Raw genomic sequence first — 55784 nt, forward strand, 5'->3', positions numbered from 1 at the left:
AAAGAAGGTATTCCAAGAACGGACTGGGATTGGATTATCTATCCAGAAGGTCTGTATGATTTGCTTCTTCGTATCAAATCGGATTATCCGCATTACAATAAAATCTATATCACAGAAAATGGTATGGGCTATAAAGATGAATTTGACGATGGTATCATCATGGACCAACCGCGTATTGATTATTTGAAAGTTTACTTGCAATCTCTTGCAAAAGCAATTGATGCTGGGGTTAATGTTAAAGGCTATTTCCTTTGGTCATTGATGGATTTGTTCTCATGGTCAAATGGTTATAATAAACGCTATGGTTTGTTCTATGTGGATTTTGAAACACAAAAACGTTATCCAAAAGCGTCAGCTTACTGGTACAAACACATCAGCGATACAAAAATTGTAGAATAGGGGATTTAGAAAATGGATAAAAAAGAATTACAAATGTTAGGTTTTGAAATTGTGGCTTACTCAGGTGATGCAAGAAGCACACTTCTTCAATTGCTTAAGGAAGTTCGCTCTGGCAACTTTGATAATGTTGATAAAGCGATTAAAGATGCTGACGAAAATTTGGCTAAAGCTCACAATGCTCAAACACAATTGTTAGCACAAGAAGCAGGCGGCGAAGATTTGGAACTTGGTTTCATCTTTGTTCACGGTCAAGACCACTTGATGACAACCTTGTTGCTACGTGACCTCATTACGGATTTTATTGAATTATATAAAAATCGCTAATTTTGAAAAAAAGAAAGGACATGAACTAGGGCTTGGTAACAGCAAAATCTCCTCTCAATAGTCATTTTTGACATATCCTATTTCTTTTAAAGATGTGTCAGAAATAACTAGCCAAGCCTATGTTCTTTGGGAGTTGTATCATGAACAAACTCATTCAACAAATTGAAAAAGGGAAACCTTTTTTTGAAAAAATTTCTCGCAATATTTACCTTGGTGCTATACGTGATGGTTTCTTAGCAGCCATGCCAGCGATTCTCTTTTCTAGTATCTTTATCTTGATTGCTGCCTTGCCAGAAGTTGTAGGAATAACACTTCCAGAAGCTTTTTCTACTTGGCTTTGGAAGGTTTACGGTTATTCTATGGGGGTCGTTGCAATTCTTGTTTCGGCAACTACGGCACGCTGTTTGGCAGAATCTGTCAATCGTCAAATGCCAAGCAATAAAAAAATCAATGCGGTTTCTGTTATGCTTGCATCAATTGTTAGTTTCCTTTTGTTGAGCGCAGATCAAATTGATGGTGGTTTGGCAAATGGCTATATGGGGACAAAAGGGATTCTAGCTGCTTTTGTAGCCGCCTTCATCACCGTTAATGTTTACAAGTTCTGTGTGTTGCGCGATATCACCATTAAGATGCCAAAGGAAGTGCCAGGGACTATTTCGCAAACATTCCGTGATATCTTCCCATTCTCATTTGCCGTATTTGCAGCTGTTATCATTGATACTATCATTCGTTATTTCTTTGGCACATCATTTGCAGAAGTAGTTACAAATCTATTCCAACCGTTATTTGTAGCTGCAGACGGATATCTTGGAATCTCCTTGATTTGGGGAGCGACTGCTTTATTTTGGTTTGTTGGGGTGCATGGTCCGTCTATCACAGGTCCAGCAATTGCAGCTGTTGTTTATACTAATGTGGAGTTGAATTTGCAGTTAGTTAAATCAGGGCAACATGCCAGTAATGTTTTAACAGAACCGTTAGGTAGTTTTGTTGGTAACCTAGGAGGTACAGGTGCTACATTAGTTGTTCCTTTCCTATTTTTACTATTTGCAAAGTCAAAACAGTTAAGAGCTGTTGGTAAAGCTTCTTTTATTCCTGTGAGTTTCGCAGTGAATGAACCTCTCCTCTTTGGAGCTCCAATTGTTCTAAATCCTTACTTTTTCATCCCATTTATTTTAGCACCTATGGTCAATGTGTGTATCTTTAAGTTCTTTGTTGATGTTTTCCAGATGAATAGTTTCATATATGTTCTACCTTGGGCTACACCAGGACCAATTGGTATTATTCTTGGTACGGGCGTTAGTCTTTTAGCTGTTAGTCTTGTCTTTGTTCTCATTGTTGTTGATGCTATTATTTATTTCCCATTCATTAAGGCTTATGATGCCTCACTTCTTGAAGAAGAAGAAGCTGTTGCTGAAAGCATAACTGCTACAAAGGATAAAGCGGAAAAAGTTGTTGAGGAAAAACCAGCTGTTAAAGTCACAACTGACAAACCAATCAACGTTTTGGTCCTTTGTGCTGGTGCTGGTACAAGTGCTATGCTTGCTAATGCTCTTACTGAAGGTGCAACTGCCATAGGTGCAAACATCACAGCGTCAGCAGGTGCTTATGGTTCCCATTATGAGATTATGAAAGATTTTGACATGATTGTACTTGCTCCGCAAGTTAATTCATTCTACGAAGATATTAAGAAAGATACGGATGCGCTTGGTATTAAGTTAGCAGCTACAAAAGGTGCTGAATACATTAAATTAACACGTGATCCAGAAGGTGCAGTAGCCTTTGTCTTATCTTATTTCAACTAACAGTAATTGCTAGATAAAATTACTCTAACTCATATAAAAGCTATATTTTTAAAAGAATCTATAAAATTCTTGATGTTGTAGAGTACTATGACTTAACCACAGTGGTGACTAATTAAGATAACATACTTAAGGAAGGACTATGATAATAAATAATTTGCATTATCATAGATGTGATATAACATGAAACAATTACCTAATGATTTTATCTTTGGTGGCGCGACAGCCGCTTATCAAGCTGAAGGAGCTACACGTACGGATGGTAAAGGGCTAGTAGCTTGGGATAAGTATTTAGAAGATAATTACTGGTACACAGCAGAACCAGCAAGTGATTTTTACCATAAATATCCAGTTGATTTACAATTGGCAGAGGAGTTTGGAGTAAACGGCATTCGTATATCCATTGCGTGGTCACGTATCTTTCCTAAAGGATACGGTGAAGTAAATGCTAAAGGAGTAGAATTTTACCATAACTTATTTGCAGAATGTCATAAACGTCATGTTGAACCTTTTGTGACATTGCATCACTTTGATACTCCAGAAGTACTACATTCTAATGGTGATTTTCTTAATCGTGAAAACATAGAGCATTTTGTTAACTATGCTGCATTTTGTTTCAAAGAATTTCCTGAAGTTAATTATTGGACGACTTTTAATGAAATTGGTCCGATTGGTTCGGGACAATATTTATCTGGACATTTTCCGCCAGGAATTCAATATGATTTAGCTAAAGTTTTTCAATCTCATCATAATATGATGGTAGCACATGCTAAAGCTGTTAAATTTTTTAGGGATGGACAATATAATGGAGAAATTGGAATTGTCCATAGTTTACCGATGAAGTATCCTTATAATCCGGATAATCCAGCAGATGTACGAGCAACAGAGTTAGAGGATATTCTGCATAATAAATTTATTTTGGATGCAACTTATTTGGGAGAGTACTCAGATAAAACAATAGATGGAGTTAATTATATTTTATCTATCCATGGAGGTGAACTAGATTTACGTCAAGAAGACTTTGCTGTACTCAAAATGGTAAAAGATGAAATAGACTTTATAGGCATTAATTATTATATGAGTGATTGGATTAGTGCTTTTGATGGAGAAACACAAATTATTCATAATGGTAGAGGAAATAAAGGAAGTTCTGTTTATCAAATTAAAGGTATTGGAAAGCATGAATCAGATGTAGAAGTTCCTCGTAACGATTGGGACTGGATGATTTATCCTAAGGGCCTGTATGATCAAATTATGCGTATTACAAAAGAATATCCAAATTATAAAAAGATTTACATTACAGAAAACGGTCTAGGCTACAAAGATGAATTTGTAGATGGGACTGTTTACGATGATGCTCGTATTGACTATGTCAAAAAACATTTAGAAGCGGTAGCAGATGCTATTGCTGATGGGGCTAATGTCAAGGGATACTTTATTTGGTCGCTTATGGATGTCTTTTCTTGGTCAAATGGATATGAGAAGCGTTATGGTTTATTCTACGTAAACTTTGAGACGCAAGAACGTTACCCTAAAAAATCAGCTTATTGGTACAAACAATTGGCAGAAAGTCATACAATAGAATAATTCATAAAAACAATAGACTTATATTTGCCTCCTGAAATGATAGGAGGCTTTTTATTATCATTAGAAAACCACTAGCTGTGTTAGTGGTTCAGTGTAGCTTTCAATGTAGTATAAAAAAACTCCCTAAAATAATATATTAGAAAAGGTTTCCCGACCACAAACTAATATACATAGACCCCCTGATGAATCATGATAATAATAGTTTAGCACGTCCAACATGGAATTGTAAGTATCATATTGTTTTGGCCCCAAAATACCGTTGACAAATAGTATATGGAAAATACAACGCAAACGCTTGCACAAATAACAAGAAAGCGTTAAAATAAAGATAAATAAATCAAAATAGAGGTGCACTATGGAAAAACATTACCGAAAGATTTTATATTTGGTGGAGCAACTGCTGCATATCAAGCAGAGGGTGCTACACAGACGGATGGAAAAGGTCGTGTTGCGTGGGACAAGTATCTAGAAGATAATTACTGGTACACTGCGGAACCAGCTTCTGATTTTTATAATCGTTATCCAGTTGATTTAGAACTAAGTGAACAGTTTGGTGTGAATGGCATTCGCATTTCGATTGCGTGGTCTCGTATCTTCCCAACAGGCTTTGGAGAAGTGAATCCAAAGGGAGTAGAGTTTTACCATAAATTATTTGCGGAATGCCATAAACGTCACGTTGAACCATTTGTAACGCTTCATCATTTTGATACACCAGAAACGCTACATTCTAATGGTGACTTTCTAAATCGAGAAAATATTGAGCACTTCGTCAATTACGCAGCGTTTTGCTTCAAAGAATTCCCCGAAGTGAATTACTGGACAACCTTTAATGAAATCGGTCCAATTGGTGATGGGCAATATCTAGTTGGGAAGTTCCCACCAGGGATTCAGTATGACTTAGCTAAGGTATTCCAATCTCACCACAATATGATGGTTTCACATGCTAAAGCTGTTAAGCTTTATAAGGATGCTGGATATAGCGGAGAAATTGGTGTTGTACACGCATTGCCAACGAAATATCCTTATGATCCAAGCAATCCTGACGATGTTCGTGCAGCGGAACTAGAAGATATTATTCATAATAAATTTATCCTCGATGCTACATACTTGGGTTACTATTCTGAAAAAACACTTGAAGGCGTTCGACATATTCTGAAAGTAAATGGTGGGGAATTAGACCTTCGTGATGAAGACTTCGCTGCCTTAGATGCCGCAAAAGATTTGAACGACTTCTTGGGCATCAATTACTATATGAGTGATTGGATGAGGGCTCATGACGGTGAGACTGAAATTATCCATAATGGTAAAGGTGAAAAGGGAAGTTCTAAGTATCAAATCAAGGGAGTTGGTCGTAGAGAATCTCCAGTTGATATTCCAAAAACAGATTGGGATTGGATTATCTACCCGCAAGGCCTTTATGATCAAATCATGCGTGTAAAAAATGACTATCCAAACTATAAGAAAATCTACATCACTGAAAACGGCCTAGGCTATAAAGATGAGTTTGTAGATGGTACAGTCTATGACGATGGTCGAATCGACTACGTGAAAAAGCATTTAGAAGTGATTTCAGATGCTATCTCAGATGGTGCCAATGTTAAAGGTTATTTCATCTGGTCCTTGATGGATGTATTTTCTTGGTCAAATGGATACGAGAAACGATATGGATTGTTCTATGTTGACTTTGAGACCCAAGAACGCTATCCAAAGAAAAGTGCATATTGGTATAAAAAAGTAGCGGAAACACAGGTTATTGAATAAAACTAATACAAGGATGCCTAGCTCAAGTTAGCATCCTTGTTTTCATATAAGGGAGGCAGTTTTTATGCTCGAATTAAAAAATGAGAACTTAACAGTACAATTTTCTGAATTAGGTGGGCAAATTATTTCCATTAAAGACAAGGATGGTATCGAATATCTTTGGCAAGGAGATCCGACCTATTGGAGCGGTCAAGCGCCAGTTCTATTTCCGATTTGTGGAAGTTTACGAAATGATTGGGCTATCTATGAACCTGCAGAAAGACCGACATTTACAGGCACAATTCCAAGGCATGGACTTGTGAGAAAAATGATGTTCAAAAATGTAAGAACTACTGAAAACTCTTTAGAATTTTCTATTTCATCAAACGAAGAAACCGTAAAAAATTACCCTTTTGAATTTGAACTTTCTATTAACTACTCACTACTTGGCAATACAATTCGAACTGAATATCGGGTGAAAAACCTTGAGGGACATAGAAAGCTACCTTACTTTATTGGGGGTCACCCAGGTTTTAATTGTCCCTTGTTGGATGGTGAGAGTTACGAAGACTATTATTTAGAATTTGAAAAAGTAGAATCTTGTACAGTACCTAGAAGTTTTCCAGAAACTGGCTTACTTGATCTGCAAGATCGCCGGCCATTCTTGGAAAATCAGAAGACCTTGGACTTGTCCTATAAACTGTTTGAGCATGATGCCATAACATTGGATCAGTTAGCATCACGAAAGGTAACCTTGAAATCCAAAAATCATCAGAAGAAACTTTCGATTGCATTTGATGATTTTCCATATTTAGTGATTTGGTCAACTACAAATCAGAGTCCCTTTATCGCATTAGAACCATGGAGCGGACTCTCTACTTCATTGGAAGAATCTGATATTTTCAATGCCAAACGAAGTATTAGCTATGTTGCTCCAAATGAAGTTGATAAAAAACATTTTGATATTATTATTGAGTAACCTTTTGAAAATGTTTGTTCGTTACAGAAATTTGGTAAAATAGTTCGTATAATGAAAAAACTAAAAAATATTAAGCCACGATGCTTTGTTTTTATTTGTATCCTAATTTTTCTTGCTTTAGGTTTTGACAGTCGGCTTCAAGTAACTCATTACAGGCTTGTTAGTCCCAAAATATCTCAGCCAATCAGACTTGCTCTAATTACTGATTTACACTCATCAAATTACGGTAAAAATCAGATACAAATCGTGGAAACATTAGAGAAAGAAAAGCCAGATATCATTTTATTGGGTGGAGATATTTTTGATGATGAACTTTCTGACAGAAAAACTCTAGAATTGTTAAGCGGGCTGGGAAAATTTAATCATACTTACTATGTGTCAGGTAATCATGAAATATGGAGTAATCGATATGATCAGATGCTGGAAGATCTGAGACAACAGAATGTGGTCGTATTATCTGGAGATAGTAGTAGAGTTGATGTAAGGGGGCAGTCCATCACTATTTCAGGCATTGATGATCCTGAATATTTTCAAAAGTACGATACTAGTGAGAATTTGCTAGACCAACTTGAAGACATAAAAGGGAAGCAAATAAGCGCTGACTTTCAAGTTTTACTAGCGCACCGGCCAGAACTAATTGATACATATCAAAAGTATGGATTTGATTTAGTGTTATCTGGTCATGCGCATGGAGGACAATGGAGAGTACCTTATTTGGTTAATGGTGTATTTGCGCCTAATCAAGGTTTTCTTCCGAAATATGCAGGTGGTTTATATGAAGTTGAAAATTCGTATTTTATTGTAAGCAGGGGTCTGGCTAAAGAATCTACACGAGTACCAAGATTCTTTAATCGCCCAGAAATTATCATTGTAGATCTTGTTAATCCGTAATTTCACTTCTTTCTAATCACTCAAAAACCCACTGACTTTTAATGAGCCAGTGGGTTTATTACTTATTCGAATCAAAATCTTATTTCAAAAAAGGTAGTGATTCGACTGATTTGTACTGCAATGTAATGAAAGTTCATCCTTCAAAAATCGCTTAAAATCAAGGTTTCTACCGTCTATTGACGTGTAGTGAATCCCTATTTCACCTCAGTAAAGATTAAGTATTGTCTATTTTAGCTGTTAGAAACGTTTATATATCAACGTTTTTGTAATGTTCCTTAGCAAAAGGTAGAGTGAATGGTAGAGTAGTTATTGCGTTAGTTCAGCAATCTTATCAAGATAAATACCAACAGCTTCTAACATTCGTTGAGGTGCTAATTCAGCGTAAGTATCCATTGTTATCCTAGTTGATTAAAAAAATCTCTGATTTCCTCATCTTTTATAAAATAATATATAATTTTCCCCTCTCTTCTAGTGTCCAAGATGTTTTGATTGGCTAGTTTACGAAGATGGTGGGAGGCAGATGCCATACTGAGATTTAGTAAACAGGCTATATCGCAGACACATAGTTCTTCAACAGCAAGGAGATAAAAGATGATATTTATCTGTTTATTATCGGTGAACTTTGATAAAATGCGAAGTGATTTTTGGACTTTTTCCTTTTCAAGGTAGTTCGTTGCGGTTGTAACATTTTGTTGATTTATAACATTCACTTGGCAGATACTATCTTTTTTCAAAATACTTTCTCCTAGCCTAACACATTCCATAGCATGTCAAAGCTGTTGTTTTCAATCAGGATATACATCCCCAATCCTAAATAGACAACGGCAATAAACCATCTGCTATATTTTTCCAAAGTTTCTCCAACAGAAGGGATTTGTGCCAATTTTTGGGCAGAAAAAACCAAGAGATAAATCATGACTAGAAAGGTAAGTAAAGCCACTATCAAATTCGCTAAATTTAAGGTAGTAAAATATGGGACAAAGACACCAATATTGTCAGCACCACAACTTGCAAAAGTAATCATAGCGACTAGAAAAATCAGGTTTTTATTATCTTTGCTCAAACCTTCTTTGGCAATAGCTTCTCCATCAGAATCTCCTAAAAGCAAAACTTTGAGGCCTAGGAAAATTGGAATCAAACCGAGCAAACCTAAAATCTCTTTACTAGGAATATAATCTAAGACAAATGCAAAAAGCAAACTTAGCAATATTAGACTAACAGAGCCTAGAAATTGTCCTAAATAGATGTTAATGATGTCTTTTCTGCTTTTTCTTTTGGCAAAAAATAACATTAGGATAATAAGTAAGTCTACGGCTGTCCCAGAATACAGGATTATTGAAGTAACAATATTTTGAATCATAAAACACCTCATTCAAATATATTTTTGAATGTATTCTAACATTAAACTTTATAGATGTCAACTTCAGCTCCACCAAAATATAGATAAGAAGTTAGTGTACCAAATATAAAGCCCTGCCATCCAAATGATAACAGGGCTTAACTTCAATATCCAAATGATATATTCATCTAAAAAAGGTAGAGTAAAAGGTAGAGTTTTTATTGATTTGTAGTGCGATATAATGAGTTTCAAAAAATCAAAAATCGCTTAAAATCAAAATTTTGACGTCTATTGACGTGTACTGAAACCCTTACTTAACCTCAGTAAAGGTCTAATAATGTCTATTTTAGCGATTATAAACCTTGATATAGCAAGACTTTTATGAATTGTCCTCCAAAAGTGTAGAGAAAAATGTAGAGATAGAATAACTATGCCGTTAATTCGTCTAATTTGGTTTGAAACAAGCTAACAACTTCCAATTTTCTTTTGCGCTAGTGAAGCGTACGTATCCATGGTAGTGGAGATTGACCGATGCCCTAATCGAACTTGTAATTATTACTTCAGTTTATCTTGTTGCGTTATAGTAATATTTAGTTCCAAACAGAAAAATACTTGATTGATAAGTAAATATATGTTAGAATGAAATCGATAAATAGAAAGCGCATTCATGGATTAGGTAAATATTGTGGACTAAAAAACTTCCTAATTTATTTTTGTTGCAGGTAGTTATAATTGGTAACGCAAATTCATATAAACAGGATCTGCAGAATGGAGAACACCATGAAGTGAGAATTCAGTCGTAAAAAAAGCCAGGTGGACTTGATGTGGGGAAAGCAGACTGATGGGGGATGTATTTTTATAGATTTCAAATTAATATTAATAAGGATAGGAGGTTCCCTGTAGATGAAAATCTACATTTATTAACTTCTGAAAAGTCATCAATTACTCATAAAGTAAATATGACAATTGAAAATAGGAAAGGAGAATATCATGCATAAGTTTGAAAAGCTATTGCTATTGTCAGGGGTTTCAGCTAGTTTATTTTTAGGATTGGGAGTGAACGCTACTTCTGTTTATGCAAATACAAAAGTAGATCAGGTAGATTCAACTATCTTAGGTGGCTGGAATGAGGAAACAGGTAAGTTTTCTAACCAGAATAGTAATTTAACGCCTGGAATTTCTAGATTGCGAGCAGCCAACAGTGGACCGATACATAATGGAAAACGTGAAAACCGTTTTCGGAAAGATGGTCTTGAATCGAGAGCTGTTGCTTCTACCACTTGGCCAGGAGTCTATCATTACAGTAGAGCTCAGATGGTAGGGGCGTATGGAAGAGGTCGTGTTAATACTGACTCAGGTCGTGTTTGGGCTCGTAATGGTACACAAGCTTACTCTCCATGGGTATTTGAAGGAGAGATTAGTACAAATCTCGCGAAAACTTTCTATGGTAAATAGTAATTGTTAAATAAATATGCCTTTTCATTAAAAAAGAAAAGGCATATTTTCTATCAGGTGATAATTTATGAATTTATTGAGAAAAATACAAATTTATATACCACTATTTATTTTAATGGCGTGTCTATGGCTTAATTACTATTACCAAAATCAGCAAAACTTAGTGGTGTTAGAAAGTAATGCTCTTAGAACATCAAACCATTTATCTCTATCTTCTGATGAATTTAGTGACATATTGACTAAAATTGGTAAGAATAATGATAACTTTTGGCTAGTTCAGAAGATAGAAAATGGAGATAAGGATGTTCTGAATATTTTTGCCAATAACTGGGATAATCTTCACTTCCCTCATAAAACAGGAGAATTATTATATAAAAATAATGATTCGAAAGCCTTGATTGGCTATTCAATAAAGACTATTTATGAAGAAAATAAAGAATATGTTATTTTTGAGGGAAGAAAATATGAAGTAATTGGAAAACTTGGAATGTTAGCTAATAGTCCGTTGTCCAGAACCATTTTAGTTAGTGACAAAAAGTTATTAGCACATGAAGGGGAACTCAGTTTAAATGGTGAATTAAATGATCCCAATTTTCAGAATCATACGAAACCAGGTGATAACATAGGTGTTGAACGTATTTTTTCTTTGTCACAATTTGCTTTCTTATTGAATGCAAGTACTGTAACGTTTGTCGGTCTATCTATTATTTTTTGGATACATTTCCTTATCCGAAAAAATAACAAAATATATCAAACATATCATTTATTAGGAAAAAACTGGGTATCCATTTATATCAAAGAATTATTTTTTCTACTTTCAGCAAATATTTGTATTTTGACGACATTTACCTTCCTATTTAAGCTACTAGGAGAGAGGCAAATGATGTTACCCCACCATTTAGCGATGGTCTTGATTGAGGTGATTAGTTTTACATTTTTGTTTTACAGAGGGAGAGCTAATGAAAAATAGAAATAATGACATACATATAAAAAAAACAATTCCCTCCGTCCTACTTCACTTACTTGCAAGTTTATTAGTCATATTACTTACGGTAGTTATCACATTAACTAGTCAGTTATTATTAAAAAATGATCAAGCTAAAAATAATATAACCCGACTATCCAACGGTTATTATAGTTACACTATAATTGATACTCTATATGAAGACGATGCTTTTTATCAGTTTAGGAGTGATAAAGAGAGTCTTGATACTCTTAGAATATTTTACAATAACTTGTATCAATCAAAAGAAATTGAGTTGTTAGCAACTTTTAATCAACCGCTTTTTATTCAATCATTCAATAAAGGAGAGAAATTTTTATATGATGAAGGGATGCTAGAAACCAATGGAAACACTAAGGATCCTGAAGCAGTAAAATCTTTTCAAATGAATCGGAAAGCATTTGATTTTTATCATTTAAAAGTTGAAGAGGGAGAGGAAATAGATTGGCCCTCTATATCTTTATTAGATTTCAACTCCTATCCTATACTTTTAGGTAGTCAATTTCGTGAACATTACAAACTAGGAGATAAAATCACTGGGGAATTTTATACGAAAACAATAACGTTTGAAGTTAAGGGTTTTTTAGAACCAAATAGTTATGTTTTCTATAAAGGGAATGCGGAATTTTATTTAGATGATTATATCGTTATACCTTATCCTATTGAACTTCCAGACATTAAGACAAAGGATTTTACATTTGAAGGTATTTTATATTTCGCTATGATTAATAGCCAGTTTGCAACACGTTTACCAAGAGAGAAGGTTTTGGAAGTGCTTCGAGAACAATCGGAAAAGTCAGGTTTTGTTGATTTTTCGCTGTTGGAAGTGGATGATTTTTTAATAAAATACGAGCAATTGTTATCGGTCATTAGTCGTCTTCAAATTTTATTGATCATACTAGTAGTTGCTCTAGGTATTCTTTTTTTATATGTTATAGGAAGCATTTTAGTATCTATTTTACGATACCAGGCGGATGAGATTCGCATTAGTTGGTTAATTGGGTATAACGTAAGAGATCGAATTTTATCCAGAATATGTATTTGGCTCTATTTATCATCTTTATTGACTTGTTTTGTGATAGAAATTTTATTATTTAAACAAATTTTTGTGTTACCTATTATGGTTGTAAGTAACTTTATCTTATATTTTATTATCTATTGCACACTAATTAAAATAAGTGAATATGAATAGGAGAAATCGTATATGATCATACTAGAAAACATTGACAAAAAATACCATAAGCACAAGGTATTTACCAAATTTAATATGAAAATAGAACCTGGAGAGATAACGGCAATTAGGGGAAAAATTGGTTCAGGGAAATCAACTCTATTAAGGATTCTTGCTGGATTAGATACATCTTATCACGGAACATGCTCCATTTTTGGACATTTAATGATAAAAAATGATAAGGAATTGGCGCACTATCGTCTTCAAAATATTGGCTATATTCCACAAGATTATCAGTTACTCGATGATTTAACTTGTTTTGATAATATAGCCTTACCCTTAAAGTTTTTGAAAGTATCCAAGAATGAGTCAAACAATAGAGTGATGAATATCATGAGAGAATTAAATATTACTCATTTAAAAGATAAGTATCCAGTGGAGATTTCAGGAGGACAAAGCCAGTTAGTATCTATTGCACGTGCTTTAGTAAAAGAACCGGCTATTATAATTGGCGATGAACCAACAGGAGCTCTTGATAGAAAAACAGAAGAGCTCGTATTGCAGTGTCTAAGATATCGTCAATCTAAAAATTCTTGTATCATTATTGCAACTCATAGCAAAGCAGTTGCAGAAAAATGTCAAAAAATAATAGAATTAAACTAATTAGTCAGATAGTTAGATTTGATATTAAGTTACAGAAATTAGTCCTTGTTATAAATGCACGCTACCTCCCCTTACTATTGAACTGTATTTAGAATTCTATATAAGAAAAATCTACATATAAATTCTATTTTAAAAATAGCAAAGGAACACCTCATATGAGGTGTTCCTTTTCATATCTGCATGTTCTACTTATATTTTTTATTATCTAAAAAAATGTAGAGATTCGGTTGATTTTTATTGCAATGTAATGAAAGTTCATCTTTCAAAAATCGCTTAAAATCAAGGTTTCTACCGTCTATTGACGTGTAGTGAATCCCTATTTCACCTCAGTAAAAATCACGTGCTTACGCAATTTTGGTGAGTATTTTTTCAATTGAAGACGGTCTGGAGTGTTACGTTTGTTTTTTGAAGTAAGGTACAAACGCTCACCAGATTCTTTGTGTTCAAGTGTGATATTTACGCGCATGGTATCTCCCTTCTATTATTCAGCTGAAGCAGCTTTAGCGATTTTACGTCCTTTGTAGTATCCTTTCAAAGATACACGGTGAGAACGTGAGTAATCTCCAGTAGTTTCGTCAAATTTCACAGTTGGAGCTGCTACTTTATAGTGAGTACGACGTTTGTTTTTCTTCGCTTTTGAAGTGCGACGTGCAGGTACTGCCATTTCTTTCTTCCTCCATTAAATATCAGGGCCAAGCCCCTTATAATCTAAAATAATGCGTATGACTTTCGCCAACTTTAGTAGTATAACAAAAGTTTTTTGTAAAGTAAAGTTACTTGACAGATTTTTTTCTATTTTTTGCAATCAAGCAAGGTGAATGGTCAGATATAGCCAAAAACTATCGAAATGTATAGAAAATATATATTTTACAATGATAACTTTTGGGAATAAAATGAACCTATCAAAATTTTTCAAGGAGTTTTCATCATGTCAAAAACACATTACCATTTCGATCATGTCGGTTCTTATCTTCGTCCACAAGCTTTGAAGGATGCCCGTGAGCAATTCGCCCAAGGCAAAATCAGCCACGAAGACCTGCTCGCTATTCAGGACAAATTGGTCGCTGAATTGGTCCATCACCAGGTTGACAATGGGCTCAAGGTAGTTTCTGACGGTGAGTTCGGTCGTTCTTGGTGGCACCTGGACTTCCTCTGGGAATTGACAGGGTTTGAAGCTTACTTGCAGGAGGATTCTTACAAGTTTCACGGGGCTAAGACTCGCACGACCAATGTCCGCCTCAATGGCAAGGTAGCTGAAAATCCAGACCACCCGTTTTACCGTGATTTCCAATACCTTCAGTCTATCGTGCCTGAGGGAGTTACACCAAAGGTGACTATTCCAAGCCCGTCACTGGTTATCAAGCGTGACCATCGCAGCGATCTCTATGCGGATTACTACGAAAATTGGAGTGATTTCCTAGACGGTTTGGCAAAAGCCTATCATGATACCATTCAGCATTTTTATGATCTGGGTGCCCGCTATGTTCAATTGGACGACACAACCTGGGCTTATTTGATTCAGCAATTGGAGACCTATCATGACCAACCGGAAAAACGGGCGGAATTTGAGCAGATTGCTGAAGATGATGTCTACGTGATCAATAAGGCTTTGGAGGGCTTGCCAGAGGATTTGACGGTGGCGACCCATATCTGCCGAGGCAACTTCAAGTCAACCTACCTTTTTGAAGGAAGCTACCAGACGGTTGCCAAGTATCTGGGCCAACTCAACTATGATATCTTATTCTTAGAATATGACGATGAGCGTTCAGGCGATTTTTCACCGATTGTGGACATCTGGAATGGCCGTGAGAATGTCGAATTGGTGCTGGGTGTGATTACATCTAAAAATCCACAGTTAGAGGATATTGACGCGGTGGTTGCCCGTATTGAAGAAGCAGCGAAATTGATTCCACTCAAGAACATTGGCATCTCAACCCAGTGCGGCTTTGCTTCTACGGAAGAAGGAAATATTCTGACTGAGGAAGACGAGTGGAAAAAATTACAATTGATTAAGACGATTACGGACAAGGTCTGGGGAAATTAGGAGAGAAAAAGGAGATAGGAGGAGTCATAGGGATTTAGGAAGAGCGATTTTAGAAGGTGTAGGAGGCAAGGCCAATGTGTCCAGTCTGACCCATTGTGCGACACGCCTGCGTTTTACCTTGGTGGATAAGTCTAAGGCAGACCAAGCTGGCCTGGAACAGTTAGAGGGTGTTTTGGGTGTGATTGACAAGGGTGGTCAATTCCAAGTTGTTATCGGAAATGACGTGGTCCAGGTCTATCGTCCTTTAGTAGAGGATTTGGAAGAACAAGTAGTCGCAGACCAAGAAGCTTCGAGCAAGCAGGGAATTTTTGCGACTGTTCTGGCTACTATCTCAGGTATCTTTACCCCGATTTTGCCAGTCATTACGGCAGCCGGGATAATCAAGGCTGTGCTATCCTTGCTGACGGTGTTTGGTGTGGTGGCTGCTGATGATACCAACTATCAAATTCTCAACTTTATTGGGGATGCTGGTTTCTTCTTCCTGCCTATCTTTCTTGGCGGCTCGGCTGCCCGACAGTTTAAGACCAATCAGCAGCTGGGGATCTTAATCGGGGCGATTTTGCTCCACCCTAGCTTTGTGTCCTTGGTGACAGCGGCCAAGGAGGCTGGGAGGGGTCTGGATTTCTTCTCCATTCCGATTACCCTATCAAGCTACTCTTCGACCGTTATTCCGGTAATTTTAGCAGTATGGTTCATGAGCTATGTGGAAAGAGTTGCGGATAAGATTTCGCCCAAGGCTATCAAATTCTTCTCTGTTCCACTCTTGACAACTCTGGTGACTGCCCTGGTTACTTTGATTGTGCTGGGGCCACTTGGTGCTATTGTGGGCAATTGGCTGGGTGCTTTCTTCCTCTGGTTGGAAGAATTTGGTCCTTGGGTTGTGCCAACTATTGTAGGAACAGTGTCGCCTTTCTTGGTGATGACTGGTACCCACTACGGTCTAGTATCGATTGGCATCAACAACCGCATGACCATTGGCTATGATACTATCGCTCAGCCTGGCATGTTTCCGTCCAATGTGGCCCAGGGTGGGGCAGCTTTAGCTATTGCACTGAAAACGAAGGATGTCAATAAGCGTGCCTTGGCTTCATCGGCTGGTATTACCGCGATTTTTGGTATCACAGAGCCTGCCCTGTATGGTGTGACCCTGCGTCACCGTCCTGCCTTGATTGGGACCATGGTTGCCGGTGGTATTGGTGGTTTCTTTATGGGGATTATGGGGGCTCGCAACTTTTCTGGTGGTTCTCCAGGGCTTCTGACCATTGCTGCCTATATCGGTGAGGATACGCTCAAGTATTTTATACAGCGGTAGCCGGCCTGGTCATTTCCGTTCTGATTTCCTTTGTGGTGACCTTTGTTCTCTATAAGGAAGATTAAGAACCTGTATTCACTATTCGGCACTTTTAGCTAAGGCTAGTTTTCTGCCACTCAGCGTTGTTTTTCTCGAAATACAGTCAGTATTCCTGCTCAAACGGCCTTGACTTGCAAAAAACTATCTCATATCTAAATGTACCTCACTAGTAAACACAGATCCTAAAAGTGGTGCAAACCGCTTTTTCTTTATGAGAAAAAGGGCTTGCACAGGTTGGCAAAATTTTTTACAATAACATCAGAAAATACTTGATACAACATATATATAATGGTTGTAAGAAGAAATCCATATTAACTACTTTTAAGGAGAACTGTATGAAGACAGTTGGAAAATTTTTTGCTAAAAAGTTGGCGAGCCTCCTGGTTGTTTTATTGGTCCTAGCAATTGGTGTCATCTGGTTTAGAAATAGCATCTTTGCCTGGTTCCGAGGCACTCATACGGTCCAGTATGAATTTGTCATCAAGCGGTTTGAGCAGGAGACCAAGCTGATCGTGGCAGGTGCAGATGTGGAAACGACTGCCAATCATACCTTTGAAAACAATAAAATGAAGGAGTGGCCAGACTGGACAGAGCCTATCACCAAGCTCTTTGTTGGACGAGAAATGTCGGTCGAGATTCCTGTTCAGACCGAGTTTAAGCTGGATTTGGAAGGCTTGACCAAGGATGATATTCGCATTGAGGACAATACCTTGACCTTCCAAAATTCTCTGACTGTTGAGGTGGACTCTCAGCAACATGGGGAAATCAAGATTTCCAATAATAGCAATGGTTTGATTGACAAGGCTGTCGATGTCTTTACTGCCGGACAAAAGGCGCAAGAATTTCTGTCTGACAAGTCTCAGGAGGCCATTTACAAGACCAGTGAGTATGTCCTGAATGACGCTGAACGTCAGGAAAAGGTGGTCGGCTTTGCGGAAAATTCTCTTGAAAGTCTACTCAATTTAAATTCCGATGAAAAGTTAGAAGTTGATTTATCTCTGGATGACCTCAACTTTGTCATCGTTGATAAGAAATAGCAGTGGAAACCGTGTCAAGCAGACATGGTTTTTTGCTCGCTCTGCCATTTCCAAAAAGCCTGGGAATATGGTAAAATAGGAAACAAACTGTAGAAATGAGAGACGAGATGAAACTTCAAAAACCTAAGGGAACCCAGGATCTATTGCCACAGGATACGGTCAAGTGGCAGTATGTGGAAGGCTTTGCCCGCAGTATTTTTAAGCGATACAATTACGCAGAGATTCGCACGCCGATTTTTGAGCATTACGAGGTTATCAGCCGTTCTGTTGGCGACACGACGGACATCGTGACCAAGGAAATGTATGACTTCTATGACAAGGGCGACCGCCATATTACCCTTCGTCCGGAAGGGACTGCCCCGGTGGTTCGTTCGTATGTGGAAAACAAGTTGTTTGCTCCAGAAGTACAAAAGCCAAGCAAGTTTTACTACATGGGCCCAATGTTCCGTTATGAGCGTCCTCAGGCTGGTCGTCTGCGCCAGTTCCACCAGATTGGTGTGGAGTGTTTTGGTTCCAACAATCCTGCGACGGATGTGGAAATCATGGCCATGGCCTATCATTTCTTTGAGGAACTGGGGATTCAAAACATCACCCTTCACCTTAACAGCCTGGGCAATCCAGAGAGTCGTGCAGCCTATCGCCAGGCCTTGATTGATTATCTGACACCGCTCAAGGACCAGTTGTCCAAGGATAGCCAGCGCCGTTTGGAGGAAAATCCTTTGCGCGTGCTGGATTCCAAGGAAAAAGAGGACAAGGCGGCAGTTGAAAATGCTCCGTCTATCTTGGATTACTTGGATGAAGAGAGCGCGGCCTACTTTGAAGGGGTCCAGTCTATGTTGGACAGCCTGGGTATCACCTATGTCATTGACACGAATATGGTTCGCGGTTTGGACTATTACAACCATACCATTTTCGAGTTCATCACCGAGGTGGGGGGCAATGATTTGACCATCTGTGCAGGTGGTCGCTACGACGGTCTGGTCAGTTATTTCGATGGACCTGAGACACCAGGTATTGGCTTTGGTATGGGGATTGAGCGCCTGATTCTGGTCCTTGAAAAGCAGGAAATCGAGCTGCCGATTGACCAGTCTCTGGATGTTTATATCGCTGTTTTGGGTCAGGAGGCCAATGGCGGAGCTTTAGAGCTGGTTCAAGTCCTCCGCAAGCAAGGCCTGTCTGCCGAGCGTGATTACCTAGACCGCAAGCTCAAGGCCCAATTTAAGTCTGCGGATGTCTTTGGTGCCAAATACATCATCACCCTTGGTGGAAGCGAGCTGGAAAGCGGCCAGATTACTGTCAAGAATAATCAGACCCGCCAGGAAGTCAAGACTAGCCTGGATACCATCAAAAATGAGTTTGCCAGCCTCTTGCCAGAACTTGGAGCAGAGTAGGGGAGGTAGAGGATGAAAAAATACATCAATATTGCCTTAATTTACGCCGTTGCAGGTCTTCTCAGCGGTCTTGCTTACCGTGAGATCATCAAATTAACCGGTTTTACTGGTCAGACATCTCTTAATTTGGTTCACACCCACCTGTTTACATTGGGCATGTTCCTCTTTATGATTGTGGCGCTCTTTGCCCAGCACCATGAATTGGAAAAAATCAAGTCTTTTCGTGTCTTCCTAGTGACCTACCACATCGGCTTGCCTCTTTCTGCTATCATGCTGGCTGTCCGCGGTATGACCCAGGTTCTAGAAATGGATTTGTCAAAAGCTGTCAATGCTAGTATTGCAGGCTTGGCAGGTATCAGCCATTTCCTGGTTTCAGTTGGTATTATCAGTCTACTCCTTGCCTTGAAAAAAGTAGCTGAAGATTAACATATAAACAGTAAAGCAAGCTCCGTTTTGGAACTTGCTTTTATTGTTTATCTGGAATAATAAAGAAGAGATAGTAGGTAATGAAAATAGTCAAAGCAACTAAGAGGATTTTGACTGGTAGGAGTGGGGCTAAATAGATAGAAATCCCCATGAGGATGTAAATTTGCAGGATAATTCGTTTTTTCCGACTCTTGCTGATAGACTTGGTCTCCGCATAGTCAGCGACATAAAATTGATAGAGCTTGGTTGTCCTGAGCCAGGTCTCAAACTTCTTTGAACTATTGGCAAAACAAAAGCCAGCTAAGAGTAGCAGGGGAGTGGTAGGGAGGATGGGCAGGAAAATGCCGCATCCACCAACAGGAAATTATTGCAGCTCATGGCTACACATTTTAGCGAGAAGGCTGAAATAGAATTGGTAGAAATTAAGGATTTGCCAATGTTTAACAAGCCTGCCACCCGTCAATTACCAGAAGCTGTCTTGGAATTGGCTAAGAAAATTGAAGGGGCAGAAGGGGTTATCATTGGAACACCCGAATATGACCACTCTATTCCAGCAGTTTTGATGAATGCCTTGGCTTGGTTGTCTTATGGCATCTATCCCTTGTTGAACAAGCCGATTATGATTACAGGTGCATCTTATGGTACCTTGGGTTCTTCCCGTGCCCAGTTGCAGTTACGTCAGATTTTGAATGCTCCTGAGCTCAAAGCCAGCGTTTTGCCTGATGAGTTTCTCTTGTCAAATTCCCTGACTGCCTTTGATAAGAAAGGTCATTTAGTGGATATTGAAACAATCCAAAAATTGGAGGCTATGTTTGACGACTACCGCTTATTTGTGAAAATGACTGGAAAATTGTCTCATGCCAAGGAACTCTTGCACAAAGAGGCAGAGAATTTCGACTGGGAAAGTTTATAGGAAGAGGACGAAAAGATGAAATTTGTTGGTATTGTAGGATCAAATGCGGACCAATCATACAACCGTATGCTCTTGGAATATATCCGCCGTCAATTTAAGTTGAAGTTTGAACTAGAAGTCTTGGAAATCAAGGATGTTCCGATGTTCAATCAAGATGAAGACCAATCGGACTGCTTTGCTATCCAGTATTTGTACAATAAGATTACTCGTGCAGACGGTGTTATCATTGCAACACCAGAGCATAACCATACGATTACACCAGCCCTCAAGAGCACCTTGGAATGGTTGTCCTTCAAGCTCCACCCACTGACAGATAAGCCTGTCATGATTGTCGGTGCTTCTTACTATGACCAAGGAACATCCCGTGCCCAGGTCCATCTCCGTAAGATTTTAGATGCTCCAGGTGTCAATGCCTATACCCTTCCAGGAAATGAATTCCTACTTGGCAAGGCAAAAGAGGCCTTTGATGAGAAAGGAAATATCATCAATGAGGGGACAGTGAAATTCCTAGAAAGCTGTCTCGATAACTTTATCAAATATGTAGGAGTAGTGTCTCAGTTGAAAAAACCAAAACCAATTGAACCAGAAGATCTTTACTGCGGTAAGCCAATTGCAACGACTGTTCAGGGCATTGACCCAGATGATCCAAACTGGTTGGAGAAGGCTGCTGCCCAGGTTGGAGCTGTTGAAGGAGACACCTATGTCAAATTGGACAACGGTCTACTGACGGTTAATCAGCTCAATCAATTCCTCAAGGCCATGCCTTTTGAATTGACTTTCACAGACGATAACAACCAGTTCCTCTACTATAATGCCGCTTACCAAGATCCTGAAACCATGCTTGGAAAACGTCTGCCAGAGCATGTCGGCGGTCGTTTGGCAACCCTACACGGCACCCTGCCACCAGCTCGCATGAAGAACGTGGAGTGGGTTGTTGGAACGCTCCGTAACGGTAACCAAGAATACGTTCGGACCATTGTTCCAGGTACACCGCCAGAAGTTATCAATACCCACAACTATCAGGCTATGTACTATCCGGATGGCTCCTTTGCAGGTATCAACGAGATTATCTTCAACTTCAAGCCATGGTTGGATTGGTACCTCAATGAAACTGGTCAACAGTTGGTTGGCGGTAAGGCTATGTCAGCTGCTGGTCACGGTCATGCAGCTGCCCATGTCGATGCGACATCCGGTGCATCGGATGCAGGTGCTGCTCCAGCTCCAGCTCCAGCTGCTTCCGGTGTGGATGCAAGCTCTGGTGCATCAGAAGCCTATTAGATTTGTAATGAAAGGTGCCATCAGGGCACTTTTCCTTTATTATTTTATTAGAAAGAGGAGACTATGACAGTTTTTAAGGAGAAAATCGGTGCGGCTTGTGCCAAAAAAGAGGCTCTCTTTGATGAGAGTTTGGGTCGGTATGCCCTGCGTTCTATGTTTGCTGGGGCCTATCTGACCATGTCAACGGCTGTGGGAATTATCGGTGCGGATGTCATTTCTAGCCAATTTCCGGCCCTGGCTCGCTTTGTCTTTACCTTTATCTTTGCTATCGGCTTGATTTTTGTCTTGATTTTCAATGGCGAATTAGCGACATCCAATATGATGTATCTAACAGTAGGAGGCTACTACAAGCAGATTTCCTGGAAGAAGGTCTGCACGATATTGCTTTATTGTACCTTCTTTAACTTGATTGGTGCTATTGTCTTGGCCTATCTATTCAATCAATCTTTTTCCTTCCAGCAACTGACAGATAAGAGTTTTGTAATCAATGCGGTCCAGCTCAAGTTGGCCAAGACAGATTGGATGAACTTCATCGAGGGCATTACTGCCAATATGTTTGTCAATATGGCTATTATGGGATATATGCTCCTGAAGGAGGAATCTGCCAAGTTCTTTGTGGCCCTATCTGCCATTTTCATGTTTGTTTTCCTCATCAATGAGCACTTGATTGCCAACTTTGCTTCTTTTTCGCTGGCTGGATTTAGCCCTGTTGACAACATCAAAGGTTTTGATTTGGTCAATATTCTTCGCCAGTGGACCGTAGTTTTCTTTGGCAATTGGATAGGTGGAGGTCTCTTTATCGGGATTGCCTATGCTTGGCTCAATGAGACCAAAACAGTGCATAAGGAAGGTTAGAAAACAAGCTCTCAGACCCCATACCGATTTTTTCAAATAGGTCTTGAAAAATACTCTAAAATGCCTATAATGTATTTACATTAAGGTATTTTTTAGTCTACTCTGCTATTCTACTGGGAAAAGGAGGAGATTCTATGTTTATTTTTGCCTTTCCTGGTACGGGAAAATCGACCCTTGCGAAACAGTCGTCAGCCATCGTGGACTTAGAGATGTCTGACATCAAGTATGACAATTCGAGCGTCAGCCATTTGACCAAAGAAGAGAGGAAGTCTGTGCCGCGGCCTATTAAGGACAAGGACTACCGTCAGACTTATATTGACAGGGCCTATGCCCTGGAGCGTGAGGGCAAGACGGTTCTCGTAGCTATGAATTTTCTGGTCAGGATGCTGGCAGCCATGCTGGTTCGAGGCTTTGTCCCCTTCCATATTTACATTCCTCACTTTTCTTTGAAGGAAGAATACAGGAAGCGCTATATTCAAAGAGGAAACAATTCCCGCTTTATTTTTGAGGTTATGTTTATTTGGTATCTAGTGTTGCTCCCTTTTTATCTACTATCCATATGCCTGCCAAAATGGATCACTGTATTGGGAGAGGGTGAGACATTGTCAGACAAGATATTCGCTAAAAATCACCAAAAATCCAATCCAAAAACAGGCCTAGCGCAAACCATTTCATGAAAATGAATGAAAATTCACAAATTACTTGAAAAAATGACGCTAAAGCGTTATCATATTATGGTACATAAATGGAGGAATGACATGACACATATTACATTCGATTATTCAAAAGTCTTGGGCCAATTCGTCGGAGCTCAAGAAGTAGACTATATGCAACCACAAGTTACCCTAGCTGACCAAATGCTCCGTCAAGGAACAGGTCCTGGTAGCGACTTTATCGGCTGGTTGGATTTACCAGAAAACTACGACAAAGAAGAGTTTGCTCGTATCAAGGAAGCGGCGGCTAAGATCCAAAATGAAAGCGACGTTTTGGTGGTTATTGGTATCGGTGGTTCATACCTTGGTGCTAAAGCAGCAATTGATTTTTTGAGCAACTCTTTTGTTAACTTGCAAACTCGTGAAGAGCGTAAAGCTCCACAAATCCTTTACGCTGGAAACTCTATCTCATCAAGCTACCTTGCTGACTTGGTGGATTATGTTGCTGATAAGGATTTCTCAGTTAACGTGATTTCAAAATCAGGTACAACAACTGAGCCAGCCATTGCTTTCCGCGTCTTCAAAGAATTGCTTGTCAAGAAATACGGTCAAGAAGAAGCTAACAAGCGTATCTATGCGACAACTGACAAGGCAAAAGGTGCTGTTAAGGTTGAAGCGGACGCAAATGGTTGGGAAACCTTTGTTGTTCCAGATGATGTCGGTGGCCGTTTCTCAGTCTTGACTGCAGTTGGTCTTTTGCCAATTGCGGCAGCTGGTGCAGACATTGATGCCCTTATGGAAGGTGCAAACGCAGCTCGTAAGACTTATACTTCAGATAAGATTGCTGAGAATGAAGCATATCAATATGCAGCTGTTCGTAACATTCTTTACAGAAAAGGCTATGTAACAGAAATCTTGGCTAACTACGAGCCATCACTTCAATACTTCAGCGAATGGTGGAAACAATTGGCTGGTGAGTCAGAAGGTAAGGACCAAAAAGGTATCAACCCAACATCTGCTAACTTCTCAACAGACTTGCACTCACTTGGACAATTTATCCAAGAAGGAAACCGCAATATCTTTGAAACAGTAGTTCGTGTTGACAAACCAAGAAAAAATATCTTGATTCCTGAAATGGCAGAAGACCTTGACGGTCTTGGCTACTTGCAAGGTAAGGATGTTGACTTTGTAAACAAAAAAGCAACGGACGGAGTACTTCTTGCCCACACAGATGGTGGCGTACCAAACATGTTTGTCACTCTTCCGCAACAAGATGAATTCACACTTGGTTACACCTTCTACTTCTTCGAGTTGGCAATTGCGATCTCTGGTTACCTCAATGCCATCAACCCATTTGACCAACCAGGTGTAGAAGCCTACAAGAAAAATATGTTCGCTCTTCTTGGTAAACCAGGATTTGAAGAACTCGGTGCAGAATTGAACGCACGTTTGTAATGAATATGAACCGGCCGCTTGGTCGGTTTTTCTTATGCCTCAAATCCTGTCTGTGTGTCTAGGTGTCTATTGTCTAAAAAAGTAATTTTTCTCTAAATTTTCTTGCATTTATCTATTGACAACCGATATATATATATATAATGGACATATAACATTCTTTAGGAGGCTATTATGGCAAAGAAAATTAGGGATGAGCATGGCAATGTCTATGTACAGAAGAAACCATTTTACAAACGGATTTGGTTTATCGTGTTGGCAGGTTTAATTGTACTTGGAGCTTTAGGCAATGCACTTGGCGGCGGTAAAGAGGGAACAACAACCTCAAGCCAACCTTCAACACAGGAAACAAGCCAGGCAAATACGGAGACTCCAGCAAGTAGCTCAGAAAAAGCAGAGGAGAAGCCAGCAGAGGTGACCTATGGCATTGGGCAAGAAGTACCAGTTGGTGATGTAACCTATATTGTAAATTCAAAAGAAATTGTCACTAATGTTGGTGGTGAATTTGGTAAAAATGCAAATGGAGTTTTCTTGTTGCTCAATGTTACCGTAAAAAATAATGGGACTAAAGCCATTACAGTAACAGATGACTTCTTTACTTTGTTAAAAGGTGAAGTGGAGTACGAGACAGATTCGTCAGCGGGTCTATTTGCTAATCAAGATGCAAATTTCTTCCTCTCTGAGGTAAATCCAGAGAGTACCATTACTGGCAATGTCATCTTTGATATTACAGAAGAGACAGCAAATGATCCAAGTATCCAACTCAAAGTACAAACTGGATTTTGGGGTACAGAGACTGGTTTGATTAACCTACAATAACAATCAAGAGGCATAACTCTAGTCTCTTTCTCATTGCCGGCCGCTTGGTCGGTTTTTCTTATGCCTAAAATTATGGTACAATGGTTTTACAAGGAGATAGGTCTATGAAACCAGAGTATTTTGTAGTCGGGGATGTTCATGGCAAGTATCAACTCTTGGTTGATTTGTTGCAGAAGTGGAATCCTGAGCGTCAGCAATTGATTTTTTTAGGGGATTTGATTGACAGGGGTGAGGATTCCAAGGCTTGTTTGGAATTGGTCATGGATTTGGTGCAGAATCAGGGAGCCATTTGCCTGACAGGTAATCATGAGCGGATGTTCCTGGCCTGGTTGCGGGACCCTCAGGACCGCTATGACCATTATCAGAGAAATGGTGGTGATACGACCATCAATTCATTGCTGGGGCGTTCCTTGGATGCGTCGGTGGATGGTATGGTGGATGCCCATCAGGTTTCAGAGCAATATGGGGAATTGATTGATTTTCTCAAATCTTGTCCCTACTATCTAGAAACGGAGCTCTATATCTTTGTTCACGCGGGGGTTGACCTGACCTTGGATGATTGGCGGGAAACCGGTGAGCATGACATGGTTTGGTTGCGATCCAAGTTCCACGAGACAGCTAATGAAACTGGCAAGTGGATTATTTTCGGCCATACACCAGTCTATAATTTGTTTGGAACTAAGACGCGGATCAGTCAGATTTGGGACAGTGGTGATGGAAAAATTGGCATGGATGGCGGTGCTGTCTATGGCGGAGTCCTCCATGGTCTGGTCTGCAATCAAGACGGGCCAATCGAAGACTATGTGGTCGGTCACACCCGATTCCAGTTGCAGGTAGAAGATTAGTTTTTATCAGCTCCACCGGGAAACAGGGGAGAACAAGATTTTGTAAATAGACATATTAAAAAAGGCGATTGTGTTCGCCTTTTTGTGTATTCAGATAAAATTGTCTAAAAAGTCTGAGTGGTCACGAGAGTTGTTTGCAGAAGGTATTATGCCTTCAATCTAAAGGTATGCGGAGCTTTTTTCAAGAGAAAGAAATAGCCGAAGCCGACGTAGAGCAGGAGAAGGCATGACACGCCGATGACATAGTAGTGAGAACCAATATCTACACGGCTATTGAGATAGGCCACCCAGTAGAGGGCTCCACTGAGAAATTTATAGACAGGGTTGGTCACTTCCATGTCTTTGGTAAAGGGCTGCAACATATAATAGATAAAGAGGTCATGAAAGGAAAAGAGGGCGGTCAGGCTGGTCAATAGCAGGGCAGTTAGCAGATAGCTGCCAGGAGTGTATGTCGCCCGTGTAAAGAGGACAAGCCCTAAAAAGAGGGTGACAGCAAAGCGAGCGTTGTAGAAGATAGACTGCTTGAATCGGTAGTTGAAACCAGCAATAATGGTCTGCGGTTCCCGATAAAAGGGGTAATGGAGCATGGAAAGGTCGCAGTTGACAAAGACCATTTGGGCAATGGTTTTCCCCATTGAGCCGGCATACATGACTATAAAGGTCACCGGCAGGAGGGGTAGAAATCCTTTCTCGGCAGGAACCGTAAAGGTCGGGTCCAAGAACCGAATGAGCTCCAAGGTCGCAAAAATCAAGACCAGAATGCCGACCCGAAAGAGGGATTTTTTCTCTAGGATGGTTCGGTAGCGGTCAAATAGCAGAGCGTTTAGGTAGTTCATGCCAGACAGGTGACTAAGGTCCTTGCCTTTTTTGAGTTTGAGTTTCTCCTGCATCTGCAGACCTTGATGGGTGTATTCATTACCCTGCACGATACCAGCGATTTTTTTATCGGTGATAGCAGATTGGTCCATGCAAAATTCTATGTAGCTGTTCAGCTGATAGGGCTGGAGCAAGCTCCACAGACTGACCAGGATGAGAATGCCTAGTAAGACAGCCAGCCCCATAAACAGCTGGTTGCTCAGGCTATCTCTGTAATAAAAGGCAAGAAAATAGGAAATGATACCAGAAATCCCGATGACGGCAGATGACCAACCATTTCGTTTGTAGCGAAAGCCTTTTTGAAAAAGGAAGCGGTTGAGTGCCTGTCCAGAAAAGCTCAGCGCCATGGGGGTCAAGAAACCTAGTGGGAGGAAAATCCATTGTCCCGACAAGAGGCAGAAGGTTACCAGAGCGGGCAGGTAGTAGATACTGGTCAAGACGGGTTCTAAGAAAATACGACTGTAGAAGTAGGTGGTTCGTGATAAGCCGAAATGGGTCATAAATTCCCGGTCGGGCTGGCTGATAAAGGGGTCAAAACTCCCTAAAAATCGATTGGCTATTCCAATGCAGTAGCACCAGCTGACAAAGCCCATGGTCCACATGCCTTCTTGTTCAAGGGTAAACTGAGGTTCACCTCTGAAGAGATTGAGGAAGAGAATGGCTATGCCCACGTGGAGTGCCAACCAGAAGAACTTGGCAAAAAAGCGCGTTGGGATGCTGAGGATGATGTTGAAATAGAAAAGAAAACTCTTGAAACCATACCTTTTGAAGATGTTGACCGGAATTTTATGGCCGACAAGAGGAATTTTTCGTAGGTAGTAGAGCAGGCTATTGGCCGACTTGTAGGCTCTGAATTGCTGCTGGTACCAGGTGTAGGTCAGCATGTCTTTGATTTGTTTCTTCATGGCTATCTCCTATTGCTCCGTTAGTAGGTTGACAATTTCCTGCTCAAAGTCCGTGTCATGGAGCTTGTCTGTCGGCACAGCTTGGAGTTTATGGTGATGGAGCAAAACAATCTCGTCGCAGAGATCCTGAGCCAGCTGAAGAATATGGGTGGAAAAGATGATAACAGAATCCTTCTTAGCTTCTCGAATCAGCTGCTTAAACTCGTGGGCAGCCACAGGGTCAAAGGACGTCAGCGGCTCATCCAAGAGCAGGACAGGAGGCTGGACAATCAAAGACAGGAGTAACTGGACCTTGTTCTGCATACCGTGGGAAAAATCCTTGAGCAGACGATGTTGGTCTTCTTCTCCGATACCGACTAAGTTCAGCCATTCTTCTGGACTGCGAGGAGATTTGAGCTTATCCTTGTGAATATCCATATAGAAACGGACAAATTCATAGGCCGTCATAAAGGCAGGCAGTTGTGGGTAGGTTTGGGTAAATCCGATGTCCGTATTATCGTAGTCAAAGGCATTTCCATCCTTTACAAACTGAATCGAGCCACTATCCAAGGTCAGATTTCGGGCAATGCAGTTAAACAGGGTTGTCTTACCAGCTCCGTTCCGCCCCAGCAAGCCGTAAATCTTCCCTTTTTCAAAGGTAAAAGAAGCGTCTTCCAAAATGATTTTATGGTCGAATTTCTTGGAAATAGAAGATAATTTCAGTTGCATAGCCAATCTCCTTTTTGTTATATTGTTATGGATTTATCATACAATAAAAAACAAAAAAATTCAAGCAGATTTTTACTTGAATTTAGAAAGAGGATAGGGGTTGTTTTTGCTGCCCCTGGCCATTGAAGTTACTATCCTTTAGCCAGTTTTCAAGGGCATGCTTGCGGTCGGGCCATTCGTGGTCTAATAGAGAAAACCAGGCGGTATCCCGATTGCGTTCCTTATAGACTAGAGCCTGACGGAAGGTACCTTCGTAGGTAAAGCCCAGACGGTTGGCAGCGACCTGACTGGCTTGGTTGAGCGAGTCGCATTTCCATTCATAACGTCGATAGCCCAGTTCTTCAAACACATAGTTCATGAGAAGATAGTGGGCTTCTGTCGCCTGTCGGGTCCGTTGCAGTTGTGGAGAAAAGATAAGCCAGCCAACCTCGATGCTACGGTGATTTGGAACAATATTCATTAGTGCCAAGCTACCAATGGCTTGTTGGCTTTCCTGGTCCACAATAGCTAGATAATAAGGGTCAATAGAATCCAACATCGTCTGGAAATAGGCTTGAAAAGAGTCACGGTCTGCAAAGGGTTCAAGGGCCAAGTAGGTCCAGTCAGCTTTCTTGGCATTTGGTCCATAAAACTGATAGAGATCATCTGCATGGTGCAGGCCCAGTTTTTCTAAGCGGACTGTTTTTCCTTGAAGAATATCCAGACTTGGTCGCTCACCACTGGAGTAATGTGGCAAGGGCATACCAATTTCTTGGCCGAATGAATTGATAGGCATGGTTCCCTCCTAATAATGCAAACTCCCTGCCACCCAGCCAGTTGCAAGACAGTAGGTGATATTAAAGCCGCCTGTATGGGCGTTGATGTCCAAGACCTCACCTGCAAAGTGAAGGCCAGGAATTTTCTTACTTTCCAAGGTTTTGGGGTTGATTTCCTTGAGGTCAACGCCACCCTTGGTCACAAAGGACTTGGCCAGGGACATCTTGCCGGTAATCTTGATCGGCAGGGATTTGAGAAGAGTGACCAGTTTAGTCAGGTCTTTTTGGGAAACTTGTTTGACCTTGCAGTCGTAGTTCTCTGCGAAGAAGTCGGCTAAGCGGTCTGGCATGAGTTCAGCAAGGGCATTCTTGACGGATTTTTCTCTGTTCTTTTCTAAATGCTCAAACAAGTCTTGGTCAGAATGGGTCGGCAGAGCATCGAGAAATGCGATTTCGCCGCCTTTGACAAAACTAGACAGACGAAGAGCAGCGGGCCCCGACAGGCCAAAGTGGGTAAAGAGCAGGTCATGGGTGATGACGTGCTTGCCGTAGGTCAGGGTGACGTCGTCCAAGGAAATGCCTTGAAGCTTCTTGTGGGGGAAGTCGGTCAGGACAGGGCTTTCTGCGGCTTCAATCTCTGTGACTTCCAGCTTAAAGTGGCGGGCAATGTCGTGACCAAAGCCAGTCGAGCCAGTGGAAGGGTAGGTCTTGCCGCCGGTGGTGACAATGAGCTGGGGTGCCGTAAAGGATTCCTCGCTGGTCTTGACATGGAAGAGGTCGTCCATCTTGCGAACGGACACCACCTCCGTACCTGTGCGGATGTCCACGCCATTTTCCAACATTTTCATCTCCAGGCACTTGATAATGGTCTGGGAACGGTCGGTAGTCGGAAAGACACGGCCGTGGTCCTCCACCTTGAGCTTGACCCCATTTTCCTGAAAGAAATTCATGATGTCATGGTTGTCAAACTGGGAGAAGACGCTGTAAAGAAAGCGGCCATTGCCAGGAATGCCAGCTAGCAGGTCTTCCAAAGTACCGTTGTTGGTCACATTGCAACGTCCGCCACCTGTGCCAGATAGTTTCTTGCCCAAACGCTTGTTTTTTTCAAGGAGCAGGGTCTTCTTGCCGTAAAAGCTGGAAGAAATCGCAGCCATCATACCGGCTGGCCCTGCTCCGATAATAATGGTATCTACTGTATTCATGCCTTTATTGTATCATAAATTTAGGAAAGTTTTTCAAAATGAGGGCTTGTCCTTGACTTTACTCTCCGTTCCTGTTAGAGTAGGGAAGTAAATTAGTTTTTGAGTTCTGTTTGTGTTTCCCCTGCTTTACCTTTCTAGTTTTACAAATAAAAAGAAAGGAAGTAGTGAAATGGCACAAGGAACAGTAAAATGGTTCAACGCTGAGAAAGGCTTCGGCTTTATTGCTCAGGAAAATGGACCAGATGTATTTGCTCATTTTTCAGAAATTCAAACTAATGGTTTCAAATCATTGGATGAAGGTCAAAAAGTGACTTTTGATGTGACAGAAGGTCAACGTGGCCCTCAAGCGAGCAATATCGTGAAATTGTAAAATAAAAACCTTCCAAATGGAAGGTTTTTTGTATGCCTGTCTAGGGAAATTTGACAGCAACCCCCTCTTGTGGTAATATTTTAATGATACAGTCAGTAGAAAAAATCAAGTATTTGAGGATAATATGGGAATTGAAAAAACAGTCAGCGAATTGGCTGAGATTTTAGGTGTCAGCCGTCAGGCTATGAATAACCGGGTAAAATCACTTCCAGATGAGTTTGTTGAGAAGAATGATAAGGGCGTGACGGTGGTCAATCGTCAGGGTCTGGTCAAGCTGGAAGAGATTTACAAGACCACGATTTTTGAAGATGAGCCAGTCAGCGACGAGGTTCTTCACCGTGAAATGATTGAGATTGTCATCGATGGAAAAAATGAAGAAATCGAGCGCTTGTATGCCCAACTCAAGGTTAAGGATCAACAATTGGCTGAGAAAGATGAGCAGTTGCGGGTCAAGGATATCCAGATTGCGGAGAAGGATAAGCAGCTGGACCAACAGCAGCAGTTAACAGCCAAGGCTATGGCGGACAAGGAAGTTCTCAAGTTAGAATTAGACGAGGTTAAGGCCCAGGCGGAAGAGGTAAAACCGAAAGGTTTTTTTGCTAGATTATTTGGCAAATAGAGGGATCCTATTTTAGGAAATGTTCGGGAGTGACAAGTTGTCGCTCTCTTTTTTGCGACATAAAGGAGTGATTGTGGTAAGCTAGAAACAGATAATTTTCTGAAAATTTCGGAAACTATTCTAGAGGAGGTTGCTTTATGTCCTATTTTCAAAATTTTATGAAGGCCAATAAGGCCTATGTTGACTTGCATGGAACCCAGCATTTGCCCTTGCGTCCTAAGACCAAGGTGGCCATTGTGACCTGTATGGATTCGCGCCTGCACGTTGCCCAGGCCTTGGGGCTGGCTTTAGGGGATGCCCATATCTTGCGGAATGCTGGCGGACGTGTCACTGAGGACATGATTCGGTCTTTAGTCATTTCCCAGCAACAAATGGGAACGCGGGAGATTGTGGTTCTTCACCACACGGACTGCGGTGCGCAGACCTTTACCAATGAGGCTTTTGCGGAGCATATCCACAGGGAGCTGGGTGTGGACGTTGCTGGGCAGGATTTCTTGCCATTTACAGATGTGGAAGAGAGTGTTCGCGAGGATATGGAGCTACTGCGGAAATCACCGCTCATTCCTGAGGATGTGGTCATTTCAGGTGCTGTCTATGATGTGGATACGGGTCGGATGACAGAGGTCAGCTAAGAACCTGTATTCACAGCTCGCCATCTTTAGCTAAGGCTAGTTTTCTGCTACTCAGCGTTTGTTTTTCTCGAAATACAGTCAGTATTCCAGCAAAAAACTATCTCTTATCTACATGCATCTTACTTGTGAATACAGGTTCTAAGAGCAGAGTCGTGAAGTCGGATTATTTCCGGCTTTTTTTGTAAAAATACTTGACAGTCATTCGGAGTTGATGTAGAATTGTTTTATAAAAATAATACAAAGAAACAAAGGAGTCCTCTCATGTCTGATAATCGTATGAAATACACAATTGATAGCAATATGCAATTTCCTTTGGTGGAAATTGCCTTAGAGGCTGGAGAGTCGGCTTATATTCAACAGGGGAGCATGGTTTACCATACACCCAGTGTGACCTTAAATACTAAGCTCAATGCCCGCGGTGGTTCAGGATTCGGTAAGTTGCTGGGAGCTATCGGTCGCTCCATGGTGTCGGGTGAGTCTATGTTTATCACCCAGGCTGTATCTAATAGCTATGACGGGAAAATCGCCCTGGCGCCGTCCACACCTGGTCAGGTTATTGCTCTAGAGCTGGGTGCCAAACAATACCGCCTCAATGATGGTGCCTTTCTGGCTTTGGATGGTTCTGCTCAATATAAGATGGAACGCCAAAGTGTGGGCCGTGCCTTCTTTGGTGGCCAAGGCGGACTCTTTGTCATGACTACAGAAGGCGAGGGTACACTTTTGGCAAATGCCTTTGGTTCCATCAAGAAAATTGAGCTAACAGGTGGAAGCATCACCATCGATAATGCTCACGTGGTAGCCTGGAGTCGTGACCTCAACTATGATATTCACCTAGAAAACGGCTTCCTTCAGTCTATTGGTACTGGTGAAGGGATTGTCAATACATTCTCAGGTTATGGGGAAATCTATATACAAAGCCTTAATATCGAGACCTTTGCCAATGTCATCGGTAGTCATTTGACTGTTTCGGGTGGCGACGGAGGTGGCGGTTCCACAACACTTTTAGATGCGATATTTTAACCAGTCGACCAGCTTTGGCTGGTTTTTATCTGCACATTTTTACCACTTACTTGTAAAATCTAACCACTTACTGAAAAGCCCTTGCCTTCACACCATAGCCTGATATAATAGGTATATCAAATGAAAGGGAGGTCTTATGAAAGTTCGGATTGAATTAGATGATAGCTTAGAGCAAGTCGAAGTGATTATCAGAAGTAGCCAACTAGGACCAGAGTTGGAACGCATCCAGCAGGCTTTGCAACAGGTTAGCCGTCCCTCGCTTGTCTTTTACAAAGGAACCAGTGAATATTTCTTGAAACTTGAGGACCTGCTCTTTTTTGAAACGGATGGAACCAAGATGATGGGACATACCAGGGATGATGCCTATGAAGTCAAGATGAAACTCTATGAACTTGAAGACTGCCTCCCTGCTTATTTTTGTCGGGTTTCCAAGTCAACCATTGCCAATAGCAAGGCCGTTTATTCGCTGGATAAATCCTTTTCAGGAACTAGTCGGATTTCCTTTTATAAGACTCACAAGGAGGTCCATGTGTCGCGGCATTATTATCATTTATTAAAAGAAAAGTTACGAGAAGTGAGGTAGAGAGATGAAAAAATATGGTTTAGGGATTGCCCTGCTGGTCTTGGCAGGCTTGGTCTTGTTTCAAGACTACTTGCCGGCTATTGAGCTTCCTCTTTGGAAATTGGCACTGGTAGTCGGTTGGAGTTATCTTCTCCTAAAAGCAATAATTAAAAGACAGTTAGTTACAAGCTTTGTGTGGGGAACTTTGGTCTTTATTATTTTGAACAACCACTTTGACTGGGTGGACATCGATACTTGGACACTGATTGTGGGTGCAGGCCTAGCCTGTGCGGGTTTGCAGCTCTTATTCAAGCCCAAGAGACCAGATGTGAGCAGTACAGGAGTGATTGGCGATAAGGGACGGGAAATAGCTTTTGGCTCCTCTACTCGCTACATTCATGAGGAAAATTTTACCTACGATAGTGTGGAAGTGGCCTTTGGCTCCAGTATGGTTTATTTTGATCAGGCGGTTATTCTGGGAGATAAGGCTGAATTTCATATAGATGCAGCTTTCTCATCAGTTAATCTTTATCTGTCTGCTAACTGGCAGGCGGTCGTGGAGCTAGATAGTTCCATGTCTGCTGTCAATAACTATGCAACTGGTATGGGAGAAAAGATGCTACATATCACAGGAGATATGGCCTTCTCCACTTTGAATATCTATTACACCTAGAGTGAACAGAGAGCAGTCTATCCAGGCTCCTCTGTAGGATAAAAAATCTGAATATTCTGGAAATTATTCAAAAGAAAGGGATTATCATGAAAAAGATTTTGAAAAATACTACTTACCTATGGGTATTGACTGCGGATATGCTGTCCAATTTTGGCGATGTGGTCTATTATCTGGCCTTGATGAACTATGTTTTGCTGGTGCCCAACAGCCGTCTGGCTCTGGCGATTGTGACCTTCTCGGAAATCTTCCCTAGCTTTATGGGACTCTTTACAGGCTATTTGGCAGATAAGACAGTCAACAAAATCGGCACTATCAAGCTGACCCTTCTCTTCCGTGTCCTTCTCTACCTCATCCTCGGATTCTGCATGGGCTTTGAGCCAGCCCTCTGGATTGTCGTGGTGGCTGCAACTTTCAATGTCTTTGCAGACTTCGCCGGCTTCTATGAAAACGGCCTCTATACACCTCTGGGATTACGCGTAGCGCCCAAGGAAGAGCGGGAGCAGTACTCGGCCTTTCGCCAGACCGTGACCAGCCTCCTCAACATCGCCTTTCAGGCCCTCTCTGCCCTCTTGGTCGGCCTCCTCTCCTACCAAAACCTGGCCTTTCTCAACGCCGGCACCTTTTTAGCCGCCCTCCTCATTATGCAGCTGCTGACACCAGCCTTTCGCAAACTCCTGACGGAGCAGCCTTTGAAAATAGCAGAGCAGCCGAGCCAGACTGAGCAAAAAACCAAAGGACCGGGCATTCTAGCTTCCTTCAAGCAAGCCATCGTGGAGCTTCGCAAGATTCCCGAGTTCCGTCTGGTCCTGATTACCAGCCCCCTTATCAATGCCTGTGGAGCGATTCTCTATCCTATTCTGGTCCTCTTGATTAGCGAAGACCCAGGCCTCGTCTTCCTTAATGTTGAAACGACTCTTGCCCTGACCATTTTGATTTTCTTTGTTGGCAATATCTTGGGTTCGACCTTGGTCTTTAGCCTCTTCAAAAAGACCAGCATGGTGACGCTGGAAGTGGCAGCCACTTTCTCTCTTCTTGGCGTTTTTGTCGGAATGTTGCTACATCAACTGCCAATTATTTTCTTCTTCCTTACTACAATGGGAATTAGCTTTGGGGCTAGTGGTCCCAAGTTTAATGCCAAGTTTGTCAACTCCATGCCAGAGGAGCAACTGGCAACTATCGGCGGTGCAGTATCGACCTACTTTATGCTGGGTCAGGCTTTTGTTCGCCTACTTGTTTCAGGTCTGGTCTTGGTATTGGCCGTCGATCAGATTAGCGGTCTTTTCCTATCAGCTACTGGAATCTTAGTCCTATACGTCCTCTACTGGCTGGCCCGCAAGCAAAAAACACCTCAAAATCAGTCTGCTTAGGCTGATTTTTCTGTTATCTGCGGGGCAACTATGCTATAATGTTCTTGATTGAAATTTTACAGGAGAGAAACATGACTAAACCAATTCGTGTGCGTTACGCACCAAGTCCAACAGGACTTTTGCATATCGGAAATGCCCGTACAGCATTGTTCAACTATCTTTTTGCCCGTCATCACGGCGGTACTTTCCTTATTCGTATCGAGGACACAGACCGTAAACGCCATGTGGAAGACGGAGAGCGTTCTCAGCTGGAAAACCTGCGTTGGTTGGGCATTGATTGGGATGAAAGCCCAGAAACCCATGAGCAATACCGCCAGTCTGAGCGTTTGGATATTTACCAGAAGTATGTCGATGAGCTCTTGGCTTCAGGAAAGGCCTACAAGTCTTACGTGACCGAAGAAGAGTTGGCGGCGGAGCGTGAGCGCCAGGAAGCTGCAGGTGAAACACCTCGCTATATCAATGAATACCTTGGCATGTCTGAGGATGAAAAAACTGCCTATATCGCAGAGCGTGAGGCGGCTGGCATTGTCCCAACTGTACGCTTGGCTGTCAATGAAGCTGGTATCTACAAGTGGAATGACATGGTTAAGGGTCAAATCGAGTTCGAAGGTGGCAACATTGGTGGTGACTGGGTTATCCAGAAACGTGACGGTTACCCAACCTACAACTTTGCCGTGGTGATTGACGATTATTTGATGGAGATTTCGCACGTTATCCGTGGGGATGACCATATTGCCAATACACCCAAGCAACTCATGGTCTATGAGGCACTGGGCTGGGAAGCGCCAGAATTTGCCCACATGACCTTGATTATCAACTCTGCAACGGGTAAAAAATTGTCCAAACGTGACACCAATACCCTTGCCTTTATCGAAGATTACCGCAAAAAAGGCTACCTGCCAGAAGCTGTTTTCAACTTTATCACACTTTTGGGTTGGACTCCTGGTGGTGAGGAAGAAATCTTCTCCCGTGAGCAATTTATCCAACTCTTTGACGAGAACCGCCTCAGCAAGTCACCAGCTTCCTTCGATCCGAAAAAGTTGGCTTGGATGGGCAATGAATACATCAAAAAAGCTGATTTGGAGACCATTTTCAACCTTGCTAAACCATTCTTGGAAGAGGCTGGTCGCTTGACAGACAAGGCAGAAAAATTGGTGGAACTTTACAAGCCACAAATGTCATCTGCGGATGAAATCGTTGGTTTGACAGACCTTTTCTTCTCTGATTTTCCAGAATTGACGGATGAAGAAAAAGAAGTCATGGCAGGTGAGACTGTTCCGACTGTCCTCAATGCTCTTAAGGAAAAATTGGAAGCCATGACGGACGAGGATTTCCAACCAGATAACATCTTCCCACAAATCAAGGCTGTTCAAAAAGAAACAGGCATCAAGGGCAAAAACCTCTTCATGCCAATCCGTATCGCTGTTTCAGGTGAAATGCATGGGCCAGAGTTGCCAAACACTATTTACCTCCTCGGCCGTGAAAAATCTATCCAGCATATTGAGAATATGTTGAAGAGTTTGTAATACAAATAATCCCCACTGTCATATGGCGGTGGGGATTTGTTATAGTTTAAAACTATGGAAATAAGCTTGAAAACGATATAACCAGTTTCTGAAAATTCATGGTATGATAGACTAATCACAAGAATTTAGGAGAGTGTATGGAAAATCATAATTTTGAAAATCAGGGTACTTTTAATCGAGAGATGAACAGTCGCCATTTGCAGATGTTGTCTATCGGTGGGGTTATCGGGACAGGTTTGTTCTTGAGTTCAGGCTATACCATTGCACAGGCTGGGCCTTTTGGAGCTATTGCGGCCTATCTTTTCGGAGCTGTCATGGTCTATTTGGTCATGTTTTCTTTGGGTGAATTGTCGGTTGCAATGCCGGTGACTGGATCTTTCCACACTTATGCGACCAAGTTTATCAGTCCAGGTACTGGTTTTATGGTGGCCTGGATGTATTGGCTCTGCTGGGTCGTTGCTCTGGCCTCGCAGTTTGTTGGGGCAGCCCAGCTCATGCAACGCTGGTTTCCTAGTGTACCGATTTGGATTTTTGCGACGATTTTTGCAGTTATTGTATTTGGTTTGAACACCCTATCAGTTGGCTGGTTTGCCAAGGCGGAGGATGCGCTCTCGTCTATCAAGGTCTATGCCATAGCAGCCTTTATCGTGCTTGGGACTTTGGCTATTTTTGGTATTTTGCCATTTGAGGGAACCAATGCTGCGCCACTGTTTAACAATATCACAAGTAACGGTTTACTTCCTAATGGTCTGGTTGGTTTTATCACGGTCATGCTGTCTGTTAACTATGCCTTTTCAGGTGTGGAAATGATTGGAATTGCGGCAGGGGAGACAGATAACCCTAAGAAAGCCGTGCCACAAGCTATTAAATCGACCATCGGTCTTTTGGTTATCTTCTTTGTCTTGACAATTGTTGTTTTGGCAGCCCTACTTCCTATGTCAGAGGCAGGTGTGACAGAAGCGCCGTTTGTGCTTGTCTTGGACAAGATTGGCTTCCCTTATGATGCAGATATTATGAACTTCATCATTTTGACAGCTATCTTATCAGCCTCAACTTCAGGACTTTACGCTTCAAGTCGTATGCTGTGGTCTTTGGCCAATGAAGGCATGATTAGTAAGGAATTAGTGAAGATTAATAAGCATGGTGTGCCTATGCGTGGCATGATTTTGTCCATGATTGGTGTTGTAATAGCCTTGATTGCGTCAATTTATGCAGAAGATACCATCTTCTTGGCCCTGGTTTCTATCGCTGGTTTTGCAGTTGTCATTGCTTGGTTGGCTATTCCGCTTGCACAAATCGGTTTCCGTCGTGAATTTTTGAAAACTCACAGTGAAGAGGAATTGGAATACAAGACGCCATTTTCACCGACCTTACCATGGATTACCGTTATTCTGCTAGTTATTTCCATCATTGGAATCGGCTGGGATCCTTCACAGCGTGCCGGTCTATACTTCGGTGTTCCTTTCATGATTGGCTGCTATATTTATCACTATATCCGCTTTAAAAAGTGGTAGGAGGGTTCAAGTATGGGGCGTTTTAAAGAACTATTAGAACAAAAGGAATATATCATTTTACACGGTGCTCTTGGAACAGAGTTGGAGTTTCGTGGTCATGATGTATCGGGCAAGCTCTGGTCTGCCAAGTATCTATTGGAAAATCCCCAGTTCATCAAGGATATTCACAAAGATTATATCCGTGCAGGTGCGGACTTGGTGACAAGCTCCACCTATCAGGCGACCTTTGAAGGATTAGCAGAAGTTGGCTTGTCACAAGCAGAGGCGGAGGACCTCATTCGCTTGACCGTTGATTTGGCCAAGGAAGCGCGTGATGAGGTCTGGGCTGAATTGGCTGAAGATGAAAAAGCACAACGAACCTATCCTCTCATTTCAGGTGACGTGGGTCCCTACGCAGCCTATTTGGCCAACGGTGCTGAATACACGGGTGATTATGGCAACATTAGTCTGTCAGAGTTAAAAGATTTCCACCGTCGCAGAATCGAACTCCTCCTAGAACAGGGTGCGGAACTCTTGGCCTTGGAGACCATTCCAAATTTTCTTGAAACACAAGCCTTGGTAGAGTTGCTGGCAGAGGATTTTCCAGAGGCTGAAGCCTATATCAGTTTCACCTCACAGGACGGGCAGTCGATTTCTGACGGAACGTCTATTGAAAAAATAGCAGAGCTGGTCAACAGCAGTGAGCAGATTTTGGCGGTTGGTCTTAACTGTACGGCTCCCTCGCTGTACTCAGCTTTCCTTGGCAAGTTGAGAGAAAAAACGGATAAACCATTTGTGACTTATCCGAATTCTGGGGAAGTCTATGATGGAGCCACTCAAACTTGGAAGGAAAAAGCAGGCGACAGCCATTCTCTTCTGGACAACACACTTGAATGGCACGAACTGGGCGCCAATGTAGTTGGAGGGTGTTGCCGTACCCGACCAGCCGATATTGCAAGTCTAGTTGCTGGATTGAAATAAAAGTATCCCCGCTGTCACATGACGGCGGGGATTTTGTTATAAATTCTGTAATTTTTCCTCAATCTGCTGGAGTAGATTTTCTAGATTTTCCTTCTGTTCTTGGAGTAGGAGGATTTGTTTTTCACGGTCGGCAATTTCATCCAGTATAACCTGTTTGTTTTCTTTTAGCTGTTCGAGACTGCCGCATTTGGTGTCGTGAAGTTCTTTGATACGGATAATAGCTTTCACAGATAGGCCTAACTGGCGAAGTCCTAGTATATTTTCTAGGTTGTTGATTTCTGCTTCGTTCCAGTAGTAGTTACCGTTAACCAGCTGAGGTTGTAGCAATCCTTGTTCGGTGTAGAAACGAAGCGTATCACGTTTGATACCAAATTGTTGCATGACTTGTCCTGTTTTCATAACTTCCTCTTTTACTAATTTCGTTTGACAGGGGGTCACCCCCTCATGATAAATTGGTGGGGAAAGGAGTTCTATATGATTATTGTTGTTAAATGCTTGATTGTGCTTTATTTGGGGCTATTACCGCTATCTGCTTGGGTATATCGTAAGCAACTTCCTAACTGGTTACTGGTTTTATATTCCTCCCCAGTCTTGCTCAGTTTGTTGGGCTGGCAGACAGTTTGGGGATTTATTTTCGGTTTAATCTTGGCTTGCGGTGTGCGTGTCTTAGGTGGTCGCATTCTTTTTGGGAGAAATCGTCTCAGTCACTTTTTATCTCATCTTTTACTGAGTAGCATTCTCGTTCTTGCCCTGTTCTTGTTCTAAAAACAGCCTCTCCACATAGTCCTTCTGCCTTGGAATGACCAGTTCTGTTTCAAGAAAATCTTTCAAATTTTCTTGTGGGACCCAGATATAATTGCTGGTTTCATCCGTTTGGAGTTGGATGGTCGATTTGTCCCAATTGGTTTCAGCCCAGTAGCAGTGGAAAATGCACTGGTCATCATGGGCGATAAAGTGTGTATGGTGGCGGAGTTGGTCAGCTGTCAGCTCAATGCCTGTCTCTTCGCGGACTTCGCGTAATATGGCCTGCTCTGCTATTTCCCCAAACAAGGCCGAGCCTCCTGCTGTTGCTTCATAATAGTCAGGGTAGGAGGGCTTGGTGCTGTCGCGCTTCATGAAGAGGGTGCTGCCGTCGCGGTGGCGGATGATGCACTCGACGACTAGGTGGTATAGGCCATCGGGAATGGTTTCTCCGCGTGTGAGGATATGGTCGGTCAAGTGACCGTCGGCTGTGTAGGCGTTCCAGATTTCCATTTCATTCTCCAGTCAATTTTGTAGTTATTCAGTATAGCACATCTATAAGTGCAAAGCAACATGTTTTGTTTTTGTACGGACAAGTGTTATACTGGGGGCCACTAACTCAAAGGAGAAATTTATGCAACCTATTATTCCTCATCTCTGGTATGACACAGAGGCAAAAGAAGCGGTGGCTTTTTATGTGGACCTCTTCGGTGGCAAGCTGGACTGGACCTACACCATTACGGATACGCCTTCGGGTGATTCGGATTTGATTCAGTTTCAACTGGGCGATATGACCTTGGCGGCTATTAGTGCGGGTCCATACTTTAAGCTCAATGAGTCCATGTCCCTCATGGTCAATGTAGCCAGCAAGGATGAAGTGACACGTTTGTACCAAGCCTTGTCAGAAGGCGGTCGTGTGCTCATGCCTTTGGGAGAATATCCTTTCAGCCCTTACTATGTCTGGTTGGAAGACCGCTTTGGTCTGTCTTGGCAACTGTCTTATGCACCGGACTTGGACAATTCTTATCAGTTTGACATCTGCCTGCTCTTCTCTCAGGATCAGGTTGGTTTGGCCCAGCCTATGTTGGACTACTACAAGGACAAGCTCCCTCAGGCTAGTGTCGGTCAACTTTCCTACTACGGTGAAGGGGAGGCTGCTGTTGAGGCTGCCAAGCTGAATTACGCGGAACTTCTTGTCGCTGGACAGAAAATGATTGTCATGGACCACGGCTACGGTGGTGAAGCTTCATTCAACGAAGCCTTCTCGCTCATGGTCTATGTGGATAGTCAGGATGAACTCAATTTCTATTATGACCTCCTGTCAGCAGTGCCAGAGGCGGAAATGTGCGGTTGGGTCAAGGACCAGTTTGGGATTTCCTGGCAGATTGTACCGCGGATTTTGATGGAGGCATACGATACGGCTAGCCCAGAACAGATTAAGGCTGTGAATGCTGCAGTAATGACAATGAAACGTCTAGATATCGGAACTATTCAAACGATATTAAATTAGTCAAGATTGGCAGGAACTGGATAGCAGTTTCTGTTTTTTTTATTAGACAAGAATGAATTGGCTCGGTTTTTGGTATAATGAAAGAAAGTAGAGGGGAGACCACATGAAAGCAATAGAAAGACGAAAGCACATTTTATCACTTTTACAGGAAACATCTCAACCACTTTCAGCGAATTACCTAGCAAAAGAATTTGGAGTGAGCCGTCAGGTGATTGTGGGAGATATAGCCTTGCTTCGAGCAGAGGGGGATCTGGTTTTGGCGACTCCGAGAGGCTACCTACTGCAGTCTTCTCTGGCGCCTCTTGAAGGTGCTTATATTCGTAAAATAGCTTGTCAACATGGACCAGAAGATGTTGAAAAAGAGTTGACTATCCTATTAGAGGGAGGAGCTCAAATCCTTGATGTCGAAATTGAACATCCTATTTACGGTCTATTATCTGGCAAACTAAATATTACCAGTTTTGAAGATCGGGACCGTTTTTTAGATGATTTGAGTCATTATAAAGGAGTACTATTGAGTAATTTAACAGAAGGAGTTCATACTCATACTGTCTCATTTCCCTCGGTTCAAGCCTACCAAGAACTTTCTTTGGTATTAAAGGCTGCAGGAATTTTGCTAGAAAATCAATAAAACATTACAGGTGTCTTGACACCTGTAATGTTTTGGTTTATAATCGAACCTATAGAAAGAGAGGTTCCTTATGTCCCAATTAACACTATCATCTAAAAGTTCCGTCAAGCAGCTTTCCATTAGTGCGATTCTTACTGCATTTGCTATTTTGATTCCATTGATAATGCCGATTAAAATTGTTATTGGACCAGCATCTTATACACTTGCTAGTCATATTCCGTTGTTTATTGCAATGTTTATTTCACCAGCAACGGCCATATTGGTAGCATTGGGCTCCAGTCTAGGCTTCTTTTTAGCAGGATTTCCTATTGTCATCGTATTTCGTGCATTAACCCACTTGATTTTTCTTACTCTGGGAGCTTTTATAATAAAACGATTTCCAAGTTTTATAGACACTAAGCGTTTCTTCCTATTAGGGATTGGTCTCAATCTACTTCATGGCTTAGGGGAGTATATTGTGGTCATGGCCCTGACTTCGGGCGGGCAGACTTCAGATACTTATTGGATGACTATGCTTGGCTTAGTTGGTCTAGGTTCTGCACTTCATGGATTACTCGATTTTAGTTTGGCATATTATTTTTGGAAAATCTTGAAAGAACGGAAAATTTATCAACCTTAATGTGAGTTGAGATAAAATATAGTCTAGAAGTCGGAGAAAAGTCTCTGGCTTTTTCTTGTTTTTTCTGTAAATGTACGAGATTTATTCAATTTTTTTAAAAAATGTGTATAAATATGTTGCAAAAAGTATAAATATACACTATAATAGTCACTAAGTTTTATTTGCTAATTTAAATAGAAATGAGAATGATTATGACGAAAGAAAAATTAATCCTAGCCTATTCAGGTGGTTTGGATACTTCGGTTGCTATTGCATGGTTGAAGAAGGATTATGATGTTGTCGCTGTCTGCATGGACGTGGGTGAGGGTAAGGATTTGGAATTTATCCATGACAAGGCCTTGTCGATCGGTGCGGTTGAGTCCCATGTTATCGATGTTAAGGAAGAGTTTGCCTATGACTACGTGCTTCCTGCCCTCCAAGCTCAAGCCTACTATGAGCAAAAATACCCATTGGTATCCGCTCTCAGCCGTCCTTTGATTTCTAAAAAACTGGTTGAAATTGCCCACCAGACTGGCGCGACGACTATTGCCCACGGTTGTACCGGTAAGGGAAATGACCAGGTTCGTTTTGAGGTGGCAATCGCTGCCCTGGATCCAAACTTGAAGGTTGTGGCTCCGGTTCGTGAATGGCACTGGTCTCGTGAGGAAGAGATTATCTTTGCCAAGGAAAATGGTGTGCCGGTTCCAGCTAATTTGGACAGCCCTTACTCAATCGACCAAAACCTTTGGGGTCGTGCCAATGAGTGTGGTGTCTTGGAAAATCCATGGAACGAGGCGCCAGAAGATGCATTCGGTATCACGACTGCTCCAGAAAAGGCACCAGATACGCCTGAATATGTCGAAATCGAATTTAAGTCTGGTGTACCTGTTGCCGTCAATGGAGAAGAGCTGAGCCTGGCTAATTTGATTCAGAAACTCAATGTGATTGCGGGTGCCCATGGTGTTGGTCGTATCGACCACGTTGAGAACCGTTTGGTGGGTATCAAGTCGCGTGAAATCTACGAGTGCCCAGGTGCCATTACCCTCTTGACAGCTCATAAGGAAATTGAAGATTTGACCCTGGTTCGTGAAGTAGCTCACTTCAAACCAATCATTTCCAATGAATTGTCAAACTTGATTTATAACGGTTTGTGGTTCAATCCAGCGACAGATGCTTTGAAGGCTTACTTGAAACAAACCCAGTCAGTGGTAAACGGTACTGCCAAGGTAAAATTGTTCAAGGGTACAGCTCAAGTCGTTGCTAGAAAATCACCAAACTCACTCTATGATGAAAATCTTGCAACCTACACAAGTGCAGATACCTTTGACCAGGCAGCAGCAGTCGGCTTTATCAAGCTCTGGGGCTTGCCAACCAAGGTAAATGCGGAAGTACATCACCAAAACCAATAGGAGATTTTGATGGAAAAGAAATTATGGGGCGGTCGTTTTGAGGCCAGCTTGGAGGCCTGGGTGGAGGAATTTGGTGCCTCTATCCGCTTCGACCAGAAACTAGCCAAGTTTGATATTCAAGGATCCATTGCCCATGTGACCATGCTGGGTCAGACAGGTATCATTGAGCAGTCTGAAGCAGACACTATCAAGGCTGGTCTGGAAGAGCTCTTGGCTGAGTATGAGACTGGTCAGCTGGAATTCGACGTGACCAACGAAGACATCCACATGAACATGGAATCGCTCTTGACGGAAAAAATCGGTCCAGTGGCTGGCAAGCTCCACACGGCTCGTTCACGGAATGACCAGGTCGCGACAGACATGCACCTCTATCTCAAGGACAAGCTCCATGAGGTGATTGAGAAATTGGCCAATCTACGTCAGGTCTTGGTCCATTTGGCTGAGGAACATGTGGAGACCATTATGCCGGGCTATACGCACTTGCAGCATGCCCAACCCATTTCTTTTGGTCACCATCTCATGGCCTACTATCAAATGTTCACCCGTGACAGCGAGCGCTTTACTTTCAATATCCAGCATGCGGACATGTCACCGCTGGGCGCAGCGGCCCTTGCAGGAACTACTTTTCCCATTGACCGTCAACTGACTTCTGATTTGATGGGCTTTGCCAAACCTTACAGCAATTCATTGGATGCGGTGTCTGACCGTGATTTCATCTTGGAATTTTTGTCTAATAGCTCTATTCTCATGATGCATGCTTCTCGTCTATGCGAGGAAATCATCAACTGGTGTTCCCACGAGTACCAATTTGTCACCCTATCGGACACCTTCTCAACAGGTTCCTCTATCATGCCGCAGAAGAAAAATCCTGATATGGCAGAGTTGATCAGAGGAAAATCGGGTCGGGTAGTGGGCAATTTGGTTGGTTTACTGACCGTCATGAAGGCTCTGCCATTGGCCTACAACAAAGACCTCCAGGAAGATAAAGAGGGCATGTTTGACACGGCGGAGACCATTACAGTAGCCATTGACATTCTGGCCGGTATGCTGGAATCTATGACCGTTCACAAGGATAGAATGGCTGTTTCAACCGAGAAAGACTTCTCCAATGCGACTGAGTTGGCAGACTACTTGGCCAGCAAGGGAATGCCTTTCCGCCAGGCCCATGAAGTGGTCGGCAAGCTAGTCTTGGAATGCACCAAGGCTGGTCACTACTTGCAGGATATTCCGCTGGAACGTTACCAAGAAGTGACGGACTTGATTGAGGAGGACATCTACCAGGCCCTGCAATCTCGTACAGCGGTGGAACGCAGAACCTCACTGGGTGGGACAGGATTTGAGTCAGTTCAACACCAAATTCAGCAAGCGACAGCGGAATTAAACCCAGATAAATAACGAAAAATGCCTCTAAACGTGATGTTTATTGGCTTTTTTGAATTTTATGGTATAATAGAGGTAATTTTGAAAGATGGAGTGACAGTTTGAGAAAAAGCTACCGTGTCAAGCGCGAACGAGATTTCAATGATATTTTTTCCAAGGGACACAATGTTGCCAATCGACGCTTTGTGGTCTACCGTTTGGCCAATCAAAAAGAGCATTTTCGTGTAGGCTTATCTGTCAGCAAGAAGTTAGGAAATGCCGTCACACGCAATAAAATCAAGCGTCGCCTGCGGCATGTTCTGCTTGAATTGAAAGAGGATATACAGGCAGAGGATTTTGTCATCATTGCCCGTAAGGGTGTGGAGGAATTGACCTACCAAGAAATCAAGAAGAATCTGCTCCATGTTTTGAAACTTGCGAAACTCTACCAGGAAGGTGTTGAGATTGAAAAAGAAAATTAAATGGGCGGGCCTCTTGACCCTGTCCCTTGTCGTGTTAGCGGCCTGTGGAAATCAAGCCAGCAACCAATCTTCGGGTGCCTGGGATTCACTCATTGAGTGGTTTGCCAGCATCATCCAATTCTTGTCTATCAATGGTCATATCGGTATTGGGATTATCCTTTTCACTATCTTGATTCGGACCTTATTGTTGCCACTCTTTCAGATTCAGGCAAAATCCTCTCGCAAGATGCAGGAAATTCAGCCGCAGCTGAGAGAGTTGCAGGAACGCTATCCAGGCAAGGATATGGAAAGCCGCCAATTATTGGCTGAAGCGACCCAGCGTCTTTACAAAGAAAACGGCGTCAGCATGGGGTCATCCTTTATACCGCTTTTGATCCAGATGCCCATTCTTTTGGCTCTTTTCCAAGCCCTGACTAAGGTGGATGCTCTCAAGGTTGGCCAGTTTCTCTGGATGAACTTGGGGCAGCCGGACCCGTACTTTATCTTGCCGATTCTGGCAGCGGTCTTCACCTTCCTTAGTACCTGGTTGACCAATAAGGCTGCGCCAGAGAAAAATGGTGCTCTGACCGTGATGATGTACGTCATGCCGTTTCTCATTTTCTTCTTTGCCGTGACGTCAGCTAGCGGGGTTGCCCTTTATTGGACCGTGTCCAACGCCTACCAAGTTGTTCAAACCTTGATTTTCAATAATCCTTTTAAAATCATAGCAGAGCGTCAAGCTAAGATTGATGCAGAGAAAGCGCGCCAGGCTAAAATTAGGAAAGCTCAGAAAAAAGCCCAGAAAAAGAAATAGGATAGTAGGAGAGAAAAGATGAAATTTACAGGTGCAAATGTTGAAGAAGCCATCCAAAATGGTTTGGCAGAATTAAATATCCCTCGTAAGAAGGCACATATTACTGTCGTTGCTCGTGAGAAAAAAGGTTTCCTTGGTTTTGGTAAGAGACCAGCGGTCGTCGATATTGATGTTATCAATGAAACAACGGTTGTCAAGGCTAACCAGAAGGCTGTTCGTGGCGTTCCAGATGAAATCAACGAGCAAAACGAGCCAGTGAAAAGTGTATCAGAAGCGACGATTGACCTTGGTAAGGTTGTTGCCGCTGTTAAGGAATACGAAAAGTCTGGTGAGGTCTTAGAGGATGATATCAAGGCTCAGATTCTGAAAAATGAAAAAGAAGCGACTACGATTTTAGAAGAAACAGGTCGTATCGAAATTTTGCCAGAAGAACTCCTGCAACCGGCCTCTGCAGAAGAGACAATTGAAGAAGTTGTTGAAACTCCTGAGGCTACTGAGGAGACAGAGTCTGTTTCAAAATCGGAAGAATTTTCAGACTTAGACATTAAAATCGAGCAACAGCATGACATTGAGCAGGTGGTGGCAGAAGTATCAGCTTACGTGCAGGAAATCTTGGATGACATGGACGTTGAGGCACGGATCGAGACCAGCTATAACCGCCGTACCATCAACATTCAGGTTGATACAAATGAGCCTGGTCGCGTAATCGGCTACCACGGCAAGGTCTTGAAGGCGTTGCAATTGTTGGCGCAGAACTTCCTCTACAACCGCTATGAGCGCAATTTCTACATCAGTATCAACGTTAATGACTATGTGGAACATCGTGCAGAAGTCTTGCAAGGCTACGCTCAAAAATTGGCGGAGCGGGTCCTGGCAGAACAAGAGGCCTATCACACAGATCCGATGTCTAGCAGCGAGCGCAAGATTATCCACCGGATTATTTCCAAAATGGACGGATTGACCAGCTATTCTGAAGGTAGCGAGCCTAACCGCTATGTGGTCGTGGACATTGAAGGACACAACGATTAAAAGAGGTTTAGCCTCTTTTTTTCACACTCCTTACTGAAAATAGGTCAAAATGCCTTGACAAACAGTCAGAATTCTTATAAAATAGTTTGGTATGTTTAGTAACTGATCAAAACTAGCCGGCTAAACGAATACAAGAATCTAAGAGGAGGTATTCATCGTGAAACGTACTTTTCAACCAAGTAAAATCCGTCGTGCTCGTAAACACGGATTCCGTAACCGTATGTCAACCAAAAACGGCCGTCGTGTCTTAGCAGCTCGTCGTCGTAAAGGACGTAAAGTGCTTGCAGTGGCATAAGAAGTCGAATGTAAAACCAGCAGAAACTCGAGTCTGCTGGTTTTTTCTTTTTTAATAATAAACAGATAGGTGAGATGGAAGGACCGAGATACGAATAGGAAGACGATCTCCCTCGTCTCCATCAATGTTGATTTGTAGGTCCCCATCGAGAAGTTTGATTTCCCCTTCCTTGAAGGTTTCATAACCCAGGCTATTACTTTCTTCTGTGACGCCGCCCATCAGCTGAGGAATGGCAGATACCGTATTTAAGAAGTGGCTATCTTTCAGATAGAGCAGGTGTAAAAGGCCGTCATCTACCTTGGCATCTGGAAGAAGGGTTTCAAACCCACCAATGGAATTAGTCAGTCCAATCAGGATGGTTGTCGAGGCAATTTCCTTAGTCTCACCGTCTAATTGAATCTGAAACTCATAGCGTTGGTTGTTTATCAATTCCTTGAAGCCATTGATGAAATAGGCCATCTTCCCATAGCGGGTTTTCTCATCTGGATCAATATTATTGATAGCTTGTGGAATAGCGCCGATTGCCACGACATTCATAAAGTAGCTATCGTTGACCTGGCCAATATCAAGAGGGCGCTTACGGTTTGGATCAAATTGTTTAATAGCTTGCGCTGGATCAAGGGGAATTCCCAAGGCTCGCGCTAAGTCGTTGACCGTACCTAGTGGGAAAAATCCAAAATTCGGTCGATATTCTTCCTTAGCCAGACCACTGATGCCCTCGTTAACTGTCCCATCTCCGCCCATGACAAAGACACTGTCAAAACCTTCTTGTGCAGCCTCCTTGACGAATTGGCAAGCATCTCCGCCTTTTTGAGTTTCTTTTATAAGGACTTGGTTAAAATATTCCTCCAATTTGACCTGGGCCAAGTCTCTAAACTCCAGGGCACGTTCCCCACCAGAACTAGGATTCACTACTAATAAAGCTTTTTTCATGCGAATCTCCTTTCAAAATACAACTTACCTCTATATTATAAGGTATTTAGGCTGTGATTGCAAAAGGAAGCTCCTTGTCACGTGAATTCAATATATCAAAAAACAATTAAAAGTGATATACTAGGATATTATAAGGAGGGATCGATATGGTAACAAAAGAAGAAGCAGTCCAATTGTTACAGGACATGATACAGATTAATACAGAAAATGACAATGAAGAAGAACTGGCTCGCTATATTCAAGAGTTTTTATCTGCTCATGGCATCGAGAGCGAGTTAGTGGAATTTGCGCCAAGACGTGCCAGTTTAGTAGCGGAAATTTCAAATGGGCCTGGGAAAAAATTGGGTCTAACTGGTCATTTGGATGTTGTCAGTGCTGGAAATGCCGAGGATTGGACCCATTCTCCTTTTTCAGGTTTCGTTGATGAAAACAAGATTCTTTGGGGACGGGGAGCTTCAGATATGAAGTCGGGTCTTGCTGCTCTTGTTCTGGCTATGGTTGCCCTCCATGAATCACAAGACTATTCAGGGACCATTCGATTGTTGGCGACTGTTGGTGAAGAAGTTGGAGAATATGGTTCCAAGCAGCTAACGAAGCTGGGCTATGTGGATGATTTAGATGGTATGCTAATTGGAGAACCTTGTAATATTGGGATTATTTATGCTCATAAAGGCTCGTTGAACTACAAGGTCACTTCCAAGGGTACGGCAGCCCATTCTTCCATGCCAGAACTCGGGAACAATGCCATTGAGCACCTCAATCATGCTATGCTGAAGATATCAGAAGCTATTGCACAAGAAGCAACAAAGCATACTGATCCAGAGTTGGGTCAAACCTTTCATAATATTACGGTGGTAACAGGGGGGCAACAGGTGAATTCTATTCCCGATTGGGCAAGTTTTGAAGCTAATGCCAGGACAATCCCTGCTTTTGATAACCAAGACGTAATTCGAACAGTCAAGGAAGTGATTGAAGAGCTGAATGAGCAAGAAGGATTTGATTTAAGTATAGAGGTGACTGCTGATCAAAAACCAGTTGTTAGTGATAAGAATTCTCCACTCATTCAGTCTATTTTGAAAGTACAGCAGCAGTTTCCTAGTTTACAGGTTCCTGCCCAGTTGAAGCAGATGGAAGAGGTTTTAGGAGGTGACCTGTCAGGACAAAACGATCTGCCAACCACCTTAGTCCCTCTAGCGGTATCGGGAACAACCGATGCAGCCCAATTTACTCTGTCGGAGAAAACGTTTGACGTGGCCGTCTATGGCCCAGGCATTCCCATGCTCAATCACAAGATTGATGAACGTTTACCGGTGGAGCAGTACTGGGATTTTATTGCGATTTATCAAGCCATTCTATCTGACTATCTTTCATAATTGGAATGTTTGCCGGATACTGATGAAAGATAAAACTGTTATCGGGGTCATCTGTTTATACTCTATTCAAAAATATAATATACTAGAGACAGAAAAGATCTCACAGGATTTAAGGACGGCCAGCTTGAAGAATGACCATAAAAGAAAGCATCGGACAGGGTTCGGTGCTTTTTCTCAGCCAAATACAGAGGTGGCTTATGGTATAATGGTAGAAAAGAAAGAGAAGTATGATGATAGAAATTTTTGATACACACACCCACCTCAACGTAGAGCAGTTTGACGGTCGGGTTCAAGAGGAATTAGATTTTGCCAAGGAAATGGGGGTCACCCTCCACAATTTGGTCGGTTTTGACCGAGCAACCATTGACAAGGCTATGGAGCTTGCTGACCAGCACCCTGAAATTTATCTGACATTGGGCTGGCATCCGACAGAGGCTGGCACCTATGATGAGGAAGTAGAAAGCTACTTGCTTGAGGCACTCAAACATCCCAAGGTCATTGCCCTGGGGGAGATTGGGCTGGACTACTATTGGATGACGGCGGATAAGGAAACCCAGGCTCGTGTTTTCAAGCGACAGATGGAGCTGGCCAAGCAGTTGGACTTACCCTTTGTGGTTCATACTCGCGACGCTCTGGAAGATACTTACCAGATCATCAGGGAAGTCGGTGTCGGTCCACGCGGAGGCATCATGCATTCCTTCTCTGGCACTCTGGAGGAGGCTCAAGCTTTCATGGACCTGGGTATGCACATCTCATTCTCGGGAGTGGTGACCTTCAAGAAAGCTGTCGAACTTCAGGAAGCGGCGCAAGCATTGCCCCTAGAAAAAATCCTGGTCGAGACGGATGCGCCCTACCTGGCCCCAGTTCCCAAGCGTGGTCGGGAAAATCGCACCGGCTACACTAGATATGTGGTGGATATGCTGGCCCAGCTTCGCAACCAATCGGTCGAAGAGGTGGCGAGAGCGACCTACGAGAATGCAAGGAGCTTGTTCAGAATTGACACAGAAAATTAAGATACAAGAAGTCCTCGTTGTCGAGGGAAAGGACGATACGGCAAACTTGAAGCGGTTTTATGAGGTGGATACCTACGAAACCAGAGGCTCTGCCATATCAGACGATGACTTGGAACGCATCGAGAAACTCCATGACCTGCGGGGAGTCATTGTCTTTACCGACCCAGACTACAATGGGGAGCGGATTCGAAAGATCATTATGCAGGCCATTCCCACGGTCAAACACGCCTTCTTACAGCGGGACGAGGCTACACCTAAATCTAAGACAAAAGGGCGGTCCTTGGGCATTGAGCACGCCAGCTTTGAGGACTTGGAAAAGGCCCTCGCAGGCGTTCGTGGCTACTATGATGATGAACATAACTTTGACATCACCAAGTCAGATCTAATGCGCCTAGGGCTCCTTATGGGCGGAGACAGTCGCAAGCGGAGGGAGTATCTGGGAGAAAAGCTCCGCATCGGCTACTGCAATGGTAAGCAACTCCTCAAACGCTTGGAACTGTTTGGGATAAGCTTGGCGGAAGTTGAGGAGTGTATGGTGAGCTATCATGGATAGAGTTTACGCTGTTAAGTGCTTGGTAAAAAACGAGTTTGAGCCAACTTATGAGAATTACTCATCTTATGAAGAAGTGACCTACTTGCTGCCGGCTAATGTCCTTGTTTGGGAGGATGAGCAGGTTGATAAGAACAAACTAGCTGACTATTTGCGTGGTTCAGTTGAAGATGGCTATGTCAATGCGGAAGGTATTTGGAAGCAGAGCCGTTTGTTTCATATTGCCGGTGTGCTAGAAATGGACGACAGGGTAGAGTTTGATGGACCAGCCGTGGAAGTCTATCGCTGGTTTTACACTTTTGAACGTCCAGTTACTGAGGAAGAATTTTTGAATCTCTATTATTTTGATGATCTGGGGAGATAGGGCAATGTCTAGACTAGAACAAGTCATCCTAACCAATATGTGCATGATTACAGACGGTCAGCGGGTGTTGGTCCAGGAACGAAAGTCAGCAAAGTGGCCGGGCGTCACGTTTCCGGGTGGCCATGTCGAACGTGGCGAGAGTATTATTTCCTCTGTCGTCCGCGAGGTCAAAGAAGAAACGGGCTTGACTGTCTCCAATCTCGAACTCTGTGGGATTCAAAACTGGACGGATCCTACTGACCAGTATCGCTATCTGGTATTTTGCTACAAAACCAGCCATTTTTCAGGCTCTATCCAAACTTCAGATGAGGGGGAGGTCTTCTGGATTGACCGTGCAGAATTGAAGAATCTCCAACTTGCTGACAGTTTTGAATCCATGTTGGAAATCTTTGAACATCCACAACTGACGGAGAATTTTTACTGGTTTGAAGATGGCGAGTGGAAGATTGATAACAAGTAGGATGTAGAAGCAAACTGCTGTTAGACTTGACAATTTTACTTAAAAATCCTAGAATATAAATAGAAAGGTCCTCAAGTTTTCACTTGAGGACCAATAGGACCGTTTTAAAGACGGGACGGATTTGTAGATAACAGAAAAACCGCTACTTACAGACCTGTCAAAGTTGGAAGTGCGGTTTTACTGTTTATTTTTTTCGGTGAAATGTTAAAATAGCCAGTAAAAGAATGCCAAAGTTTATCATTAGCTCAATTGCCTCATAAACTGACATCGACGGTCACCTTTCTAAGGAGTTGTGCCATGGCCTCACCTCCTGCATCAGATTTCCGTCCCGCCTTCGGAACTTCCCTACACTAGATTAATTCGGAAAACAACAAGTATTTTATTCCGTTTTTTTAAAATAAAAGGCAAAAAATGAGAAACACGCATAAGAATTGATGAAGAGTTGTACAATAAGTTTGACAACTCTTTTTTTCTATGCTATAGTAAGCCTAGAAATGATGAGAGGTATTGCTTATGGAAGCTATTGTATATTCCCATTTTCGAAACCACTTAAAGGACTATATGAAAAAGGTCAATGACGAGTTTGAGCCTTTGGTCGTGGTTAATAAAAATCCAGAGGAAGATATTGTTGTACTCTCAAAGAGCGAGTGGGATAGCTTACAAGAAACCCTCGCTGTTGCTCGGAATGCCTACCTATCTCAGAAAGTCTTGCGTGGTATGGCTCAAGTCAAAGCGGGGCAAACCCAAGAACGCAATCTGATAGAGGTGGACTAATATGGGAATCCATTTTACAGACGACGCCTGGGAAGACTATCTTTATTGGCAAGGTCAGGATAAGAAAACACTGAAGAGAATCAATAAGATTATCAAGGATATGCAGCGACATCCTTTTGAAGGCATTGCCAAGCCAGAACCTTTGAAGTATGACTATCAAGGTGCCTGGTCAAGAAGGATTGATGCGGAGAATCGCTTGATTTATATGCTAGAAGCAGACCAATTGTATATCTTGTCTCTAAAGGACCATTATAGGTGAGGGTTGAGGAAAAAAGATAAAAGATGTAGATAATCAGACTGACTAAAATTGATTTTGTTACCTCGCTGTCTATCTGAAGCTTGTCTAGAAATAAAAAACAAGAAAGAACACACATGAGAATCGCAGACAAAAACGTTACCCGCGCCGTCCTGGAACGCCACGGGTTTACCTTTAAGAAATCCTTCGGTCAGAACTTTTTGACCGATACCAATATTTTACAGAAGATTGTAGATACGGCTGAGATTGACCAGAATGTCAATGTCATCGAAATCGGGCCTGGAATCGGGGCCTTGACCGAGTTTTTGGCGGAGAGTGCCGCCGAAGTCATGGCCTTTGAAATTGACGACCGCCTGATTCCGATTTTGGCGGATACCTTGGGTCGCTTTGACAATGTGACTGTGGTCAACCAAGATATCCTAAAGACCGACCTGCAGACCCAGATTCAGAATTTCAAGAATCCTGACCTACCCATCAAGGTTGTGGCCAACCTGCCCTACTACATCACTACCCCCATCCTCATGCACCTGATTGAGAGCAAGATTCCCTTCAGCGAGTTCGTGGTCATGATGCAGCGGGAGGTGGCCGACCGCATTTCTGCCGAGCCAAACACCAAGGCCTACGGCAGTCTGTCCATCGCGGTTCAGTACTACATGACTGCCAAGGTGGCCTTCATCGTGCCTCGCACTGTCTTTGTACCTGCACCAAACGTGGACTCCGCCATTCTCAAAATGGTACGCCGTGACCAACCCCTGGTGAACGTCAAGGATGAAGATTTCTTCTTCCGTGTGTCCAAGGCCAGCTTTGTTCACCGCCGCAAGACCTTGTGGAACAACCTGACCAACCATTTTGGCAAGTCCGAAGAAGTCAAGGACAAGCTGACGCAGGCACTTGGCATGGCAGAGCTGGAAGCCAGTGTCCGTGGAGAAGCACTTTCCATGGCTGACTTCGCGCGCCTGTCTGACAGCCTACAAGAAGTCGGTTTATAAGCAAGTATTGATTGCGGAGAAATCTGCAATCAATATTTATTTTAATGGAAAATTTTTTTCTGTTTGCCTTGTTCGTTGACAGTGGGTGGAAAGCTTGCTATACTGAAAAGTGACTAACTTTT

At 42.3% G+C, this 55784-nt stretch carries 64 protein-coding genes and 2 pseudogenes (1 of these 66 only partly in view); 53 read left to right on the plus strand and 13 right to left on the minus strand.

All coding sequences use genetic code 11. The annotated features are described in order from the left end of the window. The 8 genes and pseudogenes from lacG (ACHBIE_RS02600) to ACHBIE_RS02635 all read left to right on the plus strand — a co-directional run. Positions 1-399, plus strand: partial view of a 6-phospho-beta-galactosidase gene (lacG, locus tag ACHBIE_RS02600; protein ID WP_394732646.1) — the 3' portion only. It extends 1002 nt beyond the left edge of the window; only the last 399 of its 1401 coding nucleotides appear in the window; its start codon lies off the left edge, out of view; the stop codon is at positions 397-399. Between the two features lie 12 nt (positions 400-411). Continuing rightward, positions 412-723, plus strand: a complete 312-nt coding sequence (locus tag ACHBIE_RS02605; RefSeq protein ID WP_003063087.1) for a PTS lactose/cellobiose transporter subunit IIA — start codon at positions 412-414, stop codon at positions 721-723. A 140-nt stretch (positions 724-863) separates the two neighbouring features. Continuing rightward, positions 864-2525, plus strand: a complete 1662-nt coding sequence (locus tag ACHBIE_RS02610; protein ID WP_394732647.1) for a PTS lactose transporter subunit IIBC — start codon at positions 864-866, stop codon at positions 2523-2525. 180 nt (positions 2526-2705) lie between these two features. Next, positions 2706-4109, plus strand: coding sequence for a 6-phospho-beta-galactosidase (lacG, locus tag ACHBIE_RS02615; protein ID WP_394732648.1), 1404 nt, complete (start codon positions 2706-2708; stop codon positions 4107-4109). Positions 4110-4291: 182 nt separating this feature from the next. After that, positions 4292-4369 (plus strand): annotated as a pseudogene (locus ACHBIE_RS02620) (IS200/IS605 family transposase); the annotation flags it as partial. Positions 4370-4457: 88 nt separating this feature from the next. Continuing rightward, the gene (gene lacG / locus ACHBIE_RS02625; protein ID WP_394732649.1) at positions 4458-5870 is read left to right on the plus strand and encodes a 6-phospho-beta-galactosidase; all 1413 of its coding nucleotides are present in this window, start codon (positions 4458-4460) and stop codon (positions 5868-5870) included. A gap of 64 nt (positions 5871-5934) precedes the next feature. Beyond that, a complete protein-coding gene (locus ACHBIE_RS02630) occupies positions 5935-6828 on the plus strand; it encodes an aldose 1-epimerase family protein (protein WP_394732650.1) in 894 nt (297 codons plus the stop codon). Between the two features lie 51 nt (positions 6829-6879). Next, the gene (locus tag ACHBIE_RS02635; RefSeq protein WP_394732651.1) at positions 6880-7719 is read left to right on the plus strand and encodes a metallophosphoesterase; all 840 of its coding nucleotides are present in this window, start codon (positions 6880-6882) and stop codon (positions 7717-7719) included. Positions 7720-8114: 395 nt separating this feature from the next. Here the strand turns inward: ACHBIE_RS02635 and cadX are convergent, their stop codons facing one another. Together cadX and ACHBIE_RS02645 are read right to left on the minus strand one after the other, a co-directional pair. Next, entirely contained in the window at positions 8115-8453 is a 339-nt protein-coding gene (cadX, locus tag ACHBIE_RS02640) for a Cd(II)/Zn(II)-sensing metalloregulatory transcriptional regulator CadX (protein ID WP_000711091.1), read from the minus strand. Between the two features lie 11 nt (positions 8454-8464). Continuing rightward, positions 8465-9079, minus strand: coding sequence for a CadD family cadmium resistance transporter (locus tag ACHBIE_RS02645; protein ID WP_394732652.1), 615 nt, complete (start codon positions 9077-9079; stop codon positions 8465-8467). Between the two features lie 28 nt (positions 9080-9107). On the opposite strand from ACHBIE_RS02645, the pseudogene ACHBIE_RS02650 reads away from it, so the two are divergent. The 5 genes and pseudogenes from ACHBIE_RS02650 (at position 9108) to ACHBIE_RS02670 (ending at position 13350) form a co-directional block, all read left to right on the plus strand. Next, a pseudogene (locus ACHBIE_RS02650) lies at positions 9108-9290 on the plus strand (FanG protein). Positions 9291-10048: 758 nt separating this feature from the next. Beyond that, a complete protein-coding gene (locus tag ACHBIE_RS02655) occupies positions 10049-10513 on the plus strand; it encodes a hypothetical protein (protein WP_394731598.1) in 465 nt (154 codons plus the stop codon). Between the two features lie 67 nt (positions 10514-10580). Continuing rightward, a complete protein-coding gene (locus tag ACHBIE_RS02660) occupies positions 10581-11483 on the plus strand; it encodes a hypothetical protein (protein ID WP_394731597.1) in 903 nt (300 codons plus the stop codon). Next, a complete protein-coding gene (locus ACHBIE_RS02665; RefSeq protein WP_394731596.1) occupies positions 11473-12708 on the plus strand; it encodes a hypothetical protein in 1236 nt (411 codons plus the stop codon). Before ACHBIE_RS02660 ends, ACHBIE_RS02665 begins: the two co-directional genes overlap by 11 nt. A 12-nt stretch (positions 12709-12720) precedes the next feature. Continuing rightward, positions 12721-13350, plus strand: coding sequence for an ABC transporter ATP-binding protein (locus ACHBIE_RS02670; protein WP_394731595.1), 630 nt, complete (start codon positions 12721-12723; stop codon positions 13348-13350). Between the two features lie 316 nt (positions 13351-13666). Here ACHBIE_RS02670 and rpmG read toward each other — a convergent pair whose 3' ends face one another. Both rpmG and rpmF read right to left on the minus strand, forming a co-directional pair. Then, positions 13667-13816 (minus strand): 50S ribosomal protein L33, encoded by a 150-nt coding sequence (rpmG, locus tag ACHBIE_RS02675; RefSeq protein WP_002262412.1) that lies wholly within the window; start codon positions 13814-13816, stop codon positions 13667-13669. 15 nt (positions 13817-13831) lie between these two features. After that, positions 13832-14014: a 50S ribosomal protein L32 gene (rpmF, locus tag ACHBIE_RS02680; RefSeq protein ID WP_002937589.1), complete on the minus strand. Its 183-nt coding sequence runs from the start codon at positions 14012-14014 to the stop codon at positions 13832-13834. A 264-nt stretch (positions 14015-14278) separates the two neighbouring features. Here rpmF and ACHBIE_RS02685 point away from each other — a divergent pair, with 264 nt between their 5' ends. The 5 genes from ACHBIE_RS02685 to ACHBIE_RS02705 all read left to right on the plus strand — a co-directional run bounded on the left by ACHBIE_RS02685 (position 14279) and on the right by ACHBIE_RS02705 (position 19599). Beyond that, the gene (locus ACHBIE_RS02685) at positions 14279-15394 is read left to right on the plus strand and encodes a vitamin B12 independent methionine synthase (RefSeq protein ID WP_394732653.1); all 1116 of its coding nucleotides are present in this window, start codon (positions 14279-14281) and stop codon (positions 15392-15394) included. Between the two features lie 76 nt (positions 15395-15470). Continuing rightward, positions 15471-16706 (plus strand): PTS transporter subunit EIIC, encoded by a 1236-nt coding sequence (locus ACHBIE_RS02690; RefSeq protein ID WP_394732654.1) that lies wholly within the window; start codon positions 15471-15473, stop codon positions 16704-16706. 374 nt (positions 16707-17080) lie between these two features. Next, entirely contained in the window at positions 17081-17782 is a 702-nt protein-coding gene (locus tag ACHBIE_RS02695; protein WP_172009831.1) for a hypothetical protein, read from the plus strand. A 107-nt stretch (positions 17783-17889) separates the two neighbouring features. Continuing rightward, positions 17890-19173, plus strand: coding sequence for a histidine--tRNA ligase (gene hisS, locus ACHBIE_RS02700; protein WP_394732655.1), 1284 nt, complete (start codon positions 17890-17892; stop codon positions 19171-19173). Between the two features lie 12 nt (positions 19174-19185). After that, positions 19186-19599, plus strand: a complete 414-nt coding sequence (locus tag ACHBIE_RS02705) for a DUF2871 domain-containing protein (RefSeq protein WP_394732656.1) — start codon at positions 19186-19188, stop codon at positions 19597-19599. A 40-nt stretch (positions 19600-19639) separates the two neighbouring features. On the opposite strand, the gene ACHBIE_RS02710 is transcribed toward ACHBIE_RS02705, so the two are convergent. After that, complete coding sequence (locus ACHBIE_RS02710) at positions 19640-19942, minus strand: YbaN family protein (protein ID WP_394732693.1); 303 nt, start codon at positions 19940-19942, stop codon at positions 19640-19642. 24 nt (positions 19943-19966) lie between these two features. Here ACHBIE_RS02710 and ACHBIE_RS02715 point away from each other — a divergent pair, with 24 nt between their 5' ends. From ACHBIE_RS02715 to ACHBIE_RS02745, 7 genes are all read left to right on the plus strand, one after another. After that, positions 19967-20512, plus strand: coding sequence for an NADPH-dependent FMN reductase (locus ACHBIE_RS02715; RefSeq protein ID WP_245169921.1), 546 nt, complete (start codon positions 19967-19969; stop codon positions 20510-20512). 15 nt (positions 20513-20527) lie between these two features. Beyond that, a complete protein-coding gene (locus ACHBIE_RS02720) occupies positions 20528-21790 on the plus strand; it encodes an NAD(P)H-dependent oxidoreductase (protein WP_105122279.1) in 1263 nt (420 codons plus the stop codon). 63 nt (positions 21791-21853) lie between these two features. Further along, positions 21854-22645: a formate/nitrite transporter family protein gene (locus ACHBIE_RS02725; RefSeq protein ID WP_105122278.1), complete on the plus strand. Its 792-nt coding sequence runs from the start codon at positions 21854-21856 to the stop codon at positions 22643-22645. A gap of 134 nt (positions 22646-22779) precedes the next feature. Further along, a complete protein-coding gene (locus tag ACHBIE_RS02730) occupies positions 22780-23322 on the plus strand; it encodes a hypothetical protein (protein WP_394732657.1) in 543 nt (180 codons plus the stop codon). A gap of 81 nt (positions 23323-23403) precedes the next feature. Further along, positions 23404-24753 carry a glucose-6-phosphate isomerase gene (locus tag ACHBIE_RS02735; RefSeq protein ID WP_394732658.1) on the plus strand — a complete coding sequence of 450 codons (1350 nt, stop codon included), beginning with the start codon at positions 23404-23406 and terminating at the stop codon, positions 24751-24753. A 171-nt stretch (positions 24754-24924) separates the two neighbouring features. Further along, positions 24925-25569 carry a DUF4352 domain-containing protein gene (locus tag ACHBIE_RS02740; RefSeq protein WP_257117169.1) on the plus strand — a complete coding sequence of 215 codons (645 nt, stop codon included), beginning with the start codon at positions 24925-24927 and terminating at the stop codon, positions 25567-25569. Between the two features lie 104 nt (positions 25570-25673). Beyond that, entirely contained in the window at positions 25674-26414 is a 741-nt protein-coding gene (locus ACHBIE_RS02745) for a metallophosphoesterase family protein (RefSeq protein ID WP_394732659.1), read from the plus strand. Between the two features lie 146 nt (positions 26415-26560). On the opposite strand, the gene ACHBIE_RS02750 is transcribed toward ACHBIE_RS02745, so the two are convergent. The 4 genes from ACHBIE_RS02750 to ACHBIE_RS02765 form a co-directional block, all read right to left on the minus strand. Beyond that, complete coding sequence (locus tag ACHBIE_RS02750) at positions 26561-28195, minus strand: hypothetical protein (RefSeq protein ID WP_394732660.1); 1635 nt, start codon at positions 28193-28195, stop codon at positions 26561-26563. Between the two features lie 9 nt (positions 28196-28204). After that, on the minus strand, positions 28205-28903 hold the full coding sequence (locus ACHBIE_RS02755) for an ATP-binding cassette domain-containing protein (protein WP_394732661.1): 699 nt from the start codon (positions 28901-28903) through the stop codon (positions 28205-28207). Positions 28904-28985: 82 nt separating this feature from the next. After that, positions 28986-29678, minus strand: a complete 693-nt coding sequence (locus ACHBIE_RS02760; protein ID WP_394732662.1) for a GNAT family N-acetyltransferase — start codon at positions 29676-29678, stop codon at positions 28986-28988. Positions 29679-29687: 9 nt separating this feature from the next. Next, entirely contained in the window at positions 29688-30860 is a 1173-nt protein-coding gene (locus ACHBIE_RS02765; RefSeq protein ID WP_394732663.1) for an NAD(P)/FAD-dependent oxidoreductase, read from the minus strand. A 169-nt stretch (positions 30861-31029) separates the two neighbouring features. On the opposite strand from ACHBIE_RS02765, the gene ACHBIE_RS02770 reads away from it, so the two are divergent. From ACHBIE_RS02770 to mmuM, 10 genes are all read left to right on the plus strand, one after another. Further along, positions 31030-31230: a cold-shock protein gene (locus ACHBIE_RS02770; RefSeq protein WP_105122269.1), complete on the plus strand. Its 201-nt coding sequence runs from the start codon at positions 31030-31032 to the stop codon at positions 31228-31230. Positions 31231-31354: 124 nt separating this feature from the next. Further along, positions 31355-31849: a DUF536 domain-containing protein gene (locus tag ACHBIE_RS02775; protein ID WP_105111069.1), complete on the plus strand. Its 495-nt coding sequence runs from the start codon at positions 31355-31357 to the stop codon at positions 31847-31849. Between the two features lie 137 nt (positions 31850-31986). Beyond that, positions 31987-32481, plus strand: a complete 495-nt coding sequence (locus ACHBIE_RS02780; RefSeq protein ID WP_105122268.1) for a carbonic anhydrase — start codon at positions 31987-31989, stop codon at positions 32479-32481. A 261-nt stretch (positions 32482-32742) separates the two neighbouring features. Further along, on the plus strand, positions 32743-33501 hold the full coding sequence (locus ACHBIE_RS02785; protein WP_105122267.1) for a TIGR00266 family protein: 759 nt from the start codon (positions 32743-32745) through the stop codon (positions 33499-33501). Between the two features lie 136 nt (positions 33502-33637). Further along, positions 33638-34084 carry a LytTR family DNA-binding domain-containing protein gene (locus tag ACHBIE_RS02790; RefSeq protein WP_105122266.1) on the plus strand — a complete coding sequence of 149 codons (447 nt, stop codon included), beginning with the start codon at positions 33638-33640 and terminating at the stop codon, positions 34082-34084. Positions 34085-34088: 4 nt separating this feature from the next. After that, entirely contained in the window at positions 34089-34736 is a 648-nt protein-coding gene (locus ACHBIE_RS02795; protein ID WP_105122265.1) for a hypothetical protein, read from the plus strand. 86 nt (positions 34737-34822) lie between these two features. Then, positions 34823-36103 (plus strand): MFS transporter, encoded by a 1281-nt coding sequence (locus ACHBIE_RS02800; RefSeq protein ID WP_105122264.1) that lies wholly within the window; start codon positions 34823-34825, stop codon positions 36101-36103. Between the two features lie 71 nt (positions 36104-36174). Next, positions 36175-37629, plus strand: a complete 1455-nt coding sequence (gene gltX, locus ACHBIE_RS02805; RefSeq protein ID WP_394732664.1) for a glutamate--tRNA ligase — start codon at positions 36175-36177, stop codon at positions 37627-37629. Positions 37630-37766: 137 nt separating this feature from the next. Next, on the plus strand, positions 37767-39143 hold the full coding sequence (locus ACHBIE_RS02810) for an amino acid permease (RefSeq protein ID WP_394732665.1): 1377 nt from the start codon (positions 37767-37769) through the stop codon (positions 39141-39143). Between the two features lie 12 nt (positions 39144-39155). Continuing rightward, entirely contained in the window at positions 39156-40103 is a 948-nt protein-coding gene (gene mmuM, locus ACHBIE_RS02815) for a homocysteine S-methyltransferase (RefSeq protein ID WP_394732666.1), read from the plus strand. Positions 40104-40139: 36 nt separating this feature from the next. Here mmuM and ACHBIE_RS02820 read toward each other — a convergent pair whose 3' ends face one another. Further along, the gene (locus ACHBIE_RS02820; RefSeq protein ID WP_394732667.1) at positions 40140-40502 is read right to left on the minus strand and encodes a MerR family transcriptional regulator; all 363 of its coding nucleotides are present in this window, start codon (positions 40500-40502) and stop codon (positions 40140-40142) included. A 75-nt stretch (positions 40503-40577) separates the two neighbouring features. Between ACHBIE_RS02820 and ACHBIE_RS02825 the strand changes: the two genes are divergently transcribed. After that, positions 40578-40868, plus strand: coding sequence for a hypothetical protein (locus ACHBIE_RS02825; RefSeq protein WP_394732668.1), 291 nt, complete (start codon positions 40578-40580; stop codon positions 40866-40868). Here the strand turns inward: ACHBIE_RS02825 and ACHBIE_RS02830 are convergent. After that, positions 40827-41357 carry an NUDIX domain-containing protein gene (locus tag ACHBIE_RS02830; protein ID WP_394732669.1) on the minus strand — a complete coding sequence of 177 codons (531 nt, stop codon included), beginning with the start codon at positions 41355-41357 and terminating at the stop codon, positions 40827-40829. The genes ACHBIE_RS02825 and ACHBIE_RS02830 overlap by 42 nt on opposite strands. A 121-nt stretch (positions 41358-41478) precedes the next feature. Between ACHBIE_RS02830 and ACHBIE_RS02835 the strand changes: the two genes are divergently transcribed. The 9 genes from ACHBIE_RS02835 to rpmH all read left to right on the plus strand — a co-directional run bounded on the left by ACHBIE_RS02835 (position 41479) and on the right by rpmH (position 48950). Continuing rightward, entirely contained in the window at positions 41479-42354 is an 876-nt protein-coding gene (locus ACHBIE_RS02835; protein ID WP_394732670.1) for a VOC family protein, read from the plus strand. Positions 42355-42457: 103 nt separating this feature from the next. Next, on the plus strand, positions 42458-42985 hold the full coding sequence (locus tag ACHBIE_RS02840) for a transcription repressor NadR (protein ID WP_024397302.1): 528 nt from the start codon (positions 42458-42460) through the stop codon (positions 42983-42985). A gap of 70 nt (positions 42986-43055) precedes the next feature. After that, positions 43056-43604 carry a hypothetical protein gene (locus ACHBIE_RS02845; RefSeq protein ID WP_105160358.1) on the plus strand — a complete coding sequence of 183 codons (549 nt, stop codon included), beginning with the start codon at positions 43056-43058 and terminating at the stop codon, positions 43602-43604. Positions 43605-43795: 191 nt separating this feature from the next. After that, complete coding sequence (locus ACHBIE_RS02850; protein WP_105111059.1) at positions 43796-44992, plus strand: argininosuccinate synthase; 1197 nt, start codon at positions 43796-43798, stop codon at positions 44990-44992. A gap of 6 nt (positions 44993-44998) precedes the next feature. Beyond that, a complete protein-coding gene (gene argH, locus ACHBIE_RS02855; protein WP_394732671.1) occupies positions 44999-46387 on the plus strand; it encodes an argininosuccinate lyase in 1389 nt (462 codons plus the stop codon). 86 nt (positions 46388-46473) lie between these two features. Then, positions 46474-46833 (plus strand): ribonuclease P protein component, encoded by a 360-nt coding sequence (gene rnpA, locus ACHBIE_RS02860; protein ID WP_105122258.1) that lies wholly within the window; start codon positions 46474-46476, stop codon positions 46831-46833. Next, a complete protein-coding gene (locus tag ACHBIE_RS02865; protein WP_105111056.1) occupies positions 46817-47626 on the plus strand; it encodes a YidC/Oxa1 family membrane protein insertase in 810 nt (269 codons plus the stop codon). Before rnpA ends, ACHBIE_RS02865 begins: the two co-directional genes overlap by 17 nt. Before the next feature lie 18 nt (positions 47627-47644). Continuing rightward, positions 47645-48655: an RNA-binding cell elongation regulator Jag/EloR gene (gene jag / locus ACHBIE_RS02870; RefSeq protein WP_394732672.1), complete on the plus strand. Its 1011-nt coding sequence runs from the start codon at positions 47645-47647 to the stop codon at positions 48653-48655. 157 nt (positions 48656-48812) lie between these two features. Further along, positions 48813-48950, plus strand: a complete 138-nt coding sequence (rpmH, locus tag ACHBIE_RS02875) for a 50S ribosomal protein L34 (protein WP_018368178.1) — start codon at positions 48813-48815, stop codon at positions 48948-48950. Positions 48951-49001: 51 nt separating this feature from the next. On the opposite strand, the gene ACHBIE_RS02880 is transcribed toward rpmH, so the two are convergent. Continuing rightward, complete coding sequence (locus ACHBIE_RS02880) at positions 49002-49883, minus strand: diacylglycerol/lipid kinase family protein (protein ID WP_394732673.1); 882 nt, start codon at positions 49881-49883, stop codon at positions 49002-49004. Positions 49884-50029: 146 nt separating this feature from the next. Between ACHBIE_RS02880 and ACHBIE_RS02885 the strand changes: the two genes are divergently transcribed. From ACHBIE_RS02885 to ACHBIE_RS02905, 5 genes are all read left to right on the plus strand, one after another. Further along, the gene (locus ACHBIE_RS02885; protein ID WP_172079658.1) at positions 50030-51256 is read left to right on the plus strand and encodes an ArgE/DapE family deacylase; all 1227 of its coding nucleotides are present in this window, start codon (positions 50030-50032) and stop codon (positions 51254-51256) included. A gap of 230 nt (positions 51257-51486) precedes the next feature. Continuing rightward, entirely contained in the window at positions 51487-52269 is a 783-nt protein-coding gene (locus ACHBIE_RS02890; protein ID WP_105122253.1) for a TatD family hydrolase, read from the plus strand. After that, on the plus strand, positions 52232-52822 hold the full coding sequence (gene rnmV / locus ACHBIE_RS02895) for a ribonuclease M5 (RefSeq protein WP_161943339.1): 591 nt from the start codon (positions 52232-52234) through the stop codon (positions 52820-52822). The genes ACHBIE_RS02890 and rnmV overlap by 38 nt, the downstream gene beginning before the upstream one ends. Then, positions 52815-53183 carry a hypothetical protein gene (locus ACHBIE_RS02900; RefSeq protein WP_105122251.1) on the plus strand — a complete coding sequence of 123 codons (369 nt, stop codon included), beginning with the start codon at positions 52815-52817 and terminating at the stop codon, positions 53181-53183. The genes rnmV and ACHBIE_RS02900 overlap by 8 nt, the downstream gene beginning before the upstream one ends. 4 nt (positions 53184-53187) lie before the next feature. Continuing rightward, positions 53188-53643, plus strand: a complete 456-nt coding sequence (locus ACHBIE_RS02905; protein ID WP_394732674.1) for an 8-oxo-dGTP diphosphatase — start codon at positions 53188-53190, stop codon at positions 53641-53643. A 184-nt stretch (positions 53644-53827) separates the two neighbouring features. Here the strand turns inward: ACHBIE_RS02905 and ACHBIE_RS02910 are convergent, their stop codons facing one another. Continuing rightward, positions 53828-53911: a putative holin-like toxin gene (locus tag ACHBIE_RS02910; RefSeq protein WP_392367263.1), complete on the minus strand. Its 84-nt coding sequence runs from the start codon at positions 53909-53911 to the stop codon at positions 53828-53830. 245 nt (positions 53912-54156) lie between these two features. On the opposite strand from ACHBIE_RS02910, the gene ACHBIE_RS02915 reads away from it, so the two are divergent. The 3 genes from ACHBIE_RS02915 to rsmA all read left to right on the plus strand — a co-directional run bounded on the left by ACHBIE_RS02915 (position 54157) and on the right by rsmA (position 55662). Beyond that, positions 54157-54417: a type II toxin-antitoxin system Phd/YefM family antitoxin gene (locus ACHBIE_RS02915; RefSeq protein WP_172094746.1), complete on the plus strand. Its 261-nt coding sequence runs from the start codon at positions 54157-54159 to the stop codon at positions 54415-54417. 1 nt (position 54418) lies between these two features. Beyond that, positions 54419-54676, plus strand: coding sequence for a Txe/YoeB family addiction module toxin (locus ACHBIE_RS02920; protein ID WP_172059171.1), 258 nt, complete (start codon positions 54419-54421; stop codon positions 54674-54676). A gap of 113 nt (positions 54677-54789) precedes the next feature. Continuing rightward, on the plus strand, positions 54790-55662 hold the full coding sequence (gene rsmA, locus ACHBIE_RS02925; RefSeq protein WP_394732675.1) for a 16S rRNA (adenine(1518)-N(6)/adenine(1519)-N(6))-dimethyltransferase RsmA: 873 nt from the start codon (positions 54790-54792) through the stop codon (positions 55660-55662). Positions 55663-55784 lie beyond the last annotated feature (122 nt).

The sequence above is a fragment of the Streptococcus sp. A23 genome, from assembly GCF_043674155.1.
Classification (GTDB): domain Bacteria; phylum Bacillota; class Bacilli; order Lactobacillales; family Streptococcaceae; genus Streptococcus; species Streptococcus suis_V.

What these genes read in the sequence shown, in the direction of transcription:
- gltX (WP_394732664.1), top strand. Translation starts at nt 36,175, where the DNA reads ATGACTAAACCAATTCGTGTGCGTTACGCACCAAGTCCAACAGGACTT.
- hisS (WP_394732655.1), top strand. Translation starts at nt 17,890, where the DNA reads ATGAAACTTCAAAAACCTAAGGGAACCCAGGATCTATTGCCACAGGAT.
- ACHBIE_RS02705 (WP_394732656.1), top strand. Translation starts at nt 19,186, where the DNA reads ATGAAAAAATACATCAATATTGCCTTAATTTACGCCGTTGCAGGTCTT.
- ACHBIE_RS02775 (WP_105111069.1), top strand. Translation starts at nt 31,355, where the DNA reads ATGGGAATTGAAAAAACAGTCAGCGAATTGGCTGAGATTTTAGGTGTC.
- rpmG (WP_002262412.1), bottom strand. Translation starts at nt 13,816, where the DNA reads ATGCGCGTAAATATCACACTTGAACACAAAGAATCTGGTGAGCGTTTG.
- ACHBIE_RS02635 (WP_394732651.1), top strand. Translation starts at nt 6,880, where the DNA reads ATGAAAAAACTAAAAAATATTAAGCCACGATGCTTTGTTTTTATTTGT.
- ACHBIE_RS02740 (WP_257117169.1), top strand. Translation starts at nt 24,925, where the DNA reads ATGGCAAAGAAAATTAGGGATGAGCATGGCAATGTCTATGTACAGAAG.
- ACHBIE_RS02830 (WP_394732669.1), bottom strand. Translation starts at nt 41,357, where the DNA reads ATGGAAATCTGGAACGCCTACACAGCCGACGGTCACTTGACCGACCAT.
- ACHBIE_RS02730 (WP_394732657.1), top strand. Translation starts at nt 22,780, where the DNA reads ATGTTTATTTTTGCCTTTCCTGGTACGGGAAAATCGACCCTTGCGAAA.
- ACHBIE_RS02605 (WP_003063087.1), top strand. Translation starts at nt 412, where the DNA reads ATGGATAAAAAAGAATTACAAATGTTAGGTTTTGAAATTGTGGCTTAC.
- ACHBIE_RS02790 (WP_105122266.1), top strand. Translation starts at nt 33,638, where the DNA reads ATGAAAGTTCGGATTGAATTAGATGATAGCTTAGAGCAAGTCGAAGTG.
- ACHBIE_RS02910 (WP_392367263.1), bottom strand. Translation starts at nt 53,911, where the DNA reads ATGTCAGTTTATGAGGCAATTGAGCTAATGATAAACTTTGGCATTCTT.
- ACHBIE_RS02785 (WP_105122267.1), top strand. Translation starts at nt 32,743, where the DNA reads ATGTCTGATAATCGTATGAAATACACAATTGATAGCAATATGCAATTT.
- ACHBIE_RS02880 (WP_394732673.1), bottom strand. Translation starts at nt 49,883, where the DNA reads ATGAAAAAAGCTTTATTAGTAGTGAATCCTAGTTCTGGTGGGGAACGT.
- ACHBIE_RS02900 (WP_105122251.1), top strand. Translation starts at nt 52,815, where the DNA reads ATGGATAGAGTTTACGCTGTTAAGTGCTTGGTAAAAAACGAGTTTGAG.
- ACHBIE_RS02885 (WP_172079658.1), top strand. Translation starts at nt 50,030, where the DNA reads ATGGTAACAAAAGAAGAAGCAGTCCAATTGTTACAGGACATGATACAG.
- ACHBIE_RS02780 (WP_105122268.1), top strand. Translation starts at nt 31,987, where the DNA reads ATGTCCTATTTTCAAAATTTTATGAAGGCCAATAAGGCCTATGTTGAC.
- ACHBIE_RS02760 (WP_394732662.1), bottom strand. Translation starts at nt 29,678, where the DNA reads ATGCCTATCAATTCATTCGGCCAAGAAATTGGTATGCCCTTGCCACAT.
- rsmA (WP_394732675.1), top strand. Translation starts at nt 54,790, where the DNA reads ATGAGAATCGCAGACAAAAACGTTACCCGCGCCGTCCTGGAACGCCAC.
- ACHBIE_RS02795 (WP_105122265.1), top strand. Translation starts at nt 34,089, where the DNA reads ATGAAAAAATATGGTTTAGGGATTGCCCTGCTGGTCTTGGCAGGCTTG.
- ACHBIE_RS02825 (WP_394732668.1), top strand. Translation starts at nt 40,578, where the DNA reads ATGATTATTGTTGTTAAATGCTTGATTGTGCTTTATTTGGGGCTATTA.
- ACHBIE_RS02835 (WP_394732670.1), top strand. Translation starts at nt 41,479, where the DNA reads ATGCAACCTATTATTCCTCATCTCTGGTATGACACAGAGGCAAAAGAA.
- ACHBIE_RS02750 (WP_394732660.1), bottom strand. Translation starts at nt 28,195, where the DNA reads ATGAAGAAACAAATCAAAGACATGCTGACCTACACCTGGTACCAGCAG.
- ACHBIE_RS02630 (WP_394732650.1), top strand. Translation starts at nt 5,935, where the DNA reads ATGCTCGAATTAAAAAATGAGAACTTAACAGTACAATTTTCTGAATTA.
- ACHBIE_RS02745 (WP_394732659.1), top strand. Translation starts at nt 25,674, where the DNA reads ATGAAACCAGAGTATTTTGTAGTCGGGGATGTTCATGGCAAGTATCAA.
- ACHBIE_RS02920 (WP_172059171.1), top strand. Translation starts at nt 54,419, where the DNA reads ATGGGAATCCATTTTACAGACGACGCCTGGGAAGACTATCTTTATTGG.
- ACHBIE_RS02765 (WP_394732663.1), bottom strand. Translation starts at nt 30,860, where the DNA reads ATGAATACAGTAGATACCATTATTATCGGAGCAGGGCCAGCCGGTATG.
- ACHBIE_RS02810 (WP_394732665.1), top strand. Translation starts at nt 37,767, where the DNA reads ATGGAAAATCATAATTTTGAAAATCAGGGTACTTTTAATCGAGAGATG.
- ACHBIE_RS02725 (WP_105122278.1), top strand. Translation starts at nt 21,854, where the DNA reads ATGACAGTTTTTAAGGAGAAAATCGGTGCGGCTTGTGCCAAAAAAGAG.
- ACHBIE_RS02610 (WP_394732647.1), top strand. Translation starts at nt 864, where the DNA reads ATGAACAAACTCATTCAACAAATTGAAAAAGGGAAACCTTTTTTTGAA.
- ACHBIE_RS02820 (WP_394732667.1), bottom strand. Translation starts at nt 40,502, where the DNA reads ATGAAAACAGGACAAGTCATGCAACAATTTGGTATCAAACGTGATACG.
- ACHBIE_RS02685 (WP_394732653.1), top strand. Translation starts at nt 14,279, where the DNA reads ATGTCAAAAACACATTACCATTTCGATCATGTCGGTTCTTATCTTCGT.
- mmuM (WP_394732666.1), top strand. Translation starts at nt 39,156, where the DNA reads ATGGGGCGTTTTAAAGAACTATTAGAACAAAAGGAATATATCATTTTA.
- ACHBIE_RS02665 (WP_394731596.1), top strand. Translation starts at nt 11,473, where the DNA reads ATGAAAAATAGAAATAATGACATACATATAAAAAAAACAATTCCCTCC.
- ACHBIE_RS02800 (WP_105122264.1), top strand. Translation starts at nt 34,823, where the DNA reads ATGAAAAAGATTTTGAAAAATACTACTTACCTATGGGTATTGACTGCG.
- ACHBIE_RS02840 (WP_024397302.1), top strand. Translation starts at nt 42,458, where the DNA reads ATGAAAGCAATAGAAAGACGAAAGCACATTTTATCACTTTTACAGGAA.
- ACHBIE_RS02905 (WP_394732674.1), top strand. Translation starts at nt 53,188, where the DNA reads ATGTCTAGACTAGAACAAGTCATCCTAACCAATATGTGCATGATTACA.
- ACHBIE_RS02720 (WP_105122279.1), top strand. Translation starts at nt 20,528, where the DNA reads ATGAAATTTGTTGGTATTGTAGGATCAAATGCGGACCAATCATACAAC.
- rpmF (WP_002937589.1), bottom strand. Translation starts at nt 14,014, where the DNA reads ATGGCAGTACCTGCACGTCGCACTTCAAAAGCGAAGAAAAACAAACGT.
- lacG (WP_394732648.1), top strand. Translation starts at nt 2,706, where the DNA reads ATGAAACAATTACCTAATGATTTTATCTTTGGTGGCGCGACAGCCGCT.
- ACHBIE_RS02915 (WP_172094746.1), top strand. Translation starts at nt 54,157, where the DNA reads ATGGAAGCTATTGTATATTCCCATTTTCGAAACCACTTAAAGGACTAT.
- ACHBIE_RS02735 (WP_394732658.1), top strand. Translation starts at nt 23,404, where the DNA reads ATGACACATATTACATTCGATTATTCAAAAGTCTTGGGCCAATTCGTC.
- jag (WP_394732672.1), top strand. Translation starts at nt 47,645, where the DNA reads ATGAAATTTACAGGTGCAAATGTTGAAGAAGCCATCCAAAATGGTTTG.
- ACHBIE_RS02695 (WP_172009831.1), top strand. Translation starts at nt 17,081, where the DNA reads ATGAAGACAGTTGGAAAATTTTTTGCTAAAAAGTTGGCGAGCCTCCTG.
- ACHBIE_RS02655 (WP_394731598.1), top strand. Translation starts at nt 10,049, where the DNA reads ATGCATAAGTTTGAAAAGCTATTGCTATTGTCAGGGGTTTCAGCTAGT.
- ACHBIE_RS02660 (WP_394731597.1), top strand. Translation starts at nt 10,581, where the DNA reads ATGAATTTATTGAGAAAAATACAAATTTATATACCACTATTTATTTTA.
- ACHBIE_RS02645 (WP_394732652.1), bottom strand. Translation starts at nt 9,079, where the DNA reads ATGATTCAAAATATTGTTACTTCAATAATCCTGTATTCTGGGACAGCC.
- ACHBIE_RS02670 (WP_394731595.1), top strand. Translation starts at nt 12,721, where the DNA reads ATGATCATACTAGAAAACATTGACAAAAAATACCATAAGCACAAGGTA.
- ACHBIE_RS02850 (WP_105111059.1), top strand. Translation starts at nt 43,796, where the DNA reads ATGACGAAAGAAAAATTAATCCTAGCCTATTCAGGTGGTTTGGATACT.
- ACHBIE_RS02890 (WP_105122253.1), top strand. Translation starts at nt 51,487, where the DNA reads ATGATAGAAATTTTTGATACACACACCCACCTCAACGTAGAGCAGTTT.
- ACHBIE_RS02770 (WP_105122269.1), top strand. Translation starts at nt 31,030, where the DNA reads ATGGCACAAGGAACAGTAAAATGGTTCAACGCTGAGAAAGGCTTCGGC.
- ACHBIE_RS02845 (WP_105160358.1), top strand. Translation starts at nt 43,056, where the DNA reads ATGTCCCAATTAACACTATCATCTAAAAGTTCCGTCAAGCAGCTTTCC.
- rnmV (WP_161943339.1), top strand. Translation starts at nt 52,232, where the DNA reads ATGCAAGGAGCTTGTTCAGAATTGACACAGAAAATTAAGATACAAGAA.
- ACHBIE_RS02755 (WP_394732661.1), bottom strand. Translation starts at nt 28,903, where the DNA reads ATGCAACTGAAATTATCTTCTATTTCCAAGAAATTCGACCATAAAATC.